The sequence below is a fragment of the Candidatus Laterigemmans baculatus genome (assembly GCF_010367455.1).
Taxonomy (GTDB): Bacteria; Planctomycetota; Planctomycetia; order Pirellulales; family Pirellulaceae; genus Laterigemmans; species Laterigemmans baculatus.
Window position 1 is genome coordinate 230,687 of the sequence record NZ_WRPR01000042.1, and the last position, 57,671, is coordinate 288,357.

Here is a 57,671-nt window from a genome sequence, read left to right on the forward strand (position 1 = left end):
CCGAACCGAGAATGGCTGGAACGATCGCTCGGCTGGTTCCGCACCACTTGGACCGACCCGGATGAGCGCGCCCAGCTTCGCAGCTACATCGCCCTCCAACTCGCCTCGACCGGTCTGCTCCCGGAGGGGCACGACGCGATCGACCACAGCCTGGCCGACTTCTCCCGCGGGCTGCTTGAGAATCTCCGCGAGAAGACGCGTCTGCTGGCCGACTACCGGGCGCCGGTGGACGAGCGGGTCGAGGCGTTTTTGGCGAAGTACTTTGCCGACGTCGCCGACGAAGCACCGTTGCGACTGCCCGACCGTTCGTTGGGGCTCGACCGCCACGGGATGGCGCGGGAGCTGAGCCTGCCGGCCGACGGCGCGCGGTTCAAGTCGGAGCTGCTCGAGAGCTATCGCTGCCACAACGGGGTGCTGCACAATCCGGCGAGCGACCGGCGGACCACGGCCGGAACGTTCCACGTAACCGAAGGGGGCTTGCCGATTCCCGGGGACAAGCGGGCGGTGCCCAAGCGAACCTTCATGCGGCTGTTCCGCGCGGCGATCCAGCCTCCCGAGTCGCTGATGGTTCTCCCCTACACGGCCACCGCGCCGACTCCATCGCACACCTGGGTCTCGCTGTTGCTGCGTCCGCTCGTCTGTCCCAGCGTGCCCGGCTTTTGCCGCGCCCAGACGATGGAGACGCGGTTCTTCGCCCCCGGCAATCTCGTCAGCAATTTGGACTTCGTCGAATCGATCTTCGGCAACGCCGGCGATCCGGTGATTCCCGAAAACGACGCGGCGGTCGACGTCCAGCGGTGGAGCGGCCACACCGGCTGCGTGATCCTCGCGCCGCACCTGGTGCGGATGACGAAAAAGGAGATGGGGCTGCCGCATTACGACCAGGCGACCGAGCGGCAGCGCCACGATTCGATGTGCTGGAAAGACGAGGCGGAGCTGTACAACGATGGCTCGGCGTTCAAGCTGACATGCCGCGATGACTCCGGGGTGATCGTGACCCTGATCGCCGACAACTACTTCGGCTACTGCAAGAAAGAGGTCAAGACGCAGATCAGCTACGCCGCGAACCTGATGGGAGGCGTGGAGGAAGAGCATGCCGGCGGGGCGATGGCGTTCGCTTCGTACTCGCTCGGCGATGAGTTCCAAGTCAACAGCCGGCGGTACAACGGCCGCACGTTCGACGACGTGGCTCGCGATTACGCTTCCTTCGTCGACGTCCGCCCCGAAGGTTATGGCGTCGACCGGAACTGGCCAAGCGTGGTTTACATTCCAGAAAATGCCAAAGCCACGCTCACCGAGCGATGCATTAAATGGACTCGCGAGGGCCGCGAGCATCGCATCCGGCTTTCACCAGATGAGATTTATATTGCGCCGAGCGGTTATAAGATTCGGCTCGAGAAACACCCCAACGCCCCCTCGTGGCGATTGGTCGGCACGGTCGGTGAAGGAGTCCTCTGCCACAAACCGTGCACCGTCTCCGGAGGTGGTAAGAGTGAGATCAGCAAGAGTCTCCGCGACTACATGCTCTACAAACCGATTTATGTGGCCAACATCGATCGCGACTTCGAAGAGCTCGATCGATTGTTCCAGCGATCGTATGAGGACCGCTGGCGGGAGGATTTGCCCGACAAGCCCGAGTACCGCAGCGAGCCGAGCCGCAGCGTGCTCGACCCCCGCCGGAGCCTCGGCAGCTTGATCCAGCTGCTGACGCCGTCGCCCGACTACAGCGACCAGTACAACGCGTTCTTGGCTGGAATTCCCGAGCATATCTATGCGATGGCGCTGATCATCAAACGCTTCATGCGCCCCGAGTGGGGAGAGGATTGGAAGCAGCGATTCGGGGTCGATGTGGTCAACGGTTCGCCGGGACACGAGCTGAAGGTCGAGGCTCGGGAACTGGTCGGGACGTACCTTCGCGTGGGGCTCGAAGGTGCCGATGGCGGGACGGCGGGACCGCAGCGGTGGCGGACGTTTAAGTTGCGGCAGGACTTCATCGCCTCGGCCAAAGTCCAGATGGAGGATGACATCACGGCCAGCACGCTCGCACCGGCCGGTCAGCTCGGGGAGCTCGGGCCGGCGATCGCTCCGGCAACCAGCTACAAATTCGTCGCCAACTGCGAATTCCGGCTGTTCCAGCGCCCCGACGACGCGATCCACCGCGGGCTCGATACGCAGACCGAATCGGACCTCTCGCGGGTCGGGAATTTCGTCAGCAACTTCGAGCCCCTCTCCTCGGCCGAGGTGGGAGAGATCATCGAGGACGTGATCGAGTTCGATCGCTACAGCCCGCCGATGCAAGCCCTGCTGAAGACCGCTGCGGAAGCGAACACCGGGTACGTCGTCAGCAGCGCCCACCCCCGCGTGCTCGCCGACGGGACGCGGTCGAAGAACCCGCGGTACTTGCAGGACCGGCCCGACCTCGTCAACGCCCGCGACGCCTATGTCGCCGAGCGGGGGATGCGGCTGTTTCGCAAGATTCCCGCCGACCAGCCGGTGCACGCTCCGGTCGGAGCGATCCTCAGCGGACGCCGCAACAATCCACCCGACCCGGTGGCCGGTTTCCGCTCGCTGGCCGTCTACGGTCCGCTCCATTACCAGGATCTGCCCGAGTTGATGATGGACTACATCTGCTCGCTGACCGGCAAGAGCCCGAGCACGACCGGCGCCGGCAGCGAGGGGGCGCTGACCAAAGGCCCCTTCAACGCGCTGATCCCCACGGCCGATTTGAACGCGGCTTACATCTCGATGGTCCTCTCCGGGCTCGGCGGGTTCAGCACGCCGGCCGGACACATCGGTCCCAAGCTGGAAGTCGGCCACGATATCAGCTTGCTGATTCCCGAAGTCTGGTGCCGGATGGGGCCCGAGGAACGCGACCCGCGGACGATGATCGAGGAAGGGATGCTCGAGCGGATCGACGATTTTGAGCACGAGGGAAAGACCGTTCCGGCCAGCCGCCTCGGCTACCGGATCACGGCCCGCTTCGTCCGCAATTATCTCGCCCGCGTGTTCGACAATCCCTCCAAAGTCTTCACCGCTGAGATCTTGCAGCCCGAGAAGCAGGACTTGGAATCGTACGTCGACGGAATTTTTCACATCGCCGAAGCCCAGCAGCGGGTCGCCCAGCGGTACCTCGACGACGGTTCCTACGCTTCGGCCTGCCCGCCGATCCAGGCGCTGCTGTCGATCATGGCCGACGGCCAGTGGAACGGCCACGATGCGGCGAGCGAGGAAGTGCGGCGGCTGTTCACCCGCGAATACCTGCTCGAGAGCGACTGGTATCGGGAGCGGCTCGAGACGAAACGGCAGCGGGATCGGGAGCTGTTCGAGCGGCATCTGGCTTCGCTCGAAAAATACCTCAGCGAGACGCACCACGCCGATGCGGCGATTAGCCTGGGGTTGGAACAGAAGCTGCAATTTGTTCGCCAACAGCTCGAGCGGATTGCCAGCGACGGGTACGTGGACGAGCTCGTCGGAACGCTCGGCGCCGATCCGCTCACCCAGGCTCTGGAGCGATGAAACGACACTCTCCCCCCGGGAGGGTCGCGAGGAACGAGCGGGGAGGGCGATGCGCGACGTGGATCACTGGGCGTGGTAGGGTTCAGTTCGCCCTCCCCGGGCCTAAGAGCCCGACCCTCCCGGGAGGAGGGTGAATCACAAGGCGTCTGGCATGAATAGAGACGGATGCCCAAGGGGAAGGGTGATGTGGCGTGGCTAAGCGAGTGGTGCAATACGTTGTCGACGCGGTGCGCGGTCCGGCCGCCGAGCTGACGCGTCATCAGCGGAGGCTCCGCCGCGCCTGGGATCTGGGCACCCACTGCCTGCGCGTGTTGCAGCGGCATCGGGCCGAAGGGATGGCGGCCGAGCTGACCTACCGCACGATCTTCGCGCTGATCCCGCTGGTCGTCCTCAGCCTCGTCACGTTCCGCGTGATCGGCGGTCTGGAAGAGGTCGAGCGGCAAGTCGAAGACCAGCTGTATTCGTTCTTCGGCGTTCCCGAAATCCCCCTCGAAGCGTACGTCGACGAGCCGGCGGGCGACGCGGAGGAGGGGGAGGCGCTGATTGAAGGGCCGGCGGCGGAGGACGTCGAGGAGGTCGTGCCGCCGGGAGCGGCGCTCCCCGAGCCCGAGATTCCCGAGGCCGACGTTCCCGAGGCCGACGTTCTCGAGGCCAGTCCGCCCGAGATTGGTGCGCCCGATTCTGCGGCTCCCGAAGGGGCGGTGGCCCCTGCGGAGAAGAGCGAAGCCGAAGCGGCCGAGCGGGCGGCTGCGGCGGCGGTCGAGGAGCAAACGCAGGCGACGATCCGCTGGGCGCTGCGGGAGCTGACCAGCAAGGTGGCGAGCCTCGATTTCGCCAGCATTGGGATCCTGGGGCTGCTGCTATTCATCTATGCGGCGATCGCGCTGGCCGACTCGGTCGAGAGCGTCTTCAACTTGATCTACGAAGCGCCTGCCGGGCGGCCGATCCACATCCGCTTGGCGATCCACTGGTCGATCCTGACTTTGGGGTCGGGACTGCTGGCGATGAGCCTGTACATGAGCGGGCGGATCGTCGACTACTTGAGCACCGAGTCGGGGCTGCCGATCGGCTGGTACGTGCGGCACGTGGTCGCCCTACTGGCGAGCTGGATTTTGCTGTTCCTGCTCTACGCCCTGATGCCCAACACCAAGGTCTCGACGCGGGCGGCAGCGGTCGGAGGGCTCGTCGCGGCTACGCTGTGGGAAGTCGCCAAGCTTGGGTTCCAGCTCTACGTGGCGACCGCGGTTCCCTATTCGGCCTTCTACGGCTCACTCGGGTTGATCCCGCTGTTTTTGTTTTGGGTCTACATCACCTGGTTCATTTTTCTGTTCGGGCTGGTCTGGGCGTACACGCTGCAGACCGCTCGCGGCCATGTGCCGACTAAGGCCGAGGACGAGATTGCCGAGGATCTCCTGCTGGGCGACCCGCACTGGTTGCTGCTGTTGATGGTCGAAGTGGCCGCCGCGTTTGAGCAGGGCGAGGCGCTTGATCGGACCCAATTGCAGCAGCGGTTGGGATTGCCCTCGCGCGTGCTGCTGCCGCTTTGCGAGACGTTGGAAAAAAGCGGCCTGCTGCGGCGGATCGAGTGCGAACACAGCGACCAATTCGTCCCGGCTCGGCCGGCCGAGCGAATCACGGTCGCCGATATCGTGCAGGCCGGACGATTCACGCCAGCCAATCCGGCTTCCAAGTCCTGGACCGTGCTCGGCGGACTGCTCGCCCAAGTCGATTCAGAGTTGGGGCAGCGGACGTTGGCCGAGCTGAGCTACGCCCAGGCTTCCAGCCAATTTCGTCCGGCGGGCATCGCAGGCTCTTGAGAAGTTGTTACGCTTAGGGCGTGCGGGCGGTCCGCACAAACTTTGATGGTACAGCTTTGAGTTGGTAGGTGAGAGATGAACGTTTTGCGGAATGCCATGCTGGGAGGATTGTTGGTTGCCGGTTTCGCGCTCCTCGCGCCGCAGGCGGCGACTGCGGGAGTCGGCCACGTCGTCGCCGAGCCGGGGTGTGGTCTTGAGCCCGTCTGTGGGACCGAGCCCGTCTGTGGGACCGAACCCGTCTGCTGCCCCGAGCCGGTCTGCTGCACGCCTCCGCCGGTCGAGGTCACGCTGTGCGTCGTCGATCCCTGCACCGGGTGCCCCTACAAGGTTTCGGTGTGCGTGCCGGCTTGCTGTGCGGGGGAAATTCCCTGCCTGGACGGCTGGAAGAAGGGGATCTTCGGTCGCAAGGTGCTGACCTATAAATGGTCGTGCGGGCACTGCGTCGACGTGGTGATCACCAAGCACGGCCGGACGATCGTTCGCGACTGATGCAGGAGGGGGTGGGCATGGTATGGTGAACGGACAGTCTCCTGCTGTTTCTAGCGAGACGGTCGCCTTTGCCTTCACGACATTTGTGCCATGCCTGAAATCCGCCAACTCCCACCCAATCTGATCAACCAGATCGCCGCTGGCGAGGTCATCGAACGTCCCGCCTCGGTCGTCAAAGAGCTGTTGGAAAACAGCATCGACGCCGGGGCGCGACGGATCGAAGTGATGATCGAGAAGGGCGGTTCGGAGTTGATCCGGATCAGCGACGACGGTTGTGGGATGACCGCCGAGCAGCTGCCGCTGGCGATCGCCAGCCACGCCACGAGCAAGCTCGGCGACGACGACGCGCTCTTCAATGTCCAAACGCTCGGGTTCCGAGGCGAGGCGCTGGCGTCGATCGGTTCGGTCTCGCATCTGACCATCCGCAGCCGCACCGCCGAGAGCGAAGGGGGCGCGGAGATCGAAGTTCGCGGTGGCACCATCGATGGCCCGACCCCCTGCGGGTGTCCGGTGGGGACCGTGATGGAGATCCGCAACCTGTTCTTCAATACGCCGGTGCGGCGGAAGTTCATGCGGACGCCCCAGACCGAAATGGGGCACATCGTCGAGGCGTTCACGCGGATCGCCTTGGCCCATCCGGCGGTCCACATGACGATTCGCAGCGGCGGCCGGGAGCTGCATGACCTGCCGCCGACGACCAACTGGTCCGAGCGAATCGCGGCCTTCTTCGGGGGTGAGATCGCCGACTCGTTAATCGCCGTCAACAGCGACGACGGCCAGATTCGAGTCAGCGGCTACGTCTGCGACCCCTCGGTCAGCCGCGGCAACACCCGGATGCAGTATCTGATCCTCAACGGTCGCCACATCCGCGATCGCTCGCTCCAGCACGCCCTCGGCGAAGCCTACCGTGGGTTGTTGATGACCGGCCGCAGCCCGGTCTGCTTTTTGAAGCTGGAGCTGCCGGCCGAAATGGTCGACGTCAACGTGCATCCCACGAAGCTGGAGGTGCGGTTTGCCGATGGCGGCCGAATCTACAGCCGCGTGCTGCAGACGCTGCGTCACAAGTTCCTGGCCTCCGACTTGACCATGCGGGTTGGTCCCTCCGGAGGCTCGTCGTCCACCGCCGCATCGGAATCCGATGGCTCGCCCTCAGCCACCGCGTCGCAGGCCGCCGCCAGCGACGCTCACCGGCTGCGCCCCGCGGCCGGCAATGGAAGCGTTCTGGGGCTCTCGCCAGCAGTCGAGGAAGCCCAGCGGCAGAGCGTCATCGAGTGGGCCCGGAGCGGCGGAAGCACGCCCGCCTTTCGCCCCTTCGGCGACCCCCGCACCTCCCAGCCCGTCCGCCGCCCCGAATTCGACGCCGCCCCACCCAGCTCAATCTCACCCAGCTCAATCTCAGCCGGCCCAACTTCAGCCGACGCAATCTCAACCGGCTCGGCGGCCCCCGACCCGGCGGCGGTCGCACCCTGGGAGCAGGACGAGGCGGTCGCTGGCAGCGATTCCGACGGCAGCGGTTCCGGCGGCAGCGATTCCGACAGCGGCCCAAAGATTCTCGACCACCAATCGCACACTCACCAATCGCACACTCACCAGCCGCATGCCCACCAGCCGCATGCTGGGCCGCCGCTGAGCCACCTCGGCTACCAGATCCACGATCGCTACCTGGTCACCCAGGACGAGCGGGGGATGGTGGTCGTCGACCAGCACGCGCTGCACGAGCGGATCTTGTACGAGCGGATTCGCGAAAAAGTCCTCGGCGGATCGCTCGAAACCCAGCGGCTGCTAGTCCCCGAACCGGTCTCGCTGACCCCGGCCGAACGCAACTCGGCGCTCGACGCCAGCGAGCTGCTGGCGAAAGTCGGCATCGAAATTGAACCGTTCGGTGGCGACAGCGTGCTGGTCCGCGGCTACCCGGCGATGCTGGCCAATCTGGGGCCGGCGGAAATGCTCCGGCAGGCCCTCGAGTCGCTGATCGCCGCGGGCAAAGATCCTGAGATTCGCGATCTGCTCGACCATCTCCTGCACACGATCGCTTGCAAGGCAGCGATCAAAGCGGGCGACCGATTGACCGCCGAAGAAGTGACCAGCCTGCTCGAACAACGAGAGATGTATCAGGACACCCACCACTGCCCGCACGGTCGACCGACTGCCCTGTTCTTCAGCCGCGATGAACTGGACCGCATGTTCGGAAGGCTCGGGCCAAGGGGCAGGGCAGGGAGTCGGTGAAAGGTTTCAGGTTTCAGGTTTCAGGGGGGGTGGGCCACGGAAGGACACGGAAGGCCACGGAAAAGCAGGGAGAGGGGAAGGACCGCGGATAGCACGGAGAACGCGGATGAAAGGGGAATCCGAAAGCCACTAATCCGTGTATTCCATGGTTCACCTCCCCACCCCCCTTTCCGTGCTCTTCCGTGTCCGTCCGTGGCTCCCCCGCTCTCTTTCCGTGGCCTTCCGTATGTTCGGAAGGCTCGGGCCAAGGGGCAGGGCAGGGAGTCGGTGAAAGGTTTCAGGTTTCGGGTTTCAGGTTTCAGAGGGGGTGGGCCACGGAAGGACACGGAAGGCCACGGAAAAGCAGGGAGAGGGGAAGGACCGCGGATAGCACGGAGAACGCGGATGAAAGGGGAATCCGAAAGCCACTAATCCGTGTATTCCATGGTTCACCTCCCCACCCCCCTTTCCGTGCTCTTCCGTGTCCGTCCGGGGCTCCCCCGCTCTCTTTCCGTGGCCTTCCGTATGTTCGGAAGGCTCGGGCCAAGGGGCAGGGCAGGGAGTCGGTGAAAGGTTTCAGGTTTCAGAGGGTGGGCCACGGAAGGACACGGAAGGCCACGGAAAAGCAGGGAGAGGGGAAGGACCGCGGATAGCACGGAGAACGCGGATGAAAGGGGAATCCGAAAGCCACTAATCCGTGTATTCCATGGTTCACCTCCCCACCCCCATTTCCGTGCTCTTCCGTGTCCGTCCGTGGCTCCCCCGCTCTCTTTCCGTGGCCTTCCGTGGCCTTCCGTGTCATTCCGTGGCCACCATCGCGGAGGGGGGTTCGATGTGGATTTGGCGTGCTGTATGGCTCTCCGGTTGGTTCGGCTTGGCGGCTCTTTGGTCGGGGCCTGGCGTGAGTGCCGAGGAGGCTCGGCCGCCAGTCGAGGCGGTGGCCGCGGCGGAACCGGTGCCGACGGTCGCCGGTCGCGAACTGGCCGGCTGGGTGGCGGATCTCGAAAGCGAGCAGCGCGTCGTTCGGCTCCGCGCCGTCCGCTCGCTGGCTCCGTTTGGCTCGGCAGCCGGCGAGCCGCTGCGGGGAGTACTCGAATCGGAAGATCCCGCCGTCCGCTATCTGGCGGCGATCGACCTGGGGCGGCTCGGCGGCGAACCGCTCGAGGCCTCGGTTGAGCGATTGAAGTCGCTTCGGGACGACCCGCATCCGGCAGTGCAAATGGCAGCCGCGTTTGCCCTCTGCCGGAGCGGCAATCGCGAGGGAAATCTCGACTTGTTGGTCGAGCGACTCGACGATCCCGAGCGGGCCATGGCCTGCTCTGCCGCCCAGCTGCTCGAGCAACTCGACCCGCTACCCGAAGAGGCGGCCGCGGCGGTGCGGGAAGCGAAGCAGCGGGAGTGGGACGCCATCGAGGCTCGTCAATTTGCCGAGGCGGAAGAGGGGAGCGAGGGAGAAGGCCGCGGCGGTACTGAAACGCTTGGCGGCGAACCGAGCGCTTCGCCGGCTGTCGACCCCACCGATCAATTCCTGTTTCGCCGCCCCCAATCCCAGCCGCTCCAGGCGGGAAAGGACCATCCGAACGTTTTGTGGATGGTTGCCACCGACCTCTCGCCGGAGCTCGGCTGCTACGGGGATGCCGAGGCCCGAACGCCCCACCTCGATCAGCTGGCCAGCGAGGGGCTGCGATTCGACCGCGCCCATGCTCCGGCCGGTACCGGGGCAGTGGTCCGCAGCGGAATGTTCACAGGGGTCTCGCCGCTGAGCCTCGGCAGTCAGAACGAGCCGAGCCGGATCGTGCCGCCGCACGAGGTGCGTCACGCCGGAGAGCTGTTTCGCGCCGCCGGTTACTACTGCACCCATCGCGGCGTGGGCGCTCTGCCGTTCGAGAATCCCTCGACCGCTTGGGATCGGCAGGGAAGCGAGCATGCCGATTGGCGGGAGCGAGACCAGGCGACGCAGCCGTTCTTTGCCGTCGTCGAGCTCTCTGGTTCCGAGCCCATCGGGCCGATTGATCCCATCGAGCCACCGACCGCCGAGCCACCGACCGCCGAGCCGCCAGCCGCTGCCCCACCCGCTGACGGCGATGTGCCTCTGCTGTATGCCGCCACCGCCGAAGAACGCGGCCAGTGGGCGCGGTACCGGGCTCGCGTCGCCCGAATCGATCGCCAGGTCGGCGAGTTGCTCGAGCGGCTCGCCGAGGACGGGCTCGAGGAACACACGCTGGTCGTGTTTACCAGCGTTTCGGGGCGGGGGCTGCCGGGGGGTTCGGTCTGGCTTGTCGAGAGCGCGACGCGGATTCCGCTGATCGTCCGCTGGCCTGCGGCGTTGCCGGGCGGACGCGTCCGGAAGGATTTGGTCAGCCTGCTCGATCTGCTGCCGACGATGCTCGCCGCCGCCGGCCTGCGGGAGCCCCAATCGCTGGGCGGGGACCAGTCACCGCGGGAGAGTTCGTTGCTGCAGGGGCGGAGGCTGCTCGTCGAGCGGTCCGCAGCGGAACCGGCTTATCTGTTTTTTCACCGCGACCGGGTCCGAGGCGACGTGGATCTTCAGCGGGCGGCCCGCGATCGCCGCTGGAAGTATCTCCGCAACTACGAGCCGTCGAAGCCGTACACCGCTCACCCGTGGCTGAGCCGCAAGCCGATCGAGGAGCTGTATGATTGCCAAAAGGACCCGGAGGAGGCGGAGAACTTGGCCGAGCGACCCCAGTATGCCGAGCGGCTGGGGCGGATGCGGCGGGCGACTGAGCAGTGGCAGCAGGAGGTGGGGGATCAGGGACTGGTCCCCGAGGCGGTGCTGATGCACGAGCAGCGGCCCGGTGGACGATTTGAGCGGACCGCTCCGCCGGTGATCCGCCGCAGCGGTTCAACGGTTCTGATGTACTGCACGACCGATGGTGCTGCGATTGCCTACCGCACGCGCTCCGAGGGTGAATGGTCGCGATGGAGACTGTATGTCGACGGGCTGAAGCTCGACGAAACGGAGCGTGTGGAAGCAAAAGCGGTCCGTATGGGCTATCGGGAGAGCAAAATCGCGCGGAATTGAGAAAATTGTGTGGGGTGGGTTTTCTCCCCTAAGGGATCGGTTGGCGAGCCTTTTGACTGCCGTGGTTTGGGAAAACTGGGGCGGGCAAGGCAAGAGGGGGTTGCCAATTTCCCAATTCATCTTTTCCTGCTCCGCCGATCGAGTATTTTGAGTAAATAGCTTGCGCAATGGCGCTTCAATCGCCACTGCGCTCGCGCGGTTCGGGAGACTTCCTGATGGCGATTCGCGGCGCTTGCAGGGGAGAGTCGAGGGCCGCTTCCATTTCCTGTTCGGATCCATTGGGGAACCTTGTTTATGACCAAGTGCAAGCTCGAATACATCTGGCTCGATGGTTATCAGCCGACGCAGAGCCTTCGCAGCAAGACCAAGATCGTTGACAATTTCAGCGGCAAATACGAAGACGCCCCGATGTGGTCTTTCGACGGTTCGAGCACGGCGCAGGCCCCCGGCGGGTCGAGCGATTGTCTGCTCAAGCCGGTCGCCTGCTTCCCCGATCCGGGCCGTCTGGGGACCGGGTTCCTGGTGATGTGCGAAGTGCTCAACGCCGATGGGACGCCGCACCGCACCAACGGCCGGGCCACGATCCAGGATCGCGACGACGACTTCTGGTTTGGCTTTGAGCAGGAATACACGATCTGGGATCCGGAGACGAACAAGCCGGTCGGGTTCCCGCAGGAGGGTTACCCGGGGCCCCAGGGTCCGTACTACTGCTCGGTCGGTTCGGGCAAAGCGGTTGGCCGCGAGATCGTCGAAGAGCATCTCGAATTGTGCCTCGAAGCTGGGCTGAACGTCGAAGGCATCAACGCCGAAGTGATGATGGGCCAGTGGGAGTTCCAGATTTTCTCCAAGAGCGCCGAGAACGCTGGCGACCAGGTCTGGGTGGCTCGCTACCTGCTCGAGCGGACCGCCGAGGCGCATGGGCTGGTGATCAACTGGCACTGCAAGCCGGTCAAGGGTGACTGGAACGGCAGCGGGATGCACGCCAACTTCAGCAACACCACGCTGCGGACCTGCGGCAGCCGCGAGGTTTACGAAGCGATCTGCCAGGCCTTCCAGCCGCGGATCAAGGAGCACATCGACGTCTACGGTGCGGACAACGAGCAGCGTCTGACCGGTCTGCACGAGACGCAGTCGATCGACAAGTTCAGCTACGGGGTGAGCGACCGCGGGGCATCGATCCGGATTCCGATCGGGACGGTCGAGAACGGTTGGAAGGGTTGGCTGGAAGATCGCCGTCCCGCCTCCAACGCCGACCCCTACATGGTGGCCTCGGCGATCATTTCTACGGTAAAATCAGCGAAGTTGCCGGTCACCGCCTAACGGTGCTGATGGGCCTTCACTAGCGTGCTCGGGGCTCGGTGACCCTTCCCGGTCACCGAGCCTTTTTTTCGTTTGATGGGAGCCCCCTCCGCATGTCGATGACCCCTGAAGGCTACCCTGAAATCATCCTCTCCGGGACCGATCCCGATCTCCCCACCGAGCCCGCCTGGGGGCTGGCCAAATACGCCAACTTTCGCGAGATGGCGCGGGGCGGCAACGCGATCTTGCGGTCCTGCTGGGATCCGATCATCGGCCGCACGATCGCCGTCAAGACGCTGCAGCCGCAGGCGATGCTCGACCGCCACGAACGCCGCCGCTTTCTCCGCGAGGCCCGCGTTACCGCCCAGCTGCAGCACCCTAACACGGTCCCGGTCTACGAGATCGGGGACGACCCGCAGGAAGGCGTCTACTTCACGATGAAACGGATCTCGGGGGAGAACTTCTTCGAGGTCCTCAAGCGACTGGCCCGCCACGACGAAGCGACCGAAGCCGCCTTTCCCGTCTCTCGGCGGCTGGAGATCGTCGTCGAACTCTGCCAAGCCCTCAGCTACGCCCATGCTCGCGGGGTGATCCACCGCGACGTCAAACCCGAAAACATCTGGGTGGGTAACTTCGGCGAAGTGATCCTACTCGACTGGGGAGTGGCGAAGGTTTGGGGACACGCCGACGATAATGAACCGGTACGGCAGAGCACCTTGGCCCAGCCGCTCGAAGACACCACGCAGCTGCGGACGTTGACGATGGGAGGCCAGCGGCCGGGAACGCCGCTGTACATGTCTCCCGAGCAGGTCGAGGGGAAGCGGGCGATCGACGAGCGGACCGACGTCTTCAGCGTCGGCGTGGTGCTCTACGAGATGCTGGCGATCCGCGAGCCGTTCCGGGGAGCCAACATCGACGAAACGTTTAACAACATCCTTCACAACGATCCGACTCCGCCGAGCGAGCGTTCGCCCGATCGCCACGTGCCGCCACAGCTCGAGGCGGTGCTGATGCGGGCCCTGCGGAAAAAGCCTGGCGAGCGACAGCAATCGATGCGAGAGCTGATCGGCGACCTCCGCGAGGCGGCGCTGACGATCGATGAATTGCCCGAGTCCCGGTGATCCGGAGAGTGCACGATCAGTGATATCAGCCGCCACGCGCTAGCGTCCGGTTTTCCCGCGTTTTTCGGAAACCGGGGGCTAGCGCCCGGCGGCTGATCGGATCTTGGGGCGAGAGGCCCTGATCCTGAATAAGGCCCCGTTTCCACAGTTAGGCGTTGCATGTGCGGGATCACCGGAGCGGTCTGGACTTCGCCCGAGCGAGCGATCGCTCGCGAAGTGCTCGATCGCATGACCGAAGCGGTGCGGCACCGCGGTCCCGACGACGCCCGTTCGCACCTCGAGACGCTGCGGCACCAGGCGGCTGGCGACGTCCCCGGCGTCGCCCTCGGGTTTCGCCGCTTGAGCATCATCGATCTGGCCGGTGCGCCGCAGCCGATGTGCAACGAGGACGGCAGCATCTGGTTGGTCTTCAACGGTGAGATCTATAACTTCCACGAGCTCCGCCAGCGGCTCGAGGGGAACGGCCATCGCTTTTCCACCGATGGCGACGGCGAAACGATCCTGCACCTCTACGAGGATCTCGGCACCGACTGCTTTGCCCATCTCAACGGGATGTTTGCGGTCGGCATCTGGGATCGCAATCGGCGGCGGTTGGTGCTGGCCCGCGACCGGGCGGGCCAAAAGCCGCTGTACTATGCTGAGCAGCCCGAGCGGCTGCTGTTCGGCAGCGAACTGAAATGTTTGGCGGAGGTTCAGGACCTGCCGCGGGAGATCGATCCCTCGGCGATCGACGACTACCTGACCTACCAGTACGTTCCCCACCCGAAAACCATCTGGAAGGGAATCCGCAAGCTGCCGCCGGGGCACTTGGCGGTTTACGAGCAGGGTCGGCTCCGCGTCGAGCGGTACTGGGACTGTGATTTTTCCCGCGAAGTGCCGATCAGCCGAGCCGCGGCGGCCGAGCGGCTCCGCGAGCTGTTTGAGGATTCGATCCGGCTGCGGCTGCAGGCCGACGTGCCGCTCGGAGCGTTCCTCTCCGGCGGAATCGATTCGTCGCTCGTGTGCGCGATCGCCCAGGGGCAGCGGGCCGAACCGGTGCGGACTTTCAGCATCGGGTTTCCCGTCAAAGATTTCGATGAGACCCGCTACGCCCAGCTGGTCGCCGATGCGCTGGGGACCGAGCATCAGCGGTTCGAGGTTACTCCCAACGCGGTCGACGTTCTCGACCGGCTGGTTTGGCATTACGACGAACCGTTTGGCGATTCGAGCGCGATTCCCACCTGGTATCTCTCGGAGCTGACCAGCCGCCACGTGACGGTCGCCCTTTCCGGAGACGGCGGCGATGAGCTGTTTGCCGGTTACGATCGCTACCGGGCGCTGTGGCTCGCCCGGCAGCTCGATCGCGTGCTGCCAAGCCGGCGGATTCTCGGCGCCGAATGGATCCAGCGGCTGCCCGACTCGAATCGCCAGCGGTCGCTGGTTCGCCGGGGCAAGCGGTTTCTCCAAGCGCTCAGCCAGCCGACCGCCCGGCGGTACATGAACTGGATCCAGATCTTCCCCGAGCGGCTGCGGGCGGAAATCTACTCCGAGGCGATGGTCGCCGCCTTGCCGGGGGACGATCCGTTTGAGTTTTTCCACCAGGCCTGGAAACGGGTCGGCGAGCGGGACGTGGTCAGCCGCGCTTCGCTGGCCGATCTGCAAACCTACCTCCCGGGCGACTTGATGACGAAAGTCGATATCGCCTCGATGGCTCATGGTTTGGAAGTCCGTCAGCCGATGCTCGATTACCGGATCATCGAGTTCGCCGCCTCGCTCCCGGTCGGCCTGAAGTTTCGGGGCGGGCGTGGTAAGTTGCTGCTCCGCGACGCCTTTGCCGATCGCATTCCCCAGGCGATCTGGAAGCGACCCAAAATGGGCTTTGGCGTCCCGATCGCCGACTGGTTCCGCGGGCCGCTACGGCCCCTGACTCACGATCTGCTGCTCTCGCCCGAGGCTCGCAGCGGCACCTACCTGCGGCGCGAGGTCGTCGAGCGATTGGTGTCGGAGCATGAAACGGGGCGGGTGAATCATTGTTACCGGCTGTGGAACCTGCTGGTATTGGAAAAGTGGTTGAGGCGGTGGGGTTGAGCGCTCCGCCCGGTCCTCCTTCACTCGAGTTTCTGGACGATTTTTGACGAAACGGATTGATAAACGATGCGAGATACGATCGCCATCATCTTGGCTGGAGGTCGCGGTTCGCGGCTCGAACCGCTGACCCGTGACCGCGCCAAGCCCGCGGTCCCGATCGGCGGGTTGTATCGGATTATCGATTTCGTGCTCAGCAACTGCTTGAACAGCGGCATGCGACGCTTGTTGCTGATGACGCAGTACAAGGGGCAGAGCCTCGACCGTCACATCAGCACCGGATGGCGGGGATACTTCTGCCGCGAGCTGGGGGAATTCATCGATGTGGTCCCGCCCCAGCAACGGATCGATGAATCGTGGTATCAAGGAACAGCCGACGCGGTTTATCAGAATATCTATGCGATCGAGCGCGAGCGGCCCAAGTATGTGGTCGTGCTGGCCGGCGACCATATTTATAAGATGAATTATAAGGGGATGGTCGATTACCATCGCCAAACCGGAGCCGACGTGACGGTCGGCGCGCTCCGCGTGTCCCGCCGCGAGGCGACCCAGTTTGGCGTGATGGAGGTCGACAGCGATCAGCGAATCGTCGCCTTCGCCGAAAAGCCGGCCGATCCCAAACCGACTCCCGAGGATCCCGAAGTCTGCCTGGCCTCGATGGGGATCTACGTCTTTTCGACTGCGTTCCTGTTCGAACAGTTATGCCATGATGCGACGCTGCCCGAGAGCCGGCATGACTTTGGGACGAACATCATCCCAGGAGCGATCGACCAGTACCGCGTGATGGCTTTCCCGTTCCGTGACGAGAACCGCAAGCGGGATGCGTACTGGCGCGACGTCGGGACGCTGGACGCCTACTACGAAGCCAACATGGATCTGGTGGGGGTCGATCCGGAGCTGAATCTGTACGACGAGCAGTGGCCGATCCGCAGCTACCAGCCGAATCTGCCGCCGCCGAAGTTCGTCTTCGGCAGCGCCGGCGAGAGCGACCGCCGCGGCGTGGCCCTCGATTCGATCGTCTGCCAGGGAACGATCGTCAGCGGCGGGCAGGTCAGCCGTAGCGTGCTCGGTCCGAACGTCCGCGTGAACAGTTACGCCGAGGTCGAAGGGAGCATTCTGTTCGAGGGCGTCGACGTCGGCCGCCGGGCACGGATCCGCCGCGCGATCATCGACAAGGGGGTCTCGATCCCGGCGGGAATGGAAATCGGCTATGATCCCGAACAGGACCGGGCGCGAGGATTCACGATCAGCCCCGGCGGCGTGGTCGTGATCGCCCGCGGCGAGCGGATCGAAGCACCGTCTTACTCCAGGCAGGACTGAGCAACCATGCACGACCGATCTTCGGAAAACTCGCCCTACGAGCCCCCCGCGTCCACTTTGTCGGCAGGTGCGGCCACGGCCACCGAGACCGCTCCAGCCGAAGGCTTGGCCGGACGGATCGCAGCACGGGATCGGGCCAAGTACCAGGTGGTTCCCTACCAGCTGAAGGGAATGCCTCCCGGGATTCCGTTCATTATCGGTAATGAAGCGGCCGAGCGTTTCAGCTTCTATGGCATGAAGGCTATCCTGACCGTCTTCATGACGCAGTACTTGCTCGGAAGCGGTGGCAACCTGCAAGTCATGGGCGGGGAGGACGCCAAATTCTGGGTCCACACCTTTGTGATGGTGGCGTACTTCACGCCGCTGCTCGGAGCCCTCCTCGCCGACTGGCTGCTGGGAAAATACCGAACGATCCTGTGGCTCTCGATCTTATACTGCTTAGGGCACTTGGCATTGGCACTCGATGAGACCCGCCTTGGGCTGGCAATCGGTCTGTCGCTGATCGCCCTGGGGACCGGTGCCATCAAGCCTTGTGTCTCTGCTCACGTGGGGGACCAGTTCGGTAGTGCCAACAAGCATCTTTTGGAGAAGGTGTTTGGTTGGTTCTATGTCGCGATCAATCTGGGCGCCTTCGCCTCCACGCTGCTGACTCCACTGCTGCTCGAGTGGTACGGGCCTCATATTGCGTTTGGGGTACCCGGCATCCTGATGGCCATCGCCACGCTCTTGTTCTGGTTGGGCAGAAACCGGTTCGTCCATATCCCGCCGCGCGGTTCGTCCATTTTTCGCGATGCCTTCACGGGGGATGGGCTGAACGCCATCCTGCGGTTGGCCCCGGTCTATCTCCTGGTCGCCGTGTTCTGGAGCTTGTTTGACCAAACCGCCAGCGCGTGGGTGTTGCAGGCGGAGAATATGGACACCCAGGTGCTGGGGATGGAAGTCTTGCCCAGCCAAGTCCAGGCCGCCAATCCGCTGCTGATTCTGCTGCTGGTGCCGCTGTTCAGTTACGCCATCTATCCGCTGATCAACCGCGTTTTTCCTCTGACGCCACTCCGCAAAGTTTCGATCGGGATGTTCGTGACAGTGTTGGCGTTCTCCGTCAGCGCTCTGATCGAAACCGACATCCAGAACGGAGGGCGACCGACGATCGCCTGGCAGGTGCTGGCCTATGTGATTCTGACCGCCGCCGAGGTCATGATCTCGATTACCTGCCTCGAGTTCAGCTATACCCAGGCGCCGAACAGCATCAAGTCGATCGTGATGAGCATCTATATGCTCTCGGTCTCGCTAGGCAACTTGATTACGGCCGGAGTGAATCTGTTCATTCAGAATGCCGACGGCACTTCGAAGTTGCCCGGAGCCAGCTACTACTGGTTCTTTACCGGATTGATGGCGGTTGCCGCCGTCGCATTCATCGGTGTGGCCAAGCTCTATCGAGGCCGAACCTACATCCAGGATGAAGCCGACGACGCCCGTTCGGAAAGAGCGAAGGGAGAAGGGGTGGAGGCCGGGTTGTAGAGGCGAAGCGAACTGCAACGTCGGAGATGGCGTAACGTTCTGAACGACACCCTCCCCCCGGGAGGGTCGCGAGGAACGAGCGGGGAGGGCGTTAAGCGACGTAGAGTCGCGAGCAAAGATGGATTCAGCTGGCCCTCCCCGGGCCTGAGAGCCCGACCCTCCCGGGGGGAGGGTGAGGGGAATTCCTATTGCCGCAGCACTCAATAGCTGCACGGTCTCAGCGCCTCTCCCGCAATTCCTCGGCCATGTCCGCGATCGGCGTTTGCCAGTCGCCGACCTCCTGCTGCCTCCAGAGGCGATGGGCGGCGTACCAGGGAGTGGTGCTGCCGCGGAGCCCCCACCGCCAATCGGGGACGCGGCCCAGCAGCAGCCACGTCGGAACCCCTAACGCCCCGGCTAAGTGGCCGGCCGAGGTGTCGGTGGTGATCACCAGGTCGAGTCCCCGCATCACCGCCGCGGTGTCCAAAAACGCGCCGCTGCTTTGGTCGAGGTTTTCGGGCAGGCGGTGCAGGCGGTCCCCAAATTCGACGCTCGTGAGTTGCTCGCTGCCGTGCCCATGCTGGAGGCTGATCCAGCTGACGTTCGGCAGCTCCATCAGCGGTGCAAACGCGGCGAGCGGCACCGAGCGGTAGGGATCGGCGTGGTGGGCGGGATTGCCTTGCCAGCAGAGGCCGATCCGCTTGCCCGGCAGGGCCTCCAGGTACCGCTGCCAGTAAGCCGCCAGCGACTCGGAAATCTCGAGGTACGGCGCTCCCGAAATCTGGGCCTCGCCTTGCCAGGTGTGGTCGGTGGCGTCGACCAGCGAGGCATGGTAATCGACGCGGTCGAAGGTGCCGCCGAAGGGGATGATCTTGCCCACGCCGCGAACGCCGCTGAGCAGCGGGAGCAATTTGGGATCGCAGCCGAGAACCACCGTCGCGCCTCGCTCTTGCAGCGTCTCGACGACGCGGACGAACTGGATCGCGTCCCCCAAGCCTTGCTCGGGGTAGACGAAGATCGATTTCCCTTCGAGCGGCTCGCCTTGCCAGAGGGGAAGCGGCAGCGACGGGCGGGGCATGCCGGGCATCTTCCACCGCCAGCGGTACTCGGGCCAGCCTTCGTCGTAGCGGCCTTGCAGCAGATAGATGATCCCCAGGTTGCGATGCAGTTCGGCGTCGTCCGGTGCCAGTCGCATCGCTTGCTGGTACCACTCGAGCCCCCGCTCGATGTGGCCGGCCCAGACCCAGAGGGTGCCGCGATTCTTGAGCGCGTTGGCGTAGTCGCTCTTTTGCCGTAGCGCCGTGGCGAATGCCGCATCGGCCTCGTCGATTCTTCCGAGCATCCGCAGCGCGTTGCCGAGGTTGTTCCAGGCGACCGGAAAGTGGTCTCGGAGGCGAAGCCCTTCGCGATAGGCAGCGGCCGCTTCGTCGTAGCGAAGCTGGTCGAAAAGCGCGATGCCCAGGTAGACGTGGGCCTCGGGGTTGGCGGGGACCGCCCGGATTACTTCGCGGTAGGCGTGCTCGGCCGCCGCGATCTGACCGCGCTGGTGCGTTTGCCAAGCTCGCTGCAACGCTTCGCCGACCGTGATCATGCTGTGGGGTCCTCGGGTGTAAGGAGGCTTTTTCGATCCCCTTTCTCCCGAAGGGTTCGCGAGGAAAGGCTCGCCAGTTGCCGACCATCTTAACGCGAATCGGTACTGCTACGGCTGGGGGCGGTGTGGCATTCTGCTTCAGTCTTCCCGCCCCGCAGGGGCCTAAACAATCCAGCCCAGGGCACAGCGTCGCGGCTTCGCCGCAGAGCGACGCCCTGGGTCACGTGCATCCCTCACACCCAAAAGCCCTGAAAGGGCGAGACAAAGCTCCGCGCCAGGCGCTAGAGCCTGTATCGCCCCTTCAGGGCTTCGCGCACTGGTGCGCTCCGACACCCAGGGCGGCGCTCTGCGGCTTCGCCGCGACGCTCTGCCCTGGGCTGTTATGTTTAAGCCCTTCGGGCTGAGGGTGAAGTGCCGCGCCGAACCGTCTGGCCTCTGAAATCATTTTCATCAGCCTAGGGTTAGGGAGAGGGGGCCTACGAAAAAAGCCCCGTTGGGATCTTGCGACTCCAACGGGGCCTGGATCATGGCAGAGATGAGACCGGAATCAACCGTGGGGGCTAGTCGAGGAACCCGACCAGGTCTTGGCTGCGGCTGGGTTGCTGCAGTTTGCGAACCGCCTTGGCTTCGATTTGGCGGATCCGCTCACGGGTGACTTTGAAGATGTGCCCGACTTCTTCGAGGGTGTAGCTGTACCCATCGCCGAGGCCGTAGCGGAGTTTGATGATCTCGCGTTCGCGGTAGGAGAGGCTTCGCAGCACGTTGTTGATGCGGTCGCGGAGCATTTCCTGAGCGGCTCCGATCGCGGGGCTCTCGGCCGCACCATCGGGGAGGAGGTCGCCGAACTGGCTGTCCTCGCTGTTGCCGACCGGGCGGTCGAGGCTGATCGGATAGCGGCTCATGGCCAGCACGCGGCGGGCTTCTTCGACGGTCGTTTCGGCCCGGCGAGCGGTCTCTTCGATCGTCGGTTCGCGGCCCAGTTCCTGGAGCAGTTGGCGAGCGACGTTCCGCACGCGGCTCATCGTCTCGACCATGTGGACCGGAATCCGGATCGTGCGGCTTTGGTCGGCCACGGCCCGGGTGATCGCTTGGCGAATCCACCAGGTGGCGTAGGTACAGAACTTGAATCCGCGGCGGTACTCGAACTTGTCGACCGCCCGCATCAGCCCGGCGTTCCCTTCCTGGATCAGGTCGAGGAAGGAGAGGCCGCGGTTGCGATACTTCTTGGCGATCGAGACGACCAAGCGGAGGTTCCCCTCGCTCAGCTCGCGCTTGGCTTGTTGGTACTTCGAGTAGACCGACTTGAGGACCATCACGCGGTTGTGCAGGCTCGACGGCGTCTCCTGGCAGGCGGTCAGGATCTGGCGGCGCTCGGAGAGCAAGCGGTCGCGGAGTTCGCGACCTTGCTTGGTGTTCCGCTGGGCGTTGATCAGCTGGTCGATCTCGGTGATCCGCTGGTCGAACTTCTCGAGCGTGGCGATCCGGGTTTCGACCCGCTGGGTTCGCAGCCCGAGCTCTTCGATCAACCGCACGGCGCGACGGCGGCGGCGGGCGAGCGACCGCCAGGCCTCGGCGCGGCGTTGGCGATCGGCCGACTTGCTGGTCGCGATCCGCCAGTCGCGGCGGTTGCGACGGAGCAGCAGCTTGAGCGTGTTGAGGTTGTGGGGCAGCCGGCCGAGGATCTGCTCTTTCTCAAGATGGTCGGTCACCGAGACCTGGACGGTGCGATCGAAAGGAAGTTCGCCGCGATGGACCCGCTTGAGCGTCTTGTAGGCTTCCTGGAGGACGTAGTCGTTCTCCAGCAGCTTGGTGCGGAACCGCCGCCGCGTCTCTTCGATCCGCTTGGCCAGCTCGATCTCTTCGCGGCGCGTCAGCAGGGGGATCTCGCCCATCTGCGTCAGGTACATCCGGACCGGATCGTCGGACCACGATTCGCTCTCGTCGGCATCGGAGAGCAGATCGTCAGAGCTATCCAGCTGGACTTCCCCCTCGGCGACCGACGGCCCGGCCAACCGGCTCGAGCCGCTATCGTCATCGTCGTCGCTGTCGTCGAGGGGCAGCTTCTGGAAGCCCGCGGCGACTTCCGCTGCCTGCGGCGCATCGTCTTCAAAATCGTCCAACAAGGTTTCAAACAACTTGTACACTCCTGTCCGTTTGCATTCTGGTCGCGGGGGAGGCGTATCGGTGCGACACGACCACTCTCCGAGACGCATTTTCCAAGTGCTGGGTCAAGCCAAAGACATGCACTGTCGAGTCGTGGGGGCAAGGTAATTGTACCACCCCTTCTCGACCGTTCCGCCTCGAGAGACCAATTGGTAAAACATTGCGATCACACCATTTAAGACGGCATCGGCCGGGGCCACTCCGCCGCCGGGCCACTCCGCCGCCGGGCCACTCCGCCGTCGGGCCACTCCGCCGTCGGGCCACTCCGCCGTCGGGCCCGCAGGCTCCTTCGCGACCCCTACGGTCGGCATTCCCCGCCTGGAGGAACTTCAGAATCGCGCCCCGGCAAAGCGCACGACCCGCCTCTTCCTCGCTGCCCGGATTGCCGCTGCCGCCCGGATCTTTCGTGCTGCCAGAATCCCCAAGTTTCAAAACGTCGCGTTCCAAGGCTTCGCGTTCCGAAGCTTCCGGTGAAGCCGCTGGGAATCAAGACAACCGCGAAGCGAGGCGACTTGGCAATCGAAAATTGCCGACAATCCGGACGATTCAGCCCGCTATTATGAACTCTCGCAGCGTATGCAACGGCAGGCGGGAGAGCTGTTGGAGTCGATCGCCTCGCTCTTCCCTCAAATCTTAATCAAGCAACCCCCTCGGTCCAGTCTCAGGCTCGTTATTACCCGCATCTTCCCACCCCGCTTTCTGCTCGAGGAATTCTTCCGTCATGTACCTGCTCCGCTGCCCCGAAGGGCACGAAATCCCCGTCGCGGCCTCCGCAGCCGGCGGCACCGTCGTCTGTCCGGTCTGTGGCCAGTCGCAGCTCGTGCCGACGCTCGGGGAGCTGCGGCGGTTGCCCGAGGCTCGGGCTGCGGGGGATGCCCGCGGTGAACGAACGACTAGCGTCGGGGCGCGGATCGCCTTCGCGGTCCTGATGTTCGTCGCCCTCGGAGCCGCCGCATCCGCGACTTTCGCGGCTTTTCGCTGGCAAAGCCTGCCGATCCCGATGACCGTCGAAGATCACATCGCCGGCTCGCAGGAGGTGATGGGAGAGCTGACCGCCGCCCAGCTGGTCGATGTCTGGCAGATGCATGAGCAGCACAACCCCACGACCCGCACTCCCTACCCCTACCAGCTGCTCGCCGACGAGCGGGCTCACTGGCGGGCGATCTGCTTCGGGTCGCTGGCGGTGGTCGTGGTCAGCATTTTGCTGGGAGTGGTGATTATTTCGCTGGGAAAGAGCCGTCGGCCTGCAGCGGACACTTAGGCTCCCGCAGATTTTGTCAAGCCCTCTCGGCGGTCCGCCGCAGGACGTAGACGACATCCTCGCAAGTCGCATCGACGGCGATCGGCGCGTCGATGTCGTACGAAAAATCGTACGTCTCCTCGATCTCCCAACCGCCGGCCGATTTGACCAGCCGCCGCAGCTCGCGATCGGTGTACGAGCGGAGCACCAGCTCGTCACTGATCCGGAATTGCCGCGTCGGTGTATGGACGTCGAAGCGGATCCCGAACCGTTCGACCCGCTTCGGAACGTTCCGCTCGAGCGTCCACATGTGAGTGTTCACCGCCAAGTTGCCGCGACGGGCCGACCACGACTCGGTTTCGCTCGGCGGAGCTTCGGTGCAGCGGAGGTGCAGGCCGAGCACGTACAGCCCGCCGCTGCGGACCACGCCGGCGAGACACTCGAGATGGCTGCGGGCAGCCCGCTCCGTACCCAGGTGGCGGAAGCTGTTGATCGTGTTGAAGGCCAGGTCCCAGAGTTTCGGCTCTGAGCGGGAACTCGAGTCGCGCAGCTCTGCGAGTTTGAACGCCGCCATGTCGCCCTCGACCGCCGCCGCAAAGCCGTGCCGCTCGAGCCGCCGATTGCAGAACTCGACCGCCTTCGGGTTGAGGTCGATTCCGCCCACCGCATAGCCCCGCTGGGCCAATCGGAACAGCAACCGGCCGGTCCCGCAGGCCGGTTCAAACCACCGCTCGGCCCGCCCCTCCAGGTGCTTCGCGTTGCAGCCCTCGAGGAACTTCAGCTCGGCCGCACAATCGGCACCGAACACCAAGTCGTAGTACTTCGGATGGTCGTAGATGCTTTCGCTGACTTCTTCCACGGAGGCGAGCTTTTTAGAGGTGGCAGGGAGTGGGGGGAACCCCGAAGGACACGAAGCGCACGAAGGAACGAATGGTGGCCACGGAAGGACACGGAAAAGCACGGAAAGGAGAGGGACCGCCGATAGCACGGAGAACGCAGATAAAAGGGGAATTCGAAAGCCAATTATCCGTGTTATCCGTGGTTCAACTCCCCACCTTTCCTTCGTGCGCTTCGTGTCCTTCGTGGTTCCCCCGTCTCTCGGCAATCGCCGCTCAGCGGACCGGGGCGAGGCCCAGCTGGCGTCGGAGCAGCCCGATTTGGCCGGCGTGCAGCTGCTCGTGGAGCGGGCAAAACAAGACCGCTCCGAGCTTGATCGGATACAGAGCATACGGCGGATCGACCGGTTCGAGCAGCCGAGCCGGATCGGCTGCTCGCAGCTCGGCGAGGCTCTGGGTGTGGATTCTCGCCAACCGCTCGAGCAACTCGTCGGCCCCCGGCTGATCCTCCTCGCCGTCGCTGGGCGTCGAACCCCGCGCGTAACGTTTGCGGAAGCGGCCCGGGATCAGCTCCAAATCCTCGGGCTCTCGCCCCCGCTGACGGAACAACAACAGCCCGTACTGGCTGACCGCCAGATGCCCGATCTGCCACGCCAAGCTGGTCGACCCCCCGGCGGGAATCGTGAACCACAGCTCCCGCGGCGTCGCCTCGAGCAATTCCAGCACGTAGCCACGGGCAAACTCGATCTGGCCGAGCGCGGTCCGCAGAGCCGCGGCCGCGGAGGCTTCATCAGGGAGCGAAGGCAAAGCAGAATCGGTCAACGAAAGGACTCCGGGAGAGAGGCGAGAAGCGAGAAGCGAGTGCGGCCTTGAACCTCGTACTCGTACTCAGCGAAGCGGTACTCGTACTCGATTCCGGGCCGGCATGCGCTCAAACGTAGACGACAGGTTCTGGCCCCACACCCCCGCCTGAAAACCGAGTACCGCTGCGCTGAGTACGAGTACCGCTGCGCTGAGTACGAGTACCGCTGCGCTGAGTACGAGTACGAACTGAATTCGCCAACCGAACTCTTCTCGCTTCTCGCCTCTCGCTTCTATTTTCTTTCCAGCGGTACGACTCCGTCCCAGTTCGCCGGGGGGACTCGTCCGTGGCTGGCAATGTAGACGGTCAGGAAATCTTTGGCGCGGTCCGAGGCCGAGACTTCGTGCAGCCGTTCGAAGGCTCGATCCCACCGGCGGTCGAGCAGATCGTCGAGGGCGGCTTCGTAGGTCTCGATGTCGGCGTCGCGGATCGTGCCCGGCGTAGCGGCCGGCGGCAGGAGTTGATGGACGACCAGCGGCGTCCGCATCCCGGCCGGGCGGACCGGAGCGAGGCGGCGGGTTCGGGCGAGCGAGCGGGGCAGGGTCTCGCGGACGTAGCGGGCGGTCGCTTCGTCGATCAGGATCTCGGCCGAGAGCGGTTTGGTCATCCCTTCGAGCCGGCTGGCGAGGTTCACGACGGGGCCGAACGCGGTGACTTTCACTTGGTCGCTGCTGCCGATCTGGCCGACCACGGCCCGCCCGGTGGCGACTCCGATCCCGCACCGAAAGCCGCTCAGCGGACCGTCCCCCGCGGCTCCTTCGCGGCCGAATTCAGCCAGGATCTCCAGCGCCGTGCGGCAGGCCCGGCCGGCCGCATCGGGCTGGGCGATCGGCCATCCCCAAAAGCCCATCGCCGCGTCGCCGTGGAAGTCGCCGATCACTCCGTCCCAGTGGAGGATCCGCCGCGTCATCACGCTCAGCGCCTCGCTGACTCGCTGGAGCAGCTCCATCAGCTGGTCCGCTTGCTCTTCGCTGCGGCGAGAAAAACCGCGGAGGTCGCAAAACAGGACCGCGATGTCCGCCTCCCGGGGGCGGAGCACGTCCTGGGCGTCGCGGCCGCCGAGCGCTTCCATCACCACCGGGGCGAAAAATCGGCTGAGCCCCGCTTGGCGTTGCTGCAGGTTGCGGAGCTGGCGGAGTCGGCCGAGGGTCGTGGCGACCAGTTCGGCGAATTTCAGATCGTCCTGCAGGTCGTTCGACGCGGCCTCGAGCGATTGCTCGACCGACTGTTTGGCGTCCCGAGGGAGCTGGCCGCTCTCGTACAGCACCCAGCCGGGCGAGGCCTCGCCAGGAATCGGCACGCAGAACGCCCAGTCGACTCCTTCGTCGGCCGTGAAGGCCGGACGCGACTGGTCGACGCAGCCCTGGCTGACCATCCGCCCGCCGCCCCACAAGTGCAGCACGCTCTCGCCGCACTCGATCGCTTGCCGCGCCAGCCGCCCGCTCGGGCGGGGACCGGCCTGTTCCGGGGCTCGCGAATCGTAGTGCAAGACCTGGACGTTGCCGCTCGATTCGCTGTCGACGCGGAGCACGGCGACGGCGGTCGCCCCGGCGGTCGCTTGCAGCAATACGCCAGTGACCCGCACCAGCAGCTCGCTGTCGCTGGTGCTGCCGGTGATCAAATCGGGCAAGCGGCTGAGCATCTCGATCCGGTTTCCCGCGTCGCGGTAGAGCCGCCGCCGCAGCGCGGCCGAAGCGAAGGCTTGCTCGGTGACCGTGGGATCGGCCACCGACGACTCGGCGACGAGCGGACGGACGGCGAGCGTGAAGGTCGTCCGCCCGATCACAAAGTGCTCGCCCGGCTGCATCGTGAAGCGGTCTCGCTTCTGGCCGCGGTAGAAGATCGGATTGCGCGCTGCCGGATGTCGCTCGACGAGCACGCTCCCCGATTCGTTCGCGTGCAAACTCGCATGGATCCGCGAGATGCGGTCGTCCCAGTCCACCTGCCACGCACCGGGCGATCGCCCCACGACCACTTCCCGGTCGGCGGGCAACTCCCGCCGCCAGCGATCGCTCGATCGAGGTCCCTGGGCGATTAAGTCCGGCATCGCGAGAGGCTAAAGGCTAAAGGCAAGTGGTGAGTGGCGAGAGGCGAGTGGCGAGTGGCGAGTGGCGAGTGGCGAGTCCGGCTTTGTCTCTCGTACTCGTACTCAGCGAAGCGGTACTCGTACTCGTACTCGTACTCGAATCCGGCCCTGCGGTGCCCAAAAACACAGACCACAGGTTCTTCCCTCGCATCCCCACCTGAAAACCGAGTACCGCTGCGCTGAGTACGAGTACCGCTGCGCTGAGTACGAGTACCGCTGCGCTGAGTACGAGTACCGCTGCGCTGAGTACGAGTACCGCTGCGCTGAGTACGAGTACGAGTTGAATCCGCTACCCGCTTCCGGCTCGCATTCCGGCGAGGTGCCCGGTGCTGAAGGCGGACTGGAAGTTATAACCGCCGATCCAACCATCCAAGTCGAGCAGTTCCCCGGCGACGAACAAGCCGGGCACTCGGCGGCTTTCCATCGTCCGTGGATCGATTTCCGCAAGCGCCACGCCGCCGGCGGTCACTTCGGCTTTTTCAAATCCCCGCGTTCCGCTGACCGGCAGCCGCATCCGCTTGAGCCCTTCGACCAGTTTCGCACGGCCTCCCTTGCTCAGCTCGCCCCAGGGCCGTTCGCGGATGCCCGCCCAATCGCCGATCGCTTCGGCCAACCGGCGGGGGACGAGTTCAGCGACCGCCGTGCCGATCCGCTGCGTTCCGGAGCGGCTCCGTTTGCGATCGAGCCAGGCCTCGAGCTCGGCGAGCGGCATTTGCGGCAGCCAATCGCACTCGAGCTGAACGTGCCGCGGGTCCTCCGCCGCGGTCACTCCGCGGCTGACGTCCATCGCCACCGGACCGGAGAATCCAAAGTGGGTAAAGAGAAAGCCGCCGGTCCGCTCCTCCAGAGGCCGCTTGGAACGCTTGCCGCCCGCCTCGGCGGCTGCCGGGCTGGGCCACACGCCGAGGCGGACGGCTTCGAGCGTCAATCCGCTCAGCTGTCGCGTCCAGTCGAAACCGCCGACCAGGGGCACTAGCGCGGGCCGCGGGGGGACGATCGTGTGCCCGCTCTGCTCGAGCCAGCGATAGCCGTCACCGGTTGTTCCGCAGCCCGGCCAACTCCGCCCGCCGGAGGTCACGATCAAGCGGTGGGCGAGGAGGTCGCCAGCGTCGGTGCGAACGAGGAAAGGCCCGCTCCGAGCAGAGTCGCCGTCAGCGTCTGTCGCTCCGCCGGCGGCACGCGCAGCCCGTTCCACGTGCGTGACTGCGACTCCCAGCCGCAGCTCGGCACCGGCCTGCTGAGCCTGTCGCAGCAGCGCGTCGCGGACTTCGAGAGCCCGGTCGCTCTGGGGAAAAATCTTGCCGGTCGCTTCGACCTTCGTGGCCACGCCGAGGCGGTTGAACATGGCCACCGTGTCGCTCGGTCCAAGGTCCATCAGCGCTTGGCGAAGGAACTTGCCGTTGCGACCGAAGGCCTGCATGATCCCGGCCACGTCGCAGTCCTGGGTGAGATTGCAGCGGGTGCCGCCGGACATCAAGATTTTGACACCCGCCTTGCGGTTTTTTTCCAGCACGATCACCCGCCGCCCGGCGGCCGCAGCCCGCGCTGCCGCGACCATTCCTGCGGCTCCCGCTCCGACGACGACCACATCCGCAGCGGTCCAAGAATCCATCCGCTACTGGCCCGCCTCGAAAGCACCGGGTGAGCCGCCTTCCCGAGCGGGAGTACCAGCGGCGGGCTGGGGATCGACGCGGCCGTTGCGGCTGGTCCCTTCGCGACCACGGTCGCTCGGCGGCACCGATTGCGGGGCGAACGCCCGGAGCGCAGTCTCCAGAGCTCCGACGCTGATCGTGCCCGGGATTTGACGGATCTCCACTTCGCCTTGCGGGCTGGCCGCCTGATCCAATTGGTCGATCATCTCGCACACGTATTTCAGCAGATCCTCTCCTTCGGCGCTGACCAGCAAGGTGTTGCCGACCGAGTCGACTCCGATCGAGAGTTTCCCCTTGAAGGTGAAGCTCGACTCGCCGCTGGTTCGTCCCCCTTGGCTGTCGATCAGGCTGCTCCCGCCGCCGTCGCGATCGCGCGAGCCGCCCCGATCGGTCGAACTCGCACCGCCGCCGCGTTGGCCTCCCTGCTGGCCCTGCGAAAACGCTTTGTCGTTGCTGCTGAGCAGGTCGCGGTAAGCATCCTTGACGGTTTCGGCAATCTTGTCCGCCTGCGAATAGCGAATCTTGACCAGCTGCGTGAATCGCGCTTGGCGTTTGTTCAGCGGTTCCGGGACGTCCCACAGCTCAATCAACTCGCCGATCGTCTTGAGCTGGGAAGCGGTCGCCCCGGTGACGACGATCGAACCGGTGTCGTCATCGGCGACGAACCGCAGCGGCTGCGATTTGCTGAGCCCGCTCGGCCCCTCCTTTTGCTCCCTGTCGGGAAGCCCCCAAAACCAACGGCTGAAGCGATCGTCGTCCGAGTCGTCCTCTTCGGTATCGGCAAAATAGTCGTCCAGGTTCCACATCATCCAGGTCGCCGAAGCGTTGCGGACGCGGAACACGGTGTAGGGACGTTTGGGAGGCTCGACCTCGAGCATCATCGACTCCAGACGGTCGAGGGCAGCCGGATCGTCGCTCCGCAGGATCAGGTTGCCATTGTCGTCCAGCTCGATGCGGATCGCCGCGCCGGCCGCGGCAGCCTCCCGTGCATCGGCGGACCGGTCCGGTTGGGCTTCCGCGGATTTGCCAAACAGGCGGTCGAACTCTTCAGCCGAGCGGACCGGCGGCAGGTTCGAGGTGGCCGATTCCTGCTGCGAACTCGGGGGCGACGTTTCGCCTTCCTGCCGGGGAGCTTGGAGCTCGGGGCGAGGGCTGGACACGAGCCGCACGAGTCCGTCACCGTCTTCGCCGGTTGGACCTCTCTCGGTCGCCCGGCCATCGGTGGTTCTCCCTTCGCTCGCCGCAGGGGATTCGTCTGCGCCCGAATCGGATTCCTCCGCGTCCCCATTGTCCCGCGGCGCATTGTCCTGCGACGCATTGTCGGGCTTCGTCGCTTCACCGTCTCGACCCTCTTCAGCCGCCGCTTCGTCGGCAGCCGCCGCTTCGTCTGCGGTGGCCGCTTCGTCTGCGGTGGCTTCTTCGACGGTGTTAGGGATCGCCAGCGGGTTGGCGAATTGGTCGCGCGTTGGGAGCAGCAGTTCGTTCGGGGACGTGGCGTTCCAGTGTTCCTTGAGCCGCTGCAGGTATTCGTACGTTTCGGGCGTCGCCGAGGCTTCGATAACCCGCATCCGGCTGCCGCTTCCACCTTCGGGCGGAATCTCGCCGAGCTTGATCAGCAGATTGCGAACTTCCGCCATCTCCTGCTCGTTGGCCCACAGCAGGACTTGGCGGTGCTGGACGTTAGCGGCGACGCGGAATTTATCGTCGTCTTTCTCTTCCTGCGGAGGGCTGAACGAGTAGTAGAAGCTGCGACGATTATTGTTGTTGTCTTCCTTCTCGGTCCCCATCAAGAACATGATCGATTCGGCGACCGCTTGGGCATCGAGTCGCCGCAATTGGAGGACTTCGAAGCTGCGGGCCGAGCCGTCGAGCCGTTCGATCAGCGAGGCGATGATGAACCGATCGGCGGCCGAGCCGAAGACGATCAAGGCGCTGTTTTTGTCATCGACGCGGAGCCGGGTCGCAGGTTCGAGGATGTTCATGTCGCGAGCGATCTCGGCCAGCTTCTCCGGATCGAGCGACGAGAGCCGAAAGACTTGGACGCGGCTCTCGATATCGGCCAACGATTGGATCGCGCTGCCTGGAACATCGATCTGCACGATGAACTGCGCGGCGACGGCCATCCGGTCCGGCGGGGCGTTGATCAGCAGCGAGTTGCGGCGGTTGTTGACCACGATCGAGATTTGCGGCTCTTTGTCCGCTCCGCCGGGAGGCTGGTTTCCGCCGCCCTGCTGAGCTTGCTGACGCATTTGCATCTGCATTTGCTGCATTTGTTGCGGCGTCATCGGCGCCGCCTCCTTGTCCTCCTTGACGCCCAGGAACGCAGCCAGCATTTCCTTGGCCTCGGCGGCCGGGATGTGCCGCAGCTCGAACTCGCGAGCCAGTTCGCTGCGGGCTTGCGAGGACTGTTCCTCCTCGAGCAGAGCGAGCAGCTGCTGGAGGTTGATCGCCGCGTCCATCGCTTCGATGCGGTTGGTCTGTTCGAGGGCGACCAAGCGGCCGTTGCTGCTGATCATCGGCTTGAGTTCTTCGGCCAATTTCGGCGCCAGCAACCAGCCGCAATCGATCGAGGTGCGGACAAAGCTGTAGGGGGACATCGCGTCGATCGCCGTGGGCTCGACCCGAGGGACCAGGGCCGGATTGATCCCTTCGGTCTTGACGACGGTTAACCCCCCGTCGAGCTCGAGCATCGTGTAGCCGCGGGCGAGCAGATGGCGATTGAACAGATCGCGGGTTTCTTCGACCGTGTATCGGCCGGGCGAGGCGAGGTTGACGAAGTCGCCCGGCAACTCCTGCCAATCGAGCGGCATGTCGGAGATCTCCGCCAACCACTCGAGCAGTGCTGGCCACGGTTGGTTGCGAAAGGCGAACGCGACGCGGCCATCGTCGGCCGGGCGGACTTCGAGTTCTTTCGGATCGGGAGGCGTGGAGGGCTCCGACGGACGCTTCGTCCCTTCCGCCGGTTTTGCCTCCGCGCTTGGTTTCTCCTCTCCGCCGGGCTTTTCCTCGGGTTTGCCCCCCTCAGGCTTTTGCCCCGCCGGAGCCGCGCCGCCCGGTTTTCCCGCGGCCTGCTCGGCCATCCGCTTGCGGATCTCGTCCGCTTTATCCGCCGGAACCTGGATCGTTTTCCCGTCGGGAGTCGTCACTTCGACCGTCTGCGCCGTGGCCGCCGACACCGCGAGCGACAACCAAGCGAGCAGAATCAGATCGGGTCGGAGCCACCTAAACATGGCATTTCTACGGCGAGAGAGTGGGAGAAGCGGTGCCGGATGAGCAACGAAGAGCAATCGGAGGGCCCATCGCAGATCATACGTCGAGCCTCCTCGGCTCTCAAACGAAATCCCCGCTACCGGGGAATCTCAAGGCGGCCGCCTGGCACGAGCTCACTTGATGCTCGCCTCGCGAAACCGATAACCGACTCCGCGGACCGTTTCGATCAGATCGGCGTCCTGGTCCAGCTTCTTCCGCAGAGCCCGGATGTGGACATCGATCGTCCTCTCCAGCACCATCGTGTCCTCACCAAGCGCCGCCTCGATCAGCTCGCTGCGGTCAAACACCCGCCCGGGCTGGCGGATCAAAGTCGAGAGCAGGCGGAACTCGCTGCGCGTCAGCGGCAGGGGGCGGCCATGGACCACGGCCCGGTGCCGGCGGTGGTCGACCGAGACTCCTTGCACGGTGACCGTCTCGCGCGGCTCGACCATCTCCTGGCGGCGGCGGAGCAGGGCCCGGATCCGCTGCATCAGGACCGCGACGCTGAAAGGCTTGGTGACATAGTCATCCGCTCCCACCGAGAACCCGACCAACTCGTCGGCCTCTTCGGCGCGTGCGGTGAGCATCATGATCAGCAGGTCGTGGGTCTCCTCCGCAGCTCGCAGATGGCGGCAGACCTCGATCCCGTCCATCAACGGCAACATCACGTCGAGCAGGATCAAGTCGGGCAGCTTGAGCTTCGCTTGCGCCAACGCGTCGCGGCCGTCATGGGCCCGTAGGACCTCATAACCCGAACGATTCAAATTGTAGGCGACCACTTCAGCCAATCCACGGTCGTCCTCGACCAACAGGACTTTCGCTTTTGCCATGGACGCGTGCTCTGTCCTTGTAGGAAGCCAATCATGGGAGGAAGTCCACCGATGCCATTGCCGCATGCTTCCTATATTCGTTGCCCGCTGCGATTGGCGGCACCCCCAAACCTGCGCGAAAAGGGTTAAATGATGATGAAGAACTCGTGAAGGCCATCGCCGCCTTTCGCTCCGCATAGTCGCCTTTCGCTCCGCGAAAGTAGCGGAAGTCTGCGCTACTTTCGCGGAGCGAAAGGCGACTAGGGACTAACGCATAGCTGGCAGGCGGACCACGAACGTAGCACCTTCGCCCGGCCGGCTCCGCACGGAGACTTCTCCGCCCAAGGCCTGAAGCAAGTTCTTGACGATCGAGAGCCCCAGCCCGGTTCCACCGCGGCTTGCGTCGCGGGCTTTTTCGACCCGGTAAAAACGTTCGAAGATCCGTTCCTGATCTTGCACCGGAATCCCGATTCCGTTGTCGGCGACGACGATCTTCCAGGCTCCTTCGGCCTCCTCGCAGCGGAGCTCGACGAGTCCCCCCTCGGGCGTGTAGCGGACGGCGTTGCCCACCAGATTGTTGACGATCGTCAGCAAGGCTTCGCGATCGGCGACGACCGCGGCCGCAGCCGGGGGAGGTGCGAATTGGAGGCTGATGTCGCGGGCCTCGGCGAGCGGCTTGTAGACGGCGACCGATTCGCCGAGGACCGGGGCGAGCGGCACATGGGTGATTTTCAAGTTCTCCGTGCCGGCCTGAGCTCGTGCCAATTGCAGCATGTCATTGATCAGCCGTTCCAATCGCTCCGCTTGCAGGCCGATCTGGGTCAGGAAATGGGTACACGTTTCCGGGTCTTCCTTGGCGCCGATTTGCAAGGTTTCGGCATACCCTTTGACCGCGGCCAGCGGCGTCTTGAGCTCGTGCGACACGTTCGCAATGAACTCCCGCCGCATCCGTTCGAGTTGCCGCATCTGGCTTTCGTCGCGGATCGTGATCAACACCCCCGAGGAACCATCGACGGCAAGTGGCAGCGCCTGGACCTTGAGAAATCGCTCGTCTTCGGTGGGGAAGTCGCACTCGCTCTCGCCCGGTCGCTCGCCGGAGAGCACCGCGTCGACGGCGGCCACGATTTGGGGAGCCCGAACGACCTCCGCCAACCGGCGGCCGAGCAGCGACTGGCGGGTCAGCCGGAGCAAATGCCGGGCAGCCGGATTCAGCAGTAACACGCGACGCTGGGCGTCGACGGCAACGACGCCATCGGTCATGTGATCGAGCACTTCGAGACCATGCCGCCGCTGGCTGTCCAGCTTCGTCAGCCGCCGCTGAAGCAGTGCCTGGGCCTCGATCGCTTGGCGAATCAGTCGCTCGGTCGGCGGAGCAGGAATCCGTCGAGAAACGTCAGCAGCGGTTTTTGCGGCGGTTCCCTCGCTGAGCGTTTGGAGGAGCAAGTCGAGTCGCGCCGCCAGGGCCGCATTGAGATTCTGCCGCCGAGCGACTATTCCCGCGGCGAAACCGGCGAGCGTCAACGTGCTCATCGCTCCGATCAGGAGCACGGCGATCTCGGCGGTTGCCGCGCCGCGGGTGGCGCCAAATCGCACGGCAAACCACAGACCCGCCGTCACCACTGCGCCCGCAACCAGCGTCACCAAAAAAGCCCGACGCAAGGGAGCCGAAAAGGGCATCGAGGAACAGCCTGTTGGAGGGCGGGCGCAGGACCAGCACCGACATGCGATTGGGTGCTGCTCCGTTGTACCAGCCCATCACCCGGCCGGGATGGGGGCCCCACCAAGCCGCAGTTCGTCGGTGGCCCCGCAAGACCGCAGCACCTCGGCCAGGTTCGATTGTTGCCAGCCCTCGTAGAGCTTGCCGTTGCGGACGCAGATCCAGGAGATGCCGGAGAATTCCAGGGCCCTCTGCGTCGGCGGAACCGGTAGACCCGCGCCGGTGTGCGTTCCTTTGGCAGTCCAGCGGACGACGACCTGCTGCTCGTCGTCGACAATACCGTCAACCGTGACCCGCAGATCGGGAAGCGCCTGAGTCAGCGGCTCGTAGAAGAGCTTGCGAAAATCGCTGGCGCCCTGCATGGGGCCGAGGTCGCCATAGCAGATGCTCTCGGCAGTCATTAGTTCGTCGACCGTCTCGGCCCGCCGCTGATTCCAGACTTCCTCAAACCATCGCAGCACGACAGAACGGTTTTGTTCGGACATCGCCTTCGTCTCCTGTACAAAATTGTTCAACGGCAAGCCGCAGGCGACTGCTTTTTGAAACCCAGTCGCCTGCGGCTTGCCGTTAAACGACTGCGCTACGATCGAGCCCTGCTCCGTCAGTTTTGCGGTGCTTCCTCCTGTTCCGCCGCTGGTTGCTGAGCCTGCTGCTGGGCTTCAGCCTGCTGCTGGGCTTCGGCTTGCTCCTCGGCCTTCTTCTGCTCCTCGGCCTTCTTCTGTGCCTCGGCTTTCTTTTGTGCCTCGGCCTTCCTTTGGGCTTCGGCTTTGGCGGCTTCGTTGAGCGTGTTGACGACCTCTTCGGCTTGCTTGCATTCTTCGGCGTGCTCTTCGTCGGTTCGGAAGGCGATGAGCATCATGTCGCCGACGTGCAGCATCTGGCCGCGGAGGTCCAGCTGGCTGAGCGTCGTTTGGATTCGGGAGCTGTTTTCTCGGGGGACCGGGAGCAGGCGGTGGTCGGCGAAGTCGATCGGCTTCAGCGCCGCCTGCTCGACATCGAGCACCTTGACGAGTTCCTCAATCTCCTCGATCTGGTCTGCGGTGCCCCGCAGGAACAGGAGTTTCTCGTCTTCGCTGACCGCCATCGAGAGTTTCTCCTCGGCCTCTGGCTCGGCATCGGCTGCTTGTCGCGCGGCCCGCGCTCGCGCCCCAGCATACGCTTGGCGGCCCGCGACGCCCGGCATCATCCCGCCATGCCGCAACCCGATCACCTGCTGCAGCTGTTGCGGGCTGCGATGTTTCAGCTGAATGATCTTGAGGACCCGCACCGACTTCTCCGCCGCTTCCTGGCTCTCTTCGGCAGTCTCCCCCGGAGCGGTTTCAGCCTGCTGATTCTGGGCCTGTTCGCTCTGGGCCTGTTCGCTCTGGGCCTGTTCGCTCTGGGGCTGCGAGCTCGGGTTTGCGTTATCGTCTTGGGCGACTGCCGGCAGACCGCAGGCGGCGATCAGTGCCACAGAGCATGCCGTTCGAATGAGCGCGTTCATCGTCTTCTCCCCGTTCCAGATAAGTGTGAGGTGCCGGACCCGCAGCGCCCAACGCTGCGGGGCGCGCCCCTTCACTTGGGAGCAAGCGACATACCAGGCTGGGCCGTGTGCGGAGTTCGCTCTACGCGAGGCGGCGACGGGGCACAGCGACGGCGAGCCCGATCGCGATGACGGTGCAGAGATAGGCGAACACGTCGCCAAAGCGGGTATAGAAGGTGGTGCTTCGCATCCGAGGAATCGCTTGCACCACAGCCGCTTCGCTCTGGCAGGGAGCCGAAGCGAGCAGCTCGCCGGTCGGCGAGATCACTCCGGTGACCCCTGTGGCGGAGCACCGCACCAGGGCGCGGCGGTTCTCGACCGACCGCAGCATCGCCAACCGGTAGTGCTGCTCCAGGGTCAGCGTGTTGGTGAAGGCGGAGGCATTGATCAGGGCGATCAGGCAGTCGGCTCCTTCGGCGACGGTCGAGCGTGCGGTCCAGGTGACTAGATCCTCGTAGCAGATCAGCACGCCCGGCGTGGCGACTCCAGCGGCCTCGACCGGTGTGGCCACGGCGCCGGGAACGATCGTCTTGCGGATGTTGGCCATCGTTCGCAGCTCCGGATAGAACTGCTCGCCGGGCATGTATTCCCCGATCGGCATCAGCGCCCGTTTGACGTACCGACCGACGATCGTCTGCTCTGGGTCGACCAACAGGGCGGTATTGCGGTACGGCCCCTCTTCCTTGTCTTGGGACGGATACGTTTTCGCACCTGCCAAGAGGTAGCGATTGGCATCGGGCAGGAGCTCGGTGGCGGGATTCGGCCGCAGCGAATGGCGTCGGGTTTGACGGCGATCGCGGAAATGCGTCAACGACTCGTCGTAGGTGCCGGTCGACGATTCGGGCCAGCAGATCAAATCAGCCTCGTCGGCGACCTCGTGCGATAGAGCGCGGAGCTTATCGATCCAGCCCACGAACCGCGTGTCGACTTGGATCGCAGCGACCGTGAAGTGCTCGCTGGCATCGGCTGTGGCTTGAACTTGGTGCTGGCGGAGAAAGCCAATCGCCACGATGCCGGTGAAGACGCCAGTGGCAATCAGGGTCCGGCGGGCACCGAACCGCGGAGCCACCGAGAGGATTCCCCAGCGATTCCCCGCGATCGCCATCAACAACACGAGCACGCAGACAGCCACCATGAACAGAAAACTGATGCTCGCCACGCCGCCCCACTCGGCGGTCTGTAGAAGCACCGGGTGATCGGTGTGCAGGTGGCCCATCGACCAGGGAAAGATTTTCGGCCACCAGAATTCGGGCACGATCCAAAGCAAGGGAACCGCCCAGATGCGGCGGAGATCTCGGCCGACGATGCGGGAAACCAGCAGCCCGAACAGCCCCATCTGGAAAGCTTCCCAGAGGACCAGTCCGGCAAACAAGGCCGCCGCGGTGTTCCAGCTCACCGCCACCGTATCGGCAATCGCTTCGGCGGACCAGTGAAAGGCGATCCAGAGAGCGGCGGCACCGGCAAAGTAGCTGAAGATAAACGCAGCGGCCGGACGCAGCTGCGTCGCGACCAGCGCCATCAATGCCATCCCCAGCCAAGCCAGCGGGAACAGCGTGGGATAGATCCAGGGAAGTCCCACCAGCGTCCCGGTGACCGCTGTGCCGAGGAGCATCTTCAAGGATCTGTACCACCGCTTCGCCCGCGGTGGAGCAGTCCCAGTCCCAGCGGATCGAGTGCCAAGCGATGAGGAGGCCGCAGCAGGGTCGTGAAACTCCCGGCTCCTCTCACCGGCGGTGGGCGGATCTTGTAACGCGGTGGTATTCAAGGTTGCTCATCTCGCGGAGTCGTCACGGCACGTTGGAGAGAATGCGTTTCCACCACTGGCGATGAAAACCAAAGACGCCCCGTGCGGCGACGAATCACCGCACGGGACATCCGACGATTCCAGCGGCTCCTCAGACGGGAGCGACGGTCTTACTTATCGGGCATCGTTAAAATCACCGTCGATATAGACTTTGCGATCTTTCCCTTTGTTGACACGAGTGTGGATTTCATCGAAGTCTTCAGGACCATCGGGAACACCGTTGTACAGGACATAGTAGTGGACGGTGTGGTCGCCTGCTTTGACTTCGAACTTCGCCGATTCACCCGGCTCCAAAACGGTTCCACCAGCGTCTTCAAATTCTTCCATCTGGTCTTCCGGATCGTCCGGTTCGAGGGCCTCAAGCATGTCTTCATTGAAGCCATCGTCGATCACGACCAGGACGTAGTAGTCGGTCCGGTTCTTGACGACCAGATGGGGGTCTTCCTTGGAGTTACTCTCTCCGGCAAAGACCATCGAAGGGGCAATCAAGAGGGCGATCATAGCCAAGGCGAAATTTTTCATCATTGGTTCCATTGGTAGTAAAAGGGTTGCTAACAAAAAGTGGCAGTAACGTCAGGCACCATTCCTACGTTGGGTCGCTCGTGAGGGCCGGGCGGGCGGCCCTTGAGCAATATTCAACGAGCGATTGCTCAGTTCCCAAACTCCATTCAACCGGAGGTGGGATAGAACACCTCGCCGTTGATGTAGACCGTGCGATCTTTCCCTTCCCTGACGGTGGTCTTGATCTCGTCGAAGTCTTCGGGACCATCCGGGACGCCGTTGTACAGAATGAAATAGTTGACGGTGTGTTTGCCCGCTTTCACTTCGAACTTTGCCGACTCGCCTGGTTCCAGGACAGTACCGCCGGCGTCTTCGAATTCCTCCATCTGGTCTTCCGGATCGTCGGGCTCAAGGGCGTCGAGCATGTCTTCATTGAAGCCATCGTCGAGCACGACCAGGACGTAATAGTCGGTCCGGTTTTTGACGATCAGATAGGGATCGTCTTTGGAGTTGCTCTCTCCGGCGAAAGCCAGTGAGGGGGCGACCAAGAGCGCGATCAGGGCAAGGGCGAGGTTCTTCATGGTTGGATCCACTCGGAGTAAAGAAAGGTCTCGATGCAGTAACACGAATTGCTTGCTGAGTTGGCTCGCGAGGCAGGAAAGCTGCCTGCGGGTCCAACAAATCTCAACTCTGGATTCCTCCTTTCTGATGTCGAGTGCGGAAACGGAGGTGATAGAACGAATTACTGTGGGATGCCCCGGCGCTACCAGCTCCCCGCATCGATCGTCTCTCCGCCGGCTCGAGTGCAGAGGGCACCGAGGACTTCGCGGGCGATCGATTCGCTGAGGAACTGGACCGAGCCGTCGGCCAGAGCAACGTAGGCTCCGCCCGGATGGAGGCTATAAATTTCGCCACTGTTTTCTTGATTGATCGGGCCGTTGTCGTGGGAGAAGGCGTTCAGGCCATCGGCCCACAGCCCGTGGGCATCGGGCAGGCGATCGACCACTTCCGCCAGACAGATCGTTTGGCTCGTGCCATCGAGAATCTCCGCAATCGAAACGGACGACTCGCGCCGGTTGCGGACATCGATCATCACCCCGCTGCCAAACAACCCGCCTTTGCTGTGGAAGGATCCGCCCCCGGAGAGGATGCTGCCGCGCATCCCGCCATAATCGGTGTCGCCCGGGAAATCGAGGACCGAGGAAGGGCAACGGAAGACGGGAATCACGGCCTGGGAGGCGAGGGCGTTTTGCCCAGGCGCATCCCAGGGCAGGCTGAGATCGAGTCCCGCGGCGACCACCTCCTGTTCCATGAACGGGAGGATCACCGGGCACCAGGAATGGTCCCGCCCGTCAGCCGTGTTCCGGCCTGCCGGAAAGCGATTGTGGGCGGCGTGGAAGTTCTGCAGCGCAAGCCCTTGCTGGCGAAGCTGCGAGGCGCATTGAATCCGGCGGGCCGACTCCCGCGCCATCTGGACCGCGGGCAGCAGCAGGCCGGCAAGCACGCCGATGATCGATATCACCACCAACATCTCGACGAGCGTAAAGCCGCACCGGTGCCGCGCGCAGCGGCGAACGGCCTGTTGCTGCCGAGAGGGAGAAGGCCATCTCGTCCGCTGGCTATGAACCATCTGGGGCCCGTCCTTGTGCTTACGGAGACGCTGCAATGGAAGTCACGCTGGGAAGTCAAGCTCTCTGCAAGCGTTCCCCGCCGATGGCGGAGCCGCATTCCCAGGGTAGGCGGTCGTAAAGCCCCTAATCGTTAAAAATTTTTGCGGCTGTGCTAAAGTGTGGCCGCCTGGTTTGCGTTTCCCACTTCCCGGAGTTGTCCGATGCCCCTGTCCGAATCCGCTCGTCCTCTCCAGCACCCGAGCCGTCTTGAGCGGCGTCGCTTCCTGCACGCCGCGGCCGCTTCGCTCGCGGCCGCTCCGCTGCTTACTGGCGGCTCGCCGCTGACCGGCACGAAGTCGACGGCCGAGGCGATCGAGCCGTTCGAGCGGCCCGAGCCGGGGCCGCTCAAGTTGAGCCTGGCGGCCTACTCGTTCCGCAAAGCGCTGACGCAGCCGGCCGACTCCGAGGGGGCGATGACGTTGTTCGACGTCGTCGACTTCTGCCGCGCCCACCGCGTCCCGGGCGTTGAGCTCACCTCCTACTACTTCCCCGAGGGGTTTGGAGACGATTACCTCCGCTCGCTGCGGCGGCACTGCCACGTGGCCGGGGTCAGCATCTCCGGCGGGGCGATCCGCAACGACTTCTGTGGCTCGGCCGCGGAGCGTCAGGCTCAGCTCGACGAGGTCCGGCGGTGGATCGATGCCTACGCGGTGCTCGGAGCTCCGGCGATCCGCATCTTCGCGGGCCAGGCGCCGCAGGGGGTCTCGCGGGAGGAGGCGATCGAGCGGTGTGTTGAGACCACCGAGAAAGCCGCTGCGCATGCGGCCGAGCAGGGGATCTTTTTGGCGCTGGAGAATCACGGTGGAATCACCGACACCGCCGAGTCGCTGCTCAAAATCGTGCGGGGGGTCGATGCCGAATGGTTCGGCGTGAATTTTGATTCCGGCAATTTCCGGCTCGGCGAAGATCCCTATGCCGAGCTCGCGGCGATCGCCCCTTACGCCGTCAACGCGCAGCTGAAAGTCGAGCTCACCGAGGGAGGAAAGAAGGTTCCGGCGGACTTGCCGCGGATCGTCCAAATCCTCCGCGCCGCGGGCTACGGAGGATGGGTTGCGCTCGAATACGAGGCGGCCGAGCCGCCGCAGCAAGCGGTTCCCGGCTACTTGAAAGAGCTTCAGAGGCTGCTGGCGTAGACTAAATTCATCAGCCGCAACGCGCTAGCGTCCAGTTCTCACCGCGTATTGGAGAACCGGGGGCTAGTGCCCGGCGGCTGATGGATCATCCGGGCTGGTCCCCGCTCAAGCGGCTGCCGCGGCACCGATCCCCAGCAGGACGAGGAGGAACAGGACCAAGGCGATCACGAGAAAGATCCCAAACAGCACTTTGGCCACCGTGGCTGCTCCGGCGGCCACGCCACTGAAGCCGAGTGCGCCGGCGATCAACGACACGACCAGGGCGATGATCGCCCACATCAGCAGATCCATAGCTCAACTCCCCACAACTTGCAACAATTCCGATTCGAGCTTGCCCCAAAAGGCACTCCGGTTCTTGCCGTGCATTTCTCGTGCCCCTTGGGGGGGAGCCAGGCCCGCCGCTGAACGCACCCTGTCTCCCCACGACTTCGTAATAGCGAGCCTTCTTGATGCGGTGGTGGCGAAGAACAAAACAGTCGATCAAGTCGTCGCTCCTGCGGCCCCTGCTTTGGCTCGGGCACCATTGGCCACCGCTGCGGACCGCGGTTCGCTGGATGCACCGCCGCAAAAAACGGCTGGCCTTCCTCGGTTTCGTCGTGGCCCATGCGCTCGGCGCCTACAGTTCCCTGCAGGCGATCATGGAGTCGCGGACGCCTCAAGGAGCGACGGCTTGGGCCGTTGCGCTCAATACGTTTCCCTACGTGGCCGTGCCGGCGTATTGGGTGTTTGGCCACTCCGAGCTGGATGATCAGCAACTTCAAGGAGCGGCTCGCTACACGGCGGTCGAGATTCGCGAAGAAGTCCTCGCCGGGCTCCGCCACCAAGGGCTCTCGGCGGAGATCGGCGGCCTCAACACGCAGCTCATCGGGCGGCTCTCGGAACTGCCGGTGACGACCGGCAATGAGGTCGAGCTGCTGATCGATGGGGAAGCGACTTTTGCGTCCATGTTCGCAGCGATCGAAGCCGCCCAAGCTTATGTGTTGGTCGAGTTCTATATCCTCCGCGACGATGAGCTCGGCAGGCGCTTTCAACAATTGCTGCTGCGCAAGGCCGCCGCGGGTGTGCAGGTGTTTCTGCTGTACGACCAGTTCGGCAGCCATGGGCTGTCGGACAGCTACCTGCGAGAATTGCAGCAAGGAGGAGTGGCGGCCTTTGCCTTCAATCCCGCCTTTGAAGACCTCAAGGAGATGCGGCTGAACTTTCGCAATCACCGCAAGCTGGTGGTGGTCGACGGCCGCATTGGATTCGTCGGCTCTTCGAACGTGGGAGACGAGTACGTCGGCGGGGCCGGGGAGCTGGGCTTTCTCCGCGACACTAATGTGCGGGTCGAGGGGCCGGCGGTCACCGGAATCCAGGCGGTGTTTGCCAACGACTGGTATTGGGTGACCGAGGAAGTGCTCGAGGGGCTCCACTGGAAACCGACCGCGGCCCCCGAGGGAACGCTCACCGCGGCCTGCTTGCCCTCGGGTCCAACCGACGAGTTCGAGCGTGGGGCGATGTACTTTTTGCACCTCCTCAATCGGGCCGAGACGCGGGTTTGGATTGCAACTCCCTACTTCGTTCCCGATCAACAAATGGTCACCGCGCTGCAGCTGGCGGCGCTTCGCGGCGTCGACGTGCGGATCTTGCTCCCCGAGCAAACCGATTCGCAATTGGTGCGGCTGTCTTCCTATTCCTACTTGCCCGAGTTGGAAGCCGCGGGAATCCAGCTCTTTCGCTACCAGCCGGGGTTCTTGCACCAGAAAGTGCTGTTGGTCGACGATCGCTTGGCGACGGTCGGGAGTGCCAATTTCGACAACCGGTCGTTTCGGCTGAATTTCGAACTGACGCTGCTGGTCGACGATCTCCAGTTCGCCGAGCAAGTCGAGGCGATGTTGCTGGGCGACATGAACGACAGCGTACCGGCCTCGGCCGAGGATCTGACTGGGCGATCGTATTTGTTTCGGATCGCCGTCCAAGTGGCGCGGCTGCTCGCGCCGATTCAGTAGTGAGTCCCATATCCAACTCCTTCCCGTCCCGCAGGGCATCGGCGGCCGCCTCCCTGTTGCGAGCCGCTCCGTTTTCTTTACCCGTGCCCTATCCGGCGGTCCGCGGCTCGCTCTGCAGCAGTGAATCGACATCGCAACGATAAGGAGGCAGGCGAACTATGCGTGTGATCCGCGACCTTTTGGACTGGATCGGCGAGAACGAAGTGCTCGTCGGAAGCCTCGTCACCGGTTCGTTCGTCGTCTTCATCGCCACCCTGTTCCTCGTCCCTTGGGCAGTGGTTCGCTTGCCCACGGCGTACTTTGCCCGAGGACGCGAGGAACGGATCCCGATGCCTACGATGCACCCGTTTCTGCGGGCGATCGTGCTGGTGGTGAAGAATCTCGCCGGCGGGGTCCTGCTGCTGCTCGGCGTCAGCATGCTCGTCCTTCCCGGCCAAGGGCTGCTGACGATCTTGATGGGCCTGCTGCTGATCGATTTCCCTGGCAAGTACAAGGTCGAGCGCTACATCGTCTCCCGCAAGCCGATCCTGCAGAGCATCAACTGGCTCCGCAAACGCGCCGACCGCCCCCCGCTGCAGCTCGATTGAGCCGCGTCGGAGGGGGCAGGTGCTGGTCCCTGAGCCGACCGCGCTAGCCGCGGGTTCTGCAGCGGAACCTTTCGGGGCTGCGAGGCCCGAGGCTACGCTCTGTAAGAAAATCGGTAACGACACCCTCCCCCCGGGAGGGTCGCGAGGAACGAGCGGGGAGGGGGTTGCGCGACGTAGAGCCTCCACGTGGCGAACTTCAGCGGGCCCTCCCCGGGCCTGAGAGCCCGACCCTCCCGGGGGGAGGGTAATGCCAACAGGGAGTTTTCCGACAGAGGCTAGCGCCTACGGCTCAAAGTAAGAGACTACGCCCGGCTGCGGGGGCTCGCCGCAGGCTCGCTCCGCGGCGAGTCGAGCTCCGCGGCCGGAGTCCGCGCAGCGAGCCGCACCAGCGCCGGTTGAAGGGCGGGCGACTCGGGCGTGGGCGACTCGGGCGTGGGCGACTCGGGCGTGGGCGAGGCGGGCGGTGCGGTTGGCTGTCGCTGCCGCGTCGGCCGCAGGCTGAACAGATACAGCAACAGACCGCTCCAGACGCAGGCGAAGCCGATCAGCCGAGCCCCGCCGAACGGTTCGCCGAGCAGCACCGCGCCGACGAAGAACTGGAGCGTCGGGCCGACATACTGCAGCACGCCGATCGTCGACAGCGGCACTCGGCGGGCGGCGATGGCGAACAGGGCCAGCGGCAAGACGGTCAAAAAGCCTCCACCGATCATCAGCCCGTCGGCTCCGAGTCCATGGTGGCCGAAGGCTCCCACGCCGCGAGACTCGGCGAGAACGACAAAGGCGAGGGCCGGGAACAGCAGGATGACCGTCTCCAGCATCAGGCCGGCCAGGGAGGGGAGCGGAGCCTTTTTCTTGACCAGCCCGTAGACGGCGAAGGTCGAGGCCATCACCAACGCGACCCACGGCAACCCTCCGCCCGCGATGGCCATCACGGCGACCCCCACGGCGGCGATTCCCACGGCCGTCCACTGCGAGGACCGCAGCCGTTCGCCGAGCAACAAGACGCCAAGCAACACGTTGAGCAGCGGATTGATGTAGTAGCCGAGCGACGCCTCGAGCACCCGATCGTGGTTGACCGCCCAAATGAAGGCGAACCAGTTCAGCGAAATCATCCCGGCCGCCGCCGCGTAGACCGCCCACACGCGACCACTCCGCAGCGCCGCGAACAGCTCCGAAACGCCCCCCTGCTTGCCGCCGCGGACCAGGAGCGGAACGACGACGAGCAGCAGCAGCGAGGACCAGATGATGCGATGGCAGACCAGCTGGGCCGACGGCACCATGTTCAGCAACCGCCAGTACAGCGGCAGCAGTCCCCACATCGTGTGGGCCGCAACCGCACAGACCAATCCCGAGCGAAGTTGCGGGTCAGAAGCTCGCGGCGGAGCAGTCGAGGACACAATCCATTCCTAAATTCGAGAGGGCGACGCCAGTCCCAGCCATTTCTCCCTCACGCCAGAGAGATGCATGCGAGACCACCTCAGCGGCACCGAGGTTCGCTCGGAACCCCTTTGTGGGGAAGCGGGAAATAAAGAAGCCCGCAAAGCGGCGGCAGCCGCAACCGCTCCGGTGGCCGCTTTGCCGGAGAACTTACCACGCTTCGTTTCAAACGCGTGAGCAATCCGGGCTAGTCCCCTGGGCTCGAAAGCGCGATGCCGCTGCGGCTACTGCCGCTGGTCTTTCTCGCAGGAGGCATCCAGCGGCACAGCGTCGCCCACTTGCTCGACGTCGTGGGTAAATAGATACCGCCACACCTCTTCGTGAGCGTACTGGCCTTTTTGCTCGCCCGGCTTGGCGCTCCGGCCCGGCACGACTGAGCTGTGGGCCCGCCGGGCGTCGCCGTTGACGTCGAAGTCGGTGATCAGTCGCCGCGTGTTCTCGTAGGGCGGCTCGGCCTTGTCGACATTCACGATCGGTCCAAACTCGTGCAGCCCGATCAGCTCCCAGCTGCGGCAGTAATGATCGGCGGTCCAGCCACCGTCGAGCACGTGCGAGAAACCAAAGTAGCGGTTCTCGGGAGTGGCCGACGGGAGCGATTGCCAGCTCTGATACTGGTCGCGGGGACCGCACAGCATCACCACGCGACCGACCTTTTGATGCTTGGCAAAGCGCGCGGCCGTGGTCGAACCGTGGGAGCTGCCCGCCATAATCACGTCTTCCCACCGCAGCCCTTGGCCGTCGGCGGTCAGAAAGTGCCCCCAGCCGCCTTGCGGGTTCTCTTGGTCGAGCCATCGAACGAACCGGTAGGCCCGTTCCATCATCCCGTCCGGCTTGGGGATCGCGACTTCGTCGCTGAAATCCTCCCCGGTCGCCGCTTCGAGTCTCAGATTCCCGCGACAGTGTTCACCAACAGGTTTTTCCTGGCAGCAGATCGAGAACCAACGATTCGCATAATGGGGGCGGATCGCATGCAGCCCATAAGAATTGAGCCGCTCAAAAAGTTGGCTGTTGTATCCCATCAACCAAATCACCAACTTGCCGCGTGGTGCAACTCGCGTATCGACCGAAGCATGCTGGACGTCGGCCGGCGAACCGTCGGGAGCGTCGATCAGAAAGTCGATCTCCGGGTGGGCTTGGGCTCGCGGATCGATCTCGCTGGCCCGCGCCGTGAGCTGATACCGCTGCTGCTCGGGATCATCAAACACCAGCGGACGCTGAGCCGCGGCGGGGGCTGCGGCCGAGGTTAGAGCGAAACCGAGCAGGCCAGCAGTGAGAAAGCGGTGAGATGGAGAAATGGTGGGGATGCGAGTCATGCTGAAAGGGAGGTTGGTGGTAGAGAAATTAAGCTCTGCATGGTTGTGCAATATCAGCCGCCGGGCGCTAGCCCCCGGTTCCCGAAGACCTCGTGGAAACCGGACGCTAGCGCGTGGCGGCTGATGGCGATAGGGGCGAGATCTAGAGCTCGCGTTCCCCGGCTGACTCTTCCGCTCACTTCCGCGGCGGCGGGTTGCTCATCAGGTAGGCGAACAAATCTTGAATCTGCTGGTCGCTCAACTCGGTCATCAGATTCTCAGGCATGATCGAGACGGGCAGGGCTCGCAAAACTTCCACCTGCTCTTGAGGCAGCGTTTGCGTCTGTCCGTCGAGGCCTTTGATCGAAACCGTCTGCTCGTTCGAGTCGCCTAGGAAGCCAGTCAACGTTCGACCGTCGTCGGTGAGGATCATAAAGTTGGTGTACTCCTCACGGATTCCGGCGGAGGGATCGACCATCGCCAGCAGCATGAAGTCCAGATTGGTTCGCTCATAGCCGGTCAGGTCGGGGCCGGTTTCCGCCCCTTCGCCAAACAGCTTGTGGCAGGTCGCACAGTGTTTGGTGAACAACTGCTTGCCGGCTGCAAGGTCGCCGCTGCCCGAGCCGATGACCTCGGCGAGGCGGTCGATTTGCTCCTGCTTCTCAGCGGGCGTCGATCGCACCTGGCCCCAGTGTTTGGCCAGCAGCGATTCGATTTCGGAACCCTCGTGCATGCCCATCTTTTGGATGAACTCGAAGGGGATCGACTGCCGACTGATGCGGGAGGCGTCGACCGCTTCGAGCAGCATCCGCGTCCATTCCGGCCGGCTGCTGAGCATTTCATAAGCGGCCGCGCGGACTTCCTCGTCGACTCCCGAGTCGCGGTGACAGAGCTCGACGACCGTGGCTCCGATCCGCGGCTCCTCGAAGCTGGAGAGCGCAGTCAGGATGGTTCGCCGGATGTGGGTCTGCGGCGAGGTGCGAAGCGTTTCGAGAAGCACGTCCACCGCGGCTTCGGCTTTGATCTGCCCGAGGATCTCGATGTACTGCAGCCGCTTGGCCGCGGGCGCTCGGGGATCGGCGACGGTCGCCAGCGCCGGCGGAATCGCTTCGGGATCGGCCAGCCGCAAGCCGAGGGCGACGTTCAGGCTGCCGGCCGCCGCTTGGTACTCGGCGAGCGCTTTGCGGAACTGCGGCGGCAGGTTAGTCGCGACGCGACCCTCAAAAGCCTCTTCCAGCCCGACCATCAACCGCTGCTTGTGCTCGCCGCTCGGTGCCATTTCCAGCAAGCGTGCGGCAGCGACAAAATCTTCTTCCGCGCCGGCCAAGGCGTACCGCCGCATCAGCCGCGAGGTGATCGCCTGTTCGACGATCGGCAATTCCCAGACTTCGGGATCGCGGAACATCTCGAGCAGCAATTCGCGGCCGCTGTCGGCTTTCGATTCGACCGCCCACCACAGCAACAGCGGCAGGTGCAGATCTTGCAAATCCTCGCTGCGCTCAAGCAACCCGCGGATCATCGGCACGGCGACCGGCGGCGGCAGACGCTTGGCCGAACTCGCCAGTTGCGAACGGACTTCGACGTCCGGCTCCTGGGCTGCCATCGCGCGAAGCTTGGCGGCGATTTCCGGCGAGGCTTCGTGCGCGTCGCCGACGAAGCGGACGGCCCAGCGACGCACGTGCGGATCCTCGTGATCGAGTGCCCGCAGCGTGAGCGCGTCGTCGAGGCCACCAATCTGATAAATCCCCCACAGGGCTTCGAGGGCGATCTGATCGGATTCCTCCAGCAACCACTCGGTCAGCTTGGGCAGCATCGACGGATCGCGGCGGTCGCCGATCACCCGCTGGGTCTGCTGGCGGAACCACTTGTTTTCGTGGCGGAGCATCTCGAGCAACTCGTCATTGCTGAGCTTCGTCAGGTCGAACCGCGGAGCGGGTTTTGAACCTTCCGACTTGAGTCGATAGATGCGTCCCGATTTCTTATGCCAGTTGTCGCGGGGGTCGACGTGCGACAGCCGGCTGTCGTACCAGTCGGCGATATAGACATTGCCGTCGGGACCCGCTTTCAGGTCCACCGGGCGGAACCAGCGGTCGGGGGTCAGGACGAGCAGATCGGTGTCTTCGGTCCGCCACGTCGAGGTGTCGCGGAACATCGCCGACGCCTGCACGCGGTTGTGCAGCGAGTTGGCGTGCACGATTTGATGGTCGTATTCCTTAGGCCATGTCGCCCCTTCATAGATCAAAAAAGTCTGGGGAAAACGTTCGTCGTAGCCTTCATGCTTCATGTGGCGGAAATAACCAAAAGCGTAGGGATTGGTCAACGGTCCATGCTTCCCAAAGTTCTTTTCCCCATACATGCCTTGGACGTAGTGCATGCCGCGGGTTGAGCCATGATTGGTGCCGCTGAAGGCTCGTCCCTTGGCGTCGAATTCAAAGCTGAAGGTGTTTCCGCCTCCTTCGCCAAAGATTTCAAAAACTTTTGTCTCCGGGTGGAACCGCCAAATGCACTGGCCCTTGAAGTGCAAATCCTTGGTCGCAGCGGTTTGGATCGTGGCGGTCGACGTCGAGCCGTTGGCGCCGTAGATCCAGCCGTCGGGGCCCCACTGCATGCTGTTGGCGACCGAGTGGGTATCTTCCAAGCCAAACCCGCTGATCTCGACGCTCGGGTCTCCGTCGGGAACGTCATTCCCATCCTTGTCGGGATAGAACAGAAGGTACGGTGGATTGAGGACCCAGATTCCGCCCCGTCCGACGAGCACCGACGAGGTGATGTTCAGTCCCGTGATGACGTCGGCCGATTTATCGAACTTGCCATCTCCGGTGGTATCTTCCAAGACGGTGATCTTGTCGGCACCGCGAACGCCATGCGGTGGCGGCTCGGGAACCTTATCGAAGACGGCTCGCAAATATTGGTCGTATTCGACAACTTTTAGCCCCGCGGGAAATGGATACTGGAGGTACTGGACGACCCACATCCGGCCGCGATGGTCGAACGTCATAAAGAGCGGCTGAGCGATTTCGGGCTCGGCCGCGATCAGCTCCATCTCAAAGCCTTGATGGAGTTGGAATTGTTCGACCGCTTGCTGGGGCGGAGTCGGTTTCGAATCGTCACCGATCTCTCCCTTGCCTTTGAAGTTTTTCATCATCTCGAGGACTTCCGCGCTAGCCGCGGCGTCCTCGTTCAGCTTGCTCCGCTCGCCGGTGCTCTGCTCGAGAGCCAAGCGATGCGCTTCGGCGTTCGGGCCGGGACGGTTGAGCGCCCAGAAGACGGCGTTGGTCAAGATCGTGCGAAAGGCGGGGACTTCGAAGTCCTTGCGGTGGCCGAGCGAGGTATAGAAGACTCGCCCTTTCTTATAGGTGTGAGTCCAGGCAACGGGCTCAGTGACGATCTGGCCTTGGTCGGTGGTCAGCCCCTGCAGGAGAATGCTCCGCTGCGGTACGCCTCGAGAGCGGTAGAGCGTGCCGGCGCTATGGAAATTGGGCTGCGTGACTCCGGCCATGATCGGGTGGCGCTCGGTGTGGGGTGCGCTCGTCACGTCGGTGCCGCTGCGGTTGCCATAGTGATTTTCGTACTTGCCGCCGAGCACCTGCTGGTCGAAATCTTTCCACTCCACGTGTCCCGCCGGAGGCTCACCGTCGCGGAGCGCGAAGGCATGGCTCGACGTCCGCAGCGCCACGAGCGGTCGCCCCGAATCGAGATAGCTGCGAACCGCCGCCAGCTGACTCTCGGGCAGCGTCCGGCGGCGGACCGAGAGCAGCAACAGGTCGGCCTCTTCGAGAGCCGCTTCGATTCCCGGAAAGCGGTTCGGATCTTGCTCATCGGCGTGGATGACGGTGTAGCGAAGCCCATTCGGCTCGAGCGCTTGGGCGGCGAATGCAGGCAGCGTCTCCGCCGTTTCGTACTCGGCTTCACCGATCATCAGGACGACGTGGGGACGAGGCTCGGCGTCGCCCCCCTTCGCTTGAGGATCCGCGGCAGGCGCATCGGCGGCCGCTGCGCGAGGCGGTCCGGCGGATATAGCGGGGACGAACACCAGCAACGCAAGGGCGATCGCCAAACGGGGCTTGAGCATCGCGAGACTCAGATCAGTTTGGGAAGGAAGAAAGGAGGAGAGTGGGGGCCAGGCGGGAGGGCGCGTGCAGCCCCGGGGCGGGAAGGAAACTCAATCCTAATTCAAACCAGGCAGGGCCGAGGCGTTGGTCGGAAAACAGTTCTCAACCCATACCCTCCCGCCGGGCATTGGTCTCTACACAAGTCGCACGACCTGTCATCACCCTCCCCCCGGGAGGGTCGAGCGTCAGCGAGGGGAGAGAGAGCAAGCCCTAACGATAGCCCCAAGTGAAACTCACCGCTGCGGAAACCCTCCCCGCTCGTTCCTCGCGACCCTCCCGGGGGGAGGGTGTCGTTCCAGGTTTTCTGACAGAGCCTAGCGTCCGGTTTCCGAACACACCATGAAAACCGGACGCTAGCGCGTTGCGGCTGATGGGTGCCACGCTGCCCATCTGTGCCTACTTCGTCGGCTCGTGATCGAGCACTCGGTCGAGGAACTCATACGATTCCATCCGCGTCTCGGTCGGAAAATCGTGCTCGGCTTCGGGATAGCGAACGACGAAGTTCTCCTCGGCGTCGAGCAGCGAGTAAACCTGCCGGATTTTCGGCTCCGCCTTTTTGACGCCCGCCACCTCAAAGTTGCTGTCGCGGACCGGTGAGCAGGAGAAAAATCCCCGCGGGGCGATCGCCGCGGCGACCTCATAAAAATCGAAGGGGACTGCCGCGGGATCCAAACCATAGATTTCGCGAAGCCGTGGCATGTATCGGTCGCTCGTCCAGCCAGCGATTTTGCCTTCGTAGTATTCGGCAAACGGGGTCCAGCCGCAGCTGCTCACCACGGCCGCGATGCGGGGATCGAACACGCCCACGAACATCGCGTTGTGACCACCGAGCGAGTGGCCGATGACGCCGATCCGCTTGGGATCGACATCCTCCCGCGCCGAGAGCAGATCGACCCCACGCATGTGGTTAACGATTCCCTTCATCGATCCCGAGACATACGGATCAAGGTGAAAGTTGTAATCCGCATCGTCGCCGAACGACGGATAATCGGGAGCCAAGACCACGTAGCCTCGCTGGGCCAGTTCCACTGCATAGTTGCGGTTCGGCAGCGGGCCTTCGCCAGCGACAATGCCTTTGCCCAGCGGCGACGTGGGATGCAGCGCCAAGATGCCGGGGCGGCGCTGACCCGGTTCCAGATCATTGGGCAGATAGAGATGAGCCGTGGTTCGCGGCCCGGAATCGACGCGGTAGGTGATCTTCAGCCGCGAGTAGCCGGGGCCTTCGTCACGCGAAACTTCCTCGACGTCGAGCGGCTCGAGCTCCGACGGCTGCGGCAGCCGCCCCATCGCATGCTGCATCCCGACGAGGATGTCCTCCCGCCGCTGGGCCCAATCCTCGGCCGAATCGATTGGCTGCAGCTGGTTCTGGTCGTCGAGGTAAACGGTCAGATCGCTGTGGTCGGGATAGGGGCGAGCCGGCAGCGAGCTGAACTTGTCGGCTGGCGGACCGCCGACTTCGGCAACCTGGCGGCGGACTTCGGCCACCACCATCTCTTCGACTTCCTCACTCCAAGGACTCGGCAGACCGTAGTAGACCATCGAGCCGCCACCCTCGTAGCCCCCTTCGCGGAGCACTCGCAGCGAGGGGATGTAGGCCATCACGTCGTTGCTGTAGCCGGCCACCCAGGTCGCTCCGGCACCGAGTTCCGCCTTGAGCCGCAGCGCGTAATCGACGACGACTTCACCGCCGAGAAAGACGAACAGCGGGCCGTCGCCGAGCCGCCAGGTCTGGACCGGGTACGGGTAAGTCTCCGACAGTTCGCCCTTTTCGTCGAGCTCCTCGAGCAACTGGCGAGCGCGACCGATCTCAAAGCGGTTTCCCTCCTTGAGCTGTCGCATCAGTTCCTCGCGGTCGGGAATCTCCGACAGCGGCAACGGAATCTCGGCATAAACCGTCTTCAGCGAACCTTCGATCGGTTGGAGTGGCTGAGCCAAGGCGGCGTCGACCGCGTCGGCAATCTGATTGCCGTAGCCCTCGGCATGGGCGACCTGGCGACGGGGCAGAGGGTTTTGGTCGGCACCGCATCCCGCCCAGACCATCGCCACCGCGTCGGGGTGCCGGGCCTCGATCTCCATCTGCGCATATCCCGGCCAGTCGCCGCACCACTGGTAGCCGGAAAGGACCGTCGCGTGGCAGGCGTAGCCAGCGACGATCGCAAGCGTTTTGTCACCGCCGCGGCGGACGACCAGCACTGGCACGTCGTGGTCGACCGGTCCCTGCAGCTGGCCCGCTTCACGCAGCTCGGGGACTTTCGCCTCGGTGTTGTTGCGGCGGTTGACGGCAAAGTGGGCTCGGCCGACAGTCCAGGCCAAGTCGGCGGGAGCCAGGTTTTCGATCGCCTTGCCCACGGTCTCGACGATCTGCTGCTCGAGCCGCGAGGTGTACTCCGAAACGAGTTTCCAGCCTTGCTGGTCCAGGTCGTACATCGCGCTCAGATTTTCGCCGACTACCGGTCCCGAGTGGGTGTGGCTGGTCGAGAGCGCGACCGACCGCCGGGGCAATCCATACCGCTCCTCGAGCGCCGCACCGACGCGCTGCGAAATGCCCCGGTCGATCCCGACCAAGTCGAGCGTGACGAGCACCGCCCGGTGCCCCTCCGAATCCTCCATCACCAGCGCCTTGGCCCACAGATCGGTCAGCTTGCCTTCGGCCGGATGGTTCCGCGAGCCATAGCCGGACATCCACATCGGCTCGGTCGGCGTGATGTTCGCTTCCGCCACACCCGCTTTCCATTCCGCCTCAGCCGTCGCCGTGAAGACGACGACCAGCGTGAGCAGGCTGGCAAAGGTGCGGCACCAGCAGGGAAGTATCCGATCGATCATCGGGGCAGGACTCCTCGAAAACGGGGGCAAAAGCTGCATCGCGGTCAGCTAAGAGCATACTCGATGCGGAGGAGCCACACGAACAATCGTCACCCTCCCGCTTGCGGGAGGGTCGGGCTCTTAGGCCCGGGGAGGGCAATGGGTTTCGGCACGAACTCTCGATGGAGCCGTTAGAAAAGAAGCCAATTCGTCGAGCAAAAAGGGTCACATGCACTCATCATGCGAGCGTCTACCGGTCCCTCCCCGGCCCTGAGAGGCCAACCCTCCCGGGGGGAGGGTGATGGGGGGAGAGTCAGCCTGGAAAGACTGACGTACGTAGGCTCACGCGCTGCGGAGGAGGGCGCCGCCGAGCACGATCAGGCCGACCGCGGCGGCTCCGAGGGCGGTGACCAGGACGGCGCCGGCGGAGATATCGAGCACGCGTCCGATCTCGGGGTGCCGCTCTGGATGCAGCCGGCGGACCAGCCCTTCGATCGCTGTATTGAACAGTTCGGCCGCTACCACGATCGCGATCGAGAGGAGCAGGACACACCATTCCCACGCTGCCACGCCGAGCACCGCCGCGGCGAGCACGACGGCCGCGGCGGCAGGTAGGTGAACCAGGAAGCTGCTCTGCTTATCGACGCCCCAGCGGACCCCGCGAATGGCGCAGCGGAACTTCCGGGTCCAGTGCTGGAGCATCACTCGAGCCCTTCGATTCCCGGCGGTGGAATCAATTTGCCGCCGAGCTCGCCCAACCGCCGGCTCGGCCAGAACCGCGGTTCGACCATGAACTGGAAACCCACGTTGTCGCGACCTTCGTCGACCGTCAGCCCCATTCGCAGCAGCGCCGATTCTCCAATCCGCGTCAGCGCGAACTGTTGGCCGATGTTGCCGATCTCCCCGAGGTCGAACGTCGCTCCGGCTGAGACGATCCACTTTTCATTCAAGCGGTAATCGATGTTCCCCCGCAGCACGGTGCTGTCGATCGGACCTTGCAAGGATAAGACGCCGAGGTACACGTCGCCCAATCCCGGTCGGCTACTCATCACTCCAAAGCTGGTGCTTCGCAAACCGTTTTCAAAGAAGTCAAAATAGCCATCGCTGAGCAGGGTCACGCGGTCGCCCACAAAGTACCGGAAGTCGTACCGCGTCGGACCAATCGTTTCGCCAAAGTTCATTTCGTCCTCTTCTTTGAGAAACAGCAGCGTCTCGACATCGAACCGCACCAGATCGACGATCCGCTCGCGACCTGGTAGTCCGCGTTTGGTTTGCAGACGTTGGTGGAGCCCAATCCGTCCCTGTACCAAATCGTCGGCGATCTCCGTGCTCGGCGCCGTCACATAACGCTGCATGCCCTGGCGGAACGCGTAGGTCCGGGGGTCGTATTCGGGAGGCAGCACGCCGCCGTAGGTATTGAAGATAAACCGCCGTCGGAACTGTTCTTGAGCGTTGTCGTCGAGCTGGTCGTACATCGGCAGCTGCTCGAAATTTTCCGATGCGTCGGCATAGAAGAGTTCTCCGCGGAGCTCGGTTTTATGAGCCAAGCCGCGGATATTGAACAGACTGCTTTCGACCGTGGGGTACAGTCGCCAAGCGGGAATCGATCCACGGATGCCCCCTTGGCCGAGCAGCCGAGTGAGCTCCTCGCCATTGATGTCTTCACCCCAGTGGGCGGCCTCACCCGAAACGTAGGGGACTAGCTTCATAATGCCCAAGGTGAACGGAGCGGCCAACTCATGCCGCGTCGAAGCGACCAAGCCTTCACGATCCGCCTCGCCCGGGAGCGTGGTGAATTTCGCTTGTTCGGCCGCCGTCTCCGGGGCATCGGCCACTTCCAAATTCGCATATCCCACGCGATTGTGCGCCGACCAGTTGATCCGCTCGGTCAGGAACGAATGGCCTAACAGATAATGATCGAACTGGGGGAGCCGATTCGTGTCGGTATAGAAATCATTGACGCGAACCTTCGCGTGCAAATCAAAGAGCTGATTGAAGTGGTATTTGCGGAGCCGAAGCTGCGTGTCGTGGTCCTTGTCGCGGTCCCACTCATTCTCCAGATACTGCTCAAGAAAATTGCGGTCGCTGAGCAGCCCGACCTCGGCGATCAATTCAAAATCATTCTGTAGATAATGGCGATGCCGCAGCAGGACTCGGCCGCGGATGTCTTCCTCTGGCTCAAGTCTGCGACGGTCGAGACCGAGCGTGTCGAGCCCGCTGTCGTCGATCGCCCAGGCATCGAAATAGCCGGTGACTGGACCCGGAATGCCGAGCAGCGAGGGAACCGAATAATTGACTGTGGTTCCGAGCGCCGGCCCCCGCTCGCTGAGATAGTCGGTCGAAAGGGTCCAGTCGACGCCTTCGGGTGGAGCGTCGACGCCAAAGAGTTGGAAGACGTCGAAATCGGCGAGAACTTGGGCGCCGAAAATATCATCATTCCGGACCCTCAGCCCGGTCAGATAGAAATTCGTCTTCTCCAGATTGCTCGAAAAAACGGGCCAATAGAAAACGGGGAACCCGCCCACAAAAATCGTGTTGTCGGTGCTGCTCACCTGCCGCTCGTTCGCCAGATAGCTTTGGCCGGTGAGCGGATCGACACGCGGCACTTCGCGATCGCTGAATCGCACCTGTTCGCTCTGCAACCAGTAGCGAGGAACTCCCAGCCGGCTGCTCGTCACGGCCGAACCGAAGGCGATGAACTCCCCCTTGGAGACCTGCTGCAGGACGTCCGCCTTGAGCCGCACGTAACCTTCGTATTCGGGGATCGACGTGATCGCTTCGGCCGACAAGATCATCCCGTATTCGTGGGCGATGTTGTAATACATCCGGTCGGCGTAGATCACACGGTCGCCTTGGCGAAAGACGATGTCCCCTTCGAGGTAGAGTTCGCCCTCGGCTTGGGAGAGCGTCGATTCGCCGCTCAGCAAGCCGCTCATCGGCGGCAGCCAACCGACCACGTGGTCCGCCGAGATCGAGATCGTCCCCAGATCCATCAGCGACCCGTCGCCAAACGACGCTTGGACGTCGCGAACCAGCACCGTCGCTCCCCCGCGAAGGACGACCACCATTTCTCCGGTGGCGACGTCGGGGAATGTGTTCAGTTGGGCCGGAGACGATGCCGAGCGAGGGGCGAACTCAATGCTTCGCGAGCCACCGCCGAGCAGGAACTGCATTCCGCTGTTGCCGAGCGCTCCGTTGCGCTCCGGAGGCGTGTCGGTCGGCAGCGGCTGCTGGAATTGCACGGGCTGCACGGGGCCTCCCGGAGCCCCTGGCGTCCCCGGAGTTTTTGGGGCATTCAGCGCATTCAGGTCGCCCAGCGCAGCCAGGTCGCCCAGGGCAGCCAGGTTGCCCGGGGCAGCGCGACCGGCCGGCGTGGGAGTTTGCAGCGCAGCGTGCAGCGGCTCGATCTCCGGAGGAATCCGGGCCGGGCGGCCGCGGTACCAGGGGGCTGCCAGGTGCGGCTTTTCGGGAACGTGCAGCAGCACGCTCGATTCGCGACCGCCAGCCCCGCGGACGCTCAGGGCGACGCGGAAGCCGCGGGCGTTTGCCGCTGCTTGGGTGGTCGCTCCTACACGTGAATCGGCCGGAGGCGGATCGGAACTGCGGGAGACGATCGCCAGCACGCGGTCCGATTCGATCAGCACGCCGTCTCGTTCAACGCGGCAGCGGCCTTCGAGCAGGTACGCATCGCCAGCCGGATCGTCCCATCTCCAGACGCTGTCACCGCTGAGCTGAAGCGTTCCGGCGGTCGTTTGGAGCGCCGACAGCGGGGCGGATTCGCTCCCCGGGGTCGCGGTCACTCCGAGCAAAACGGCAACGACGACGCCTGCGACGAGCGCGGCGGCGAGCGGTTGGCGGACTCGCTGCGGCGAGTCGCTCCGTCGAGCGTCGTTTGATCCTGCTTCCTTGCCCAACTCCACTCCGCAACCGGTCGTCCTGACCGCTGCTCGAGCGCGAATCACGACGCAGGCCTCTCCGCGAGCGGTAATCGCTCGCGAACGGCCGGCGCCATGGCTTAATCCCAAAATGGCGGCGGAGTATAGGAATCCCGCCGCCGCTGTCACAACATCAACACCGCCGCGAATTGCGAATGTGGAGCGGTGTTTTTGAAAATCCCACCACCGCGATCGCCGCCACCATCGGGATCACCGGGGCCCGCATGCGGAGATTGCTCCAGTAGACCGCGTGCACCACCGTGACCGCCACGATTAACAGCAGTGGAGGAGCCCAGGCGGGATCGAACAGCT

37 protein-coding genes (2 of these 37 running past the window's edge) are annotated in these 57,671 nt (G+C 64.0%); 14 read left to right on the plus strand and 23 right to left on the minus strand.

What is annotated here, in order from left to right:
* From GNK13_RS09620 to GNK13_RS09665, 10 genes are all read left to right on the plus strand, one after another.
* Positions 1–3,516, plus strand: partial view of a hypothetical protein gene (locus tag GNK13_RS09620; RefSeq protein WP_164102294.1) — the 3' portion only. It extends 12 nt beyond the left edge of the window; 3,516 of the gene's 3,528 nt are visible here — the last part of the coding sequence; the start codon falls outside the window, past its left edge; its stop codon occupies positions 3,514–3,516.
* 206 nt (positions 3,517–3,722) lie between these two features.
* On the plus strand, positions 3,723–5,333 hold the full coding sequence (locus tag GNK13_RS09625; protein ID WP_235934999.1) for a YhjD/YihY/BrkB family envelope integrity protein: 1,611 nt from the start codon (positions 3,723–3,725) through the stop codon (positions 5,331–5,333).
* Positions 5,334–5,408: 75 nt separating this feature from the next.
* The gene (locus tag GNK13_RS09630; RefSeq protein WP_164102130.1) at positions 5,409–5,822 is read left to right on the plus strand and encodes a hypothetical protein; all 414 of its coding nucleotides are present in this window, start codon (positions 5,409–5,411) and stop codon (positions 5,820–5,822) included.
* Positions 5,823–5,912: 90 nt separating this feature from the next.
* Positions 5,913–8,048 carry a DNA mismatch repair endonuclease MutL gene (mutL, locus tag GNK13_RS09635; RefSeq protein WP_164102296.1) on the plus strand — a complete coding sequence of 712 codons (2,136 nt, stop codon included), beginning with the start codon at positions 5,913–5,915 and terminating at the stop codon, positions 8,046–8,048.
* An 811-nt stretch (positions 8,049–8,859) separates the two neighbouring features.
* Positions 8,860–11,070: a sulfatase-like hydrolase/transferase gene (locus GNK13_RS09640; RefSeq protein WP_164102297.1), complete on the plus strand. Its 2,211-nt coding sequence runs from the start codon at positions 8,860–8,862 to the stop codon at positions 11,068–11,070.
* Between the two features lie 294 nt (positions 11,071–11,364).
* Positions 11,365–12,390: a glutamine synthetase beta-grasp domain-containing protein gene (locus GNK13_RS09645; protein WP_164102298.1), complete on the plus strand. Its 1,026-nt coding sequence runs from the start codon at positions 11,365–11,367 to the stop codon at positions 12,388–12,390.
* Between the two features lie 92 nt (positions 12,391–12,482).
* Positions 12,483–13,490: a serine/threonine-protein kinase gene (locus GNK13_RS09650; protein WP_390622505.1), complete on the plus strand. Its 1,008-nt coding sequence runs from the start codon at positions 12,483–12,485 to the stop codon at positions 13,488–13,490.
* A 159-nt stretch (positions 13,491–13,649) separates the two neighbouring features.
* The gene (asnB, locus tag GNK13_RS09655) at positions 13,650–15,557 is read left to right on the plus strand and encodes an asparagine synthase (glutamine-hydrolyzing) (RefSeq protein ID WP_164102299.1); all 1,908 of its coding nucleotides are present in this window, start codon (positions 13,650–13,652) and stop codon (positions 15,555–15,557) included.
* A 66-nt stretch (positions 15,558–15,623) separates the two neighbouring features.
* The gene (glgC, locus tag GNK13_RS09660; RefSeq protein WP_164102300.1) at positions 15,624–16,874 is read left to right on the plus strand and encodes a glucose-1-phosphate adenylyltransferase; all 1,251 of its coding nucleotides are present in this window, start codon (positions 15,624–15,626) and stop codon (positions 16,872–16,874) included.
* 6 nt (positions 16,875–16,880) lie between these two features.
* The gene (locus tag GNK13_RS09665) at positions 16,881–18,392 is read left to right on the plus strand and encodes a POT family MFS transporter (RefSeq protein WP_203329001.1); all 1,512 of its coding nucleotides are present in this window, start codon (positions 16,881–16,883) and stop codon (positions 18,390–18,392) included.
* Between the two features lie 217 nt (positions 18,393–18,609).
* Here GNK13_RS09665 and GNK13_RS09670 read toward each other — a convergent pair whose 3' ends face one another.
* Entirely contained in the window at positions 18,610–19,962 is a 1,353-nt protein-coding gene (locus GNK13_RS09670; protein WP_164102301.1) for a tetratricopeptide repeat protein, read from the minus strand.
* A gap of 560 nt (positions 19,963–20,522) precedes the next feature.
* Positions 20,523–22,097, minus strand: coding sequence for a sigma-70 family RNA polymerase sigma factor (locus GNK13_RS09675; RefSeq protein ID WP_164102302.1), 1,575 nt, complete (start codon positions 22,095–22,097; stop codon positions 20,523–20,525).
* A gap of 749 nt (positions 22,098–22,846) precedes the next feature.
* Between GNK13_RS09675 and GNK13_RS09680 the strand changes: the two genes are divergently transcribed.
* Positions 22,847–23,386 carry a hypothetical protein gene (locus GNK13_RS09680; protein ID WP_164102303.1) on the plus strand — a complete coding sequence of 180 codons (540 nt, stop codon included), beginning with the start codon at positions 22,847–22,849 and terminating at the stop codon, positions 23,384–23,386.
* Positions 23,387–23,402: 16 nt separating this feature from the next.
* Here the strand turns inward: GNK13_RS09680 and GNK13_RS09685 are convergent, their stop codons facing one another.
* The 13 genes from GNK13_RS09685 to GNK13_RS09745 form a co-directional block, all read right to left on the minus strand.
* Positions 23,403–24,224: a class I SAM-dependent methyltransferase gene (locus GNK13_RS09685; protein ID WP_164102304.1), complete on the minus strand. Its 822-nt coding sequence runs from the start codon at positions 24,222–24,224 to the stop codon at positions 23,403–23,405.
* A 253-nt stretch (positions 24,225–24,477) separates the two neighbouring features.
* Positions 24,478–25,023 (minus strand): DinB family protein, encoded by a 546-nt coding sequence (locus tag GNK13_RS09690; RefSeq protein WP_164102305.1) that lies wholly within the window; start codon positions 25,021–25,023, stop codon positions 24,478–24,480.
* A gap of 272 nt (positions 25,024–25,295) precedes the next feature.
* Positions 25,296–27,110: an adenylate/guanylate cyclase domain-containing protein gene (locus tag GNK13_RS09695; RefSeq protein ID WP_164102306.1), complete on the minus strand. Its 1,815-nt coding sequence runs from the start codon at positions 27,108–27,110 to the stop codon at positions 25,296–25,298.
* Positions 27,111–27,438: 328 nt separating this feature from the next.
* Positions 27,439–28,761, minus strand: a complete 1,323-nt coding sequence (locus GNK13_RS09700; RefSeq protein ID WP_164102307.1) for a BaiN/RdsA family NAD(P)/FAD-dependent oxidoreductase — start codon at positions 28,759–28,761, stop codon at positions 27,439–27,441.
* A 3-nt stretch (positions 28,762–28,764) separates the two neighbouring features.
* Entirely contained in the window at positions 28,765–32,031 is a 3,267-nt protein-coding gene (locus GNK13_RS09705) for a secretin N-terminal domain-containing protein (RefSeq protein ID WP_164102308.1), read from the minus strand.
* Between the two features lie 153 nt (positions 32,032–32,184).
* Positions 32,185–32,880: a winged helix-turn-helix domain-containing protein gene (locus tag GNK13_RS09710; protein ID WP_164102309.1), complete on the minus strand. Its 696-nt coding sequence runs from the start codon at positions 32,878–32,880 to the stop codon at positions 32,185–32,187.
* Between the two features lie 246 nt (positions 32,881–33,126).
* The gene (locus GNK13_RS09715; protein ID WP_164102310.1) at positions 33,127–34,536 is read right to left on the minus strand and encodes a sensor histidine kinase; all 1,410 of its coding nucleotides are present in this window, start codon (positions 34,534–34,536) and stop codon (positions 33,127–33,129) included.
* Between the two features lie 78 nt (positions 34,537–34,614).
* Positions 34,615–35,061: an ester cyclase gene (locus GNK13_RS09720; protein ID WP_164102311.1), complete on the minus strand. Its 447-nt coding sequence runs from the start codon at positions 35,059–35,061 to the stop codon at positions 34,615–34,617.
* Positions 35,062–35,177: 116 nt separating this feature from the next.
* On the minus strand, positions 35,178–36,059 hold the full coding sequence (locus GNK13_RS09725; RefSeq protein ID WP_164102312.1) for a hypothetical protein: 882 nt from the start codon (positions 36,057–36,059) through the stop codon (positions 35,178–35,180).
* 121 nt (positions 36,060–36,180) lie between these two features.
* Positions 36,181–37,710 (minus strand): apolipoprotein N-acyltransferase, encoded by a 1,530-nt coding sequence (lnt, locus tag GNK13_RS09730; protein ID WP_164102313.1) that lies wholly within the window; start codon positions 37,708–37,710, stop codon positions 36,181–36,183.
* Positions 37,711–38,016: 306 nt separating this feature from the next.
* Positions 38,017–38,424: a hypothetical protein gene (locus GNK13_RS09735; protein WP_164102314.1), complete on the minus strand. Its 408-nt coding sequence runs from the start codon at positions 38,422–38,424 to the stop codon at positions 38,017–38,019.
* Between the two features lie 146 nt (positions 38,425–38,570).
* Positions 38,571–38,984: a hypothetical protein gene (locus tag GNK13_RS09740; RefSeq protein WP_164102315.1), complete on the minus strand. Its 414-nt coding sequence runs from the start codon at positions 38,982–38,984 to the stop codon at positions 38,571–38,573.
* A gap of 182 nt (positions 38,985–39,166) precedes the next feature.
* Positions 39,167–40,033, minus strand: coding sequence for a DUF1559 domain-containing protein (locus GNK13_RS09745; RefSeq protein ID WP_164102316.1), 867 nt, complete (start codon positions 40,031–40,033; stop codon positions 39,167–39,169).
* A 201-nt stretch (positions 40,034–40,234) separates the two neighbouring features.
* On the opposite strand from GNK13_RS09745, the gene GNK13_RS09750 reads away from it, so the two are divergent.
* On the plus strand, positions 40,235–41,206 hold the full coding sequence (locus GNK13_RS09750) for a sugar phosphate isomerase/epimerase family protein (protein ID WP_164102317.1): 972 nt from the start codon (positions 40,235–40,237) through the stop codon (positions 41,204–41,206).
* A 105-nt stretch (positions 41,207–41,311) separates the two neighbouring features.
* Here GNK13_RS09750 and GNK13_RS09755 read toward each other — a convergent pair whose 3' ends face one another.
* Entirely contained in the window at positions 41,312–41,497 is a 186-nt protein-coding gene (locus GNK13_RS09755; protein ID WP_315852978.1) for a DUF1328 family protein, read from the minus strand.
* A 158-nt stretch (positions 41,498–41,655) separates the two neighbouring features.
* Between GNK13_RS09755 and cls the strand changes: the two genes are divergently transcribed.
* Both cls and GNK13_RS09765 read left to right on the plus strand, forming a co-directional pair.
* Positions 41,656–43,194: a cardiolipin synthase gene (cls, locus tag GNK13_RS09760; protein ID WP_203329004.1), complete on the plus strand. Its 1,539-nt coding sequence runs from the start codon at positions 41,656–41,658 to the stop codon at positions 43,192–43,194.
* 158 nt (positions 43,195–43,352) lie between these two features.
* Entirely contained in the window at positions 43,353–43,781 is a 429-nt protein-coding gene (locus tag GNK13_RS09765) for a hypothetical protein (protein ID WP_164102318.1), read from the plus strand.
* Positions 43,782–44,083: 302 nt separating this feature from the next.
* On the opposite strand, the gene rarD is transcribed toward GNK13_RS09765, so the two are convergent.
* From rarD to GNK13_RS09800, 7 genes are all read right to left on the minus strand, one after another.
* Positions 44,084–45,178, minus strand: coding sequence for an EamA family transporter RarD (gene rarD / locus GNK13_RS09770; protein WP_235935002.1), 1,095 nt, complete (start codon positions 45,176–45,178; stop codon positions 44,084–44,086).
* 264 nt (positions 45,179–45,442) lie between these two features.
* The gene (locus tag GNK13_RS09775; RefSeq protein ID WP_164102319.1) at positions 45,443–46,531 is read right to left on the minus strand and encodes a BPSS1187 family protein; all 1,089 of its coding nucleotides are present in this window, start codon (positions 46,529–46,531) and stop codon (positions 45,443–45,445) included.
* Positions 46,532–46,706: 175 nt separating this feature from the next.
* Positions 46,707–50,582 carry a DUF7133 domain-containing protein gene (locus GNK13_RS09780; protein ID WP_164102320.1) on the minus strand — a complete coding sequence of 1,292 codons (3,876 nt, stop codon included), beginning with the start codon at positions 50,580–50,582 and terminating at the stop codon, positions 46,707–46,709.
* A gap of 436 nt (positions 50,583–51,018) precedes the next feature.
* On the minus strand, positions 51,019–53,445 hold the full coding sequence (locus tag GNK13_RS09785; RefSeq protein WP_164102321.1) for a neutral/alkaline non-lysosomal ceramidase N-terminal domain-containing protein: 2,427 nt from the start codon (positions 53,443–53,445) through the stop codon (positions 51,019–51,021).
* A 321-nt stretch (positions 53,446–53,766) separates the two neighbouring features.
* Complete coding sequence (locus GNK13_RS09790; protein ID WP_164102322.1) at positions 53,767–54,126, minus strand: diacylglycerol kinase; 360 nt, start codon at positions 54,124–54,126, stop codon at positions 53,767–53,769.
* Positions 54,126–57,386, minus strand: a complete 3,261-nt coding sequence (locus GNK13_RS09795; protein WP_164102323.1) for an organic solvent tolerance protein OstA — start codon at positions 57,384–57,386, stop codon at positions 54,126–54,128. The genes GNK13_RS09790 and GNK13_RS09795 overlap by 1 nt, the downstream gene beginning before the upstream one ends.
* Before the next feature lie 106 nt (positions 57,387–57,492).
* Positions 57,493–57,671: the 3' portion of a hypothetical protein gene (locus GNK13_RS09800; protein ID WP_164102324.1), read on the minus strand. It continues 1,387 nt past the right edge of the window; 179 of the gene's 1,566 nt are visible here — the last part of the coding sequence; its start codon lies beyond the right edge, outside the window; it ends in the stop codon at positions 57,493–57,495.

Bases quoted from the DNA above. Each gene is read 5' to 3' on its own strand.
- GNK13_RS09630 (WP_164102130.1), top strand. From the start codon at position 5,409: ATGAACGTTTTGCGGAATGCCATGCTGGGAGGATTGTTGGTTGCCGGT.
- mutL (WP_164102296.1), top strand. From the start codon at position 5,913: ATGCCTGAAATCCGCCAACTCCCACCCAATCTGATCAACCAGATCGCC.
- GNK13_RS09640 (WP_164102297.1), top strand. From the start codon at position 8,860: ATGTGGATTTGGCGTGCTGTATGGCTCTCCGGTTGGTTCGGCTTGGCG.
- GNK13_RS09645 (WP_164102298.1), top strand. From the start codon at position 11,365: ATGACCAAGTGCAAGCTCGAATACATCTGGCTCGATGGTTATCAGCCG.
- GNK13_RS09650 (WP_390622505.1), top strand. From the start codon at position 12,483: ATGTCGATGACCCCTGAAGGCTACCCTGAAATCATCCTCTCCGGGACC.
- asnB (WP_164102299.1), top strand. From the start codon at position 13,650: ATGTGCGGGATCACCGGAGCGGTCTGGACTTCGCCCGAGCGAGCGATC.
- glgC (WP_164102300.1), top strand. From the start codon at position 15,624: ATGCGAGATACGATCGCCATCATCTTGGCTGGAGGTCGCGGTTCGCGG.
- GNK13_RS09665 (WP_203329001.1), top strand. From the start codon at position 16,881: ATGCACGACCGATCTTCGGAAAACTCGCCCTACGAGCCCCCCGCGTCC.
- GNK13_RS09670 (WP_164102301.1), bottom strand. From the start codon at position 19,962: ATGATCACGGTCGGCGAAGCGTTGCAGCGAGCTTGGCAAACGCACCAG.
- GNK13_RS09680 (WP_164102303.1), top strand. From the start codon at position 22,847: ATGTACCTGCTCCGCTGCCCCGAAGGGCACGAAATCCCCGTCGCGGCC.
- GNK13_RS09695 (WP_164102306.1), bottom strand. From the start codon at position 27,110: ATGCCGGACTTAATCGCCCAGGGACCTCGATCGAGCGATCGCTGGCGG.
- GNK13_RS09700 (WP_164102307.1), bottom strand. From the start codon at position 28,761: ATGGATTCTTGGACCGCTGCGGATGTGGTCGTCGTCGGAGCGGGAGCC.
- GNK13_RS09705 (WP_164102308.1), bottom strand. From the start codon at position 32,031: ATGTTTAGGTGGCTCCGACCCGATCTGATTCTGCTCGCTTGGTTGTCG.
- GNK13_RS09710 (WP_164102309.1), bottom strand. From the start codon at position 32,880: ATGGCAAAAGCGAAAGTCCTGTTGGTCGAGGACGACCGTGGATTGGCT.
- GNK13_RS09715 (WP_164102310.1), bottom strand. From the start codon at position 34,536: ATGCCCTTTTCGGCTCCCTTGCGTCGGGCTTTTTTGGTGACGCTGGTT.
- GNK13_RS09720 (WP_164102311.1), bottom strand. From the start codon at position 35,061: ATGTCCGAACAAAACCGTTCTGTCGTGCTGCGATGGTTTGAGGAAGTC.
- GNK13_RS09725 (WP_164102312.1), bottom strand. From the start codon at position 36,059: ATGAACGCGCTCATTCGAACGGCATGCTCTGTGGCACTGATCGCCGCC.
- lnt (WP_164102313.1), bottom strand. From the start codon at position 37,710: ATGCTCCTCGGCACAGCGGTCACCGGGACGCTGGTGGGACTTCCCTGG.
- GNK13_RS09735 (WP_164102314.1), bottom strand. From the start codon at position 38,424: ATGAAAAATTTCGCCTTGGCTATGATCGCCCTCTTGATTGCCCCTTCG.
- GNK13_RS09740 (WP_164102315.1), bottom strand. From the start codon at position 38,984: ATGAAGAACCTCGCCCTTGCCCTGATCGCGCTCTTGGTCGCCCCCTCA.
- GNK13_RS09745 (WP_164102316.1), bottom strand. From the start codon at position 40,033: ATGGTTCATAGCCAGCGGACGAGATGGCCTTCTCCCTCTCGGCAGCAA.
- GNK13_RS09750 (WP_164102317.1), top strand. From the start codon at position 40,235: ATGCCCCTGTCCGAATCCGCTCGTCCTCTCCAGCACCCGAGCCGTCTT.
- GNK13_RS09755 (WP_315852978.1), bottom strand. From the start codon at position 41,497: ATGGATCTGCTGATGTGGGCGATCATCGCCCTGGTCGTGTCGTTGATC.
- cls (WP_203329004.1), top strand. From the start codon at position 41,656: ATGCGGTGGTGGCGAAGAACAAAACAGTCGATCAAGTCGTCGCTCCTG.
- GNK13_RS09765 (WP_164102318.1), top strand. From the start codon at position 43,353: ATGCGTGTGATCCGCGACCTTTTGGACTGGATCGGCGAGAACGAAGTG.
- GNK13_RS09775 (WP_164102319.1), bottom strand. From the start codon at position 46,531: ATGACTCGCATCCCCACCATTTCTCCATCTCACCGCTTTCTCACTGCT.
- GNK13_RS09780 (WP_164102320.1), bottom strand. From the start codon at position 50,582: ATGCTCAAGCCCCGTTTGGCGATCGCCCTTGCGTTGCTGGTGTTCGTC.
- GNK13_RS09785 (WP_164102321.1), bottom strand. From the start codon at position 53,445: ATGATCGATCGGATACTTCCCTGCTGGTGCCGCACCTTTGCCAGCCTG.
- GNK13_RS09790 (WP_164102322.1), bottom strand. From the start codon at position 54,126: ATGCTCCAGCACTGGACCCGGAAGTTCCGCTGCGCCATTCGCGGGGTC.